Here is a 41,401-nt window from a genome sequence, read left to right on the forward strand (position 1 = left end):
GACTCGGTCCTGGCCGCCATGGGTGGGGACGGGGGCCGGTGGCCCATCGCGCTGCGGTGGATGACCGGCGCCATGACCCTGGCCCTGAACATCGCGGACTCCGCGCTGAAGAAGGACCTGGTCGGCGTCGCGGTCCACTCGGTCGCACCGCTGCTGCTGATCGTCACCGCAGAGACCGGGCTCGCCTACCGGCGGGCCATCACCGCCGCCCAGAGCGCCCGCGAAACCCAGCTCAACGCTGAGCGTGCGGAGCGGGAGCGGGCCGCCGAAGAGCGCCGGGAAGCCGCCGAGCGGCGGCGCCGTGAGGAGCGCGAGCACGCGGCCCAGTTGGCGCGTGAACAGCGTGAACACGAAGCCTCGTTGGCCCGGGAGCAGACCGCCCGGGAAGAGGCCGCGCGGCGCGAGGAGCGCGAGCGGGCCGAGGCGAAGGAGCGGGCCGAGCGTGAAGCCGCTGAGCGCCGTGAGCGCGAGCGTGAACAGCGTGAGCGGGAGCGTGAACGCACCGAGCGCGAGACGGCTCAGCGGCGGGAGCTGGAGGCCCGGGAGCGGGAGGCCCGTGAACGCCGTGAACGCGAGCATGAACAGCAGCGGGCCGAGCGTGAACGCCAGGCTCTGCTGTCCGCCGGTCCCGCCGAGGTGAAGCAGGGCGAGGAGCAGGCGCGGGCCACGGTCCGGGCCGCGTTCGACGCAGGTCTGCCGATCCGGCAGGCCGCCGAGCTGTGCGGCTGGTCGGTCGGGTGGGTGACCGCCCGTTACCAGGAACACCGCGACACCACCACCGCCACCACCACCGACGTCGGCGCTTCCGCTCTGGACCTTGAGGGGGCCACCGCATGATCGCCCTGATCCACACCCGCACCCTGAACACCCTGCGCACCGACCTCGCCACGGCCCAGAGGGAAGCCCAGGCGGCCCGTGTTGAGGCGAACGCGTGCCTGGAGCAGAGCGGCGACATGCTCGACCACCTGACCCGGGCCGACGAGGTGGCGGAGGAACTGCGGGCTGAGCTGTCCCAGTCCCGGCTGGAGGCGGCGCGGCTCGAAGGCGAGCTGGAGGCCCTGCGGGCCCAGGTGCTGCTGGACACCGAGGACCGCCAGGCCCTGCGGACCCTGCTGCGCGCCACCCGCAAGCAGAACCAGCGGGCTGAGCGGGTCTATGTGCTCTTCCGCTTCGGGGAGCTGCACAGCGTCCACGCCACGTCCACCGCCGCCGAGATTGCCGCCGAGGCCGAGGGCGCCGCCCGGGACGGGTGGACCCCGCACACCACCTGCTGCGACGGCACCACCGTCCCGGCCTCCCAGGTCCGGTGGCGTATCCAGCCCGTCCTGCTCGGGAAGACCCGGTGAGCACCCTGCCCACCTACCGGTGGCGCCTGGCCCCCGAGGGGTTGGCCACCCGCCGTCAGCTCCGCGCGATGGGGCTGCGGCCGGGTGGTCAGGAGGTGGTGGCGGAGGTTCACCGCCCCCGCCGCCGACGGCCCCCGCTGGTCGCCTACCTCTACCGCATCGAGCACGCCCGCCCCGTCCGGCCCATGACCCCGGCCCGCGCCGCTGCTCTGGCGGCGGCGATGCGGGCCCGCCGCACCTGCCCCAACTGCCTTCTGGATGTGGGGTATTGCATCCCGCGTTCGCTCGGCATGTGCGCCCCCTGCCACGACACCCCCGCTTCCTCTGAAGGGAACCGCCGTGTCCTTGCGTGAACGCCTCACCCGCACCATCCACGCCGCCGGACTCCGCATCGCCGGAGAGCCGGGGGGCTGGGCCGCGAACGTGCTGACCAGCCTGTTCGGGCTCGGCCGGATCGAGCTGTGCACCAACCCGGCCTGTACCGACTGCGCCCCCGCCCCGACCGCCTGACCCGGAAGGAGGCCCTCATGGGCTTGTTCTCTCGAAAGATCGACCGCGTCAGCACGGAGGAGGAGCGTTACCGCGCCGCGCAGCAGGCTGCGGCGGACCGAGAGGCCGTGTACGCGGAGGCCCGCCGCGCCGCGAGGGCAAGCGCTGAGGCCCGCCGCCAGGCGAACACGGCCAAGCGTGCCCGGATCAGGACGGTCGGCCAGATCAAGAAGGTCGGCCGGGGGCGCTACGTCACCTCCGGGTGGGAGATCGACGCCCCCGACGGCAGCGGACGCGGGCGCGTGATGGAGTCCGAGGTCACCCACACCGGCACCCTGGGCGGTTTCACCGTGTCCGAGCTGTGCCGCATCGCCCACGGCGCGGGCTGCCGCCGCTGCCGCTGAACCATCAGCCCCGGCAACCAGCCGTGAGGGCGCGGGATCGACTCCCGCCCGGGGCACTCCCGCACCAGCCCGCATCCAGGGAAGGAACCCCCGTGGACCACCTGCCCACCCCCCGACCCCCGGCCGTCGTGAACCTCCCGGACGGCACCCCCGCCTACACCGACCACCTCCCCACCACCTACCAGCAGCCGACCCCCACCGTGCCGCAGGTCGTGCACGTCCACCACGCACCGCCGGACCGGACGGTGCAGCGCCTCGCGCTCGGCTCCGGCATCGGCGCCGGAACGGTGGCCGCCGGGGTCTACTTCGGCCCCCTCCTCGTCGGCGTCCTCACCGCCATCGCCGCGAACCTCGCCCTGCTGGCGCTGGTCGCCGCCGTGTGCGCCTGGGGTGTGGTGACCGTCGTGAAGTCCGTCGGCGGGAAGACCACCCCGACCGGTCGCAGGCGCCGCTGACGGCTGCCCGCGTCGCCCCGGGCCACGGTCCGGGGCGGCAAGGGGAGCCGGACAGACCGGCTACCGCCCACCTGGGAGGTTCGCTGTGTACAGCTACACCAAGGCCGAGTCCCGCGAGCGCCGCGTCCTGTTCCTGAAGGGACTGCGGCAGGCCGCCGCCGACAACGTCGACCCGGCCCTCCGCCGCCGGATCGAGCGCATCGACCAGTCCGCCGCCGAACGCGGGCAGCGGGAGCTGACGGCGCTGCACGAGGTGCAGGCCACCGCCCGGCAGGACCTGGCCGCCGCCAAGGCCGCCGAGCGCACCGCCCCCCGCACCGACAAGGCCGCCGCCCGGCAGGCCCGCAAGGACGCCGAGCAGCGCGTGAAGCGCGCGGAGCGGGCCGTCCACAAGGCCGAGCAGAGCTGAGCAGGGGGCGGCCGGACCCGGCCAAGGAAACCGGCCACCCCCTCTTTCCCTCCACCCATCGAGCAGGAGGAAGTACCAGCATGACGGACACCACCGCCCCGGCCGCGCATCTGCGGCCGGTCCCCGACCTGGACGACGACCACGACCCCGTGGTGCCGGTCGCGGTCGACAACCCCACGCTGCCCGACCCGAAGGTCACCGTCGAGAAGCGCAAGCCGGTCCTTGCCGGGTGGCTGACCGACCGACGCGACTTCACCGCCACCGCCCGCCACGCAGGGGCGAACGCCGGATACAGCGCCCTCTTCCACGGCGTCAGGCTCCCGGTCTACGCCGGGCGGCTCGCGCTGATGTCGCCGCGGGGAGCCTGCCGGTTCATCGCCTCCACCAACCGGTGGGTCTGGGACCGCGAAGCCGCCCCCCTCCGCGCCGCCGCCGTACGGGCAGAGGACGTGGAGGAGTACATGCGCCTGGCCCGGCTCCGCGCGGGCAGGGTACGGCTACGGGGCCTGGTGGCCCTGGTCGCCGTCGTGTTCGGCGTCGGCTTCGCCCTCTGGCTCTACGTCATGGCCCCGGCGTTGATGTACGCGTTCGCGGCCGGTGGGGTGCTGCTGCTCGGTATGGCCGGTCAGCAGCCCGACGCCCCCGTGATCGGCCCCGCCGTCCTGAAGACCGAGGTGCAGAAACTCACCGGGTCGATCGTGCTGCGCGGTCTCGACTCCATCGGCAACAGCCGGATCAGCGCCGCCATCAAGAAGGGCGGCGACATGAACGGGCTGCGCTTCACCAGCGAAATCGTCCGCGACGGGCCCGGCTACCGCGCCGACCTCGACCTCCCGTACGGGGTAACGCCCGAGGACATCATGGAGGCCCGCAAGCCGCTGGCGTCCGGGCTGCGCCGCAAGGTCGGCTGCGTCTGGCCCTCACCCGACCCCACCGAGCACGAAGGACGCCTGGTGCTGTGGGTCGGGGACAAGCCGATGAACGAGACCACCAAGCCCGCCTGGCCCCTCCTCAAGACGGGGCAGGTGGATCTGTTCCGGCCGGTGGTGTTCGGCAATGACCAGCGGATGCGCGACGTGTCGGTCACGCTGATGTTCGCCGCCGTCGTCGTCGGCTCGATCCCTCGCATGGGCAAGACGTTCCTGATGCGGCTGTTCCTCCTCATCGCCGCACTCGACCCCCGCGCCGAGCTGCACGCGTTCGACTTCAAGGGCACCGGCGACTTCGGAGCCCTGGAACCCGTCTGCCACCGCTACCGCGCAGGCGAGGAGAACGACGACATCGAATACGTCCTGGACGCCCTGCGGGAGCTGAAGGAGGAGCTGCGCCGGCGGGCGAAGGTCATCAAGTCCCTGCCGCGCTCCCGCTGCCCGGAATCCAAGGTCACCCCCGAACTGGCCAGCGACAAGAGCCTCGGTCTGCACCCGATCGTCGCCGGGTTCGATGAATGCCAGGTGCCCTTCGAGCACGAGGAGCACGGCAAGGAGATCGAGGCCATCTGCACCGACCTCGTCAAGCGCGGCCCGGCCCTGGGCATCGTGACGCTGTTCGGGACGCAGCGCCCCGACGCGAAGTCGCTGCCCACCGGGATCAGCGCGAACGCCGTGCTGCGGTTCTGCCTCAAGGTCATGGGACAGCCCGCCAACGACATGGTGCTGGGCACCTCGATGTACAAGGCCGGATACCGGGCCACCATGTTCTCCCGCTCAGACCGGGGCATCTGCTGGATGGCCGGTGAGGGCGACGACCCGCGCATCGTCGCCAGCGCGTTCGTGGACGCGGTGGCCGCCGAGCAGATCGCCGCACGCGCCCGCCAGGTCCGTGAGGAGTACGGCAACGTCACCGGCCACGCCATCGGCCACGGGCCCGAGAAGACGGGCCAGTCCGACGTCCTGGCCGATGTCCTCGCCGTCATCGCCCCCGACGAGAAGGCCGTGTGGTGCGAGCGGATCGCCACCCGCCTGGCCACCGCGCAGCCGGACGTGTACGGCGGGTGGAAGGGCGAGAACGTCACCGCCGCCCTCAAGCCCCACGGCATCAAGGCCGGGCAGGTCTGGGGCCAGACCGACACCGGCGAGGGCAAGAACCGGCGCGGCATCGACCGCGCCGACATCACCGCCGCCATCACCCGCCGTAACCAGAACAAGGCTGCCGCCTGACCCAAGCACGGTTGCTAGACCTAGCACCCCCGGCTGCTAGGTCTAGCACCCCCGCTAGCACCCCACACCCGCCCCGAGCTGCGACCTAGCGTCTAGCAGCCCACCTGCGGAAACACCCGGAGACCCGCCTGACGAAGGGATGTGAGCCCCTCGTGGCGCTCGCTAGCCTCCTCATCCTCCTCACCGCCGCCGGTTACGCACTGTTGTGTGCGATGCGGCCGTTCGCCCCGTGCCGGAAGTGCTCCGGCATCGGCGTCCGCACCCGCCGCCGCACCGTCACCCTCTGCCGCCGCTGCCACGGCACCCGCGCCCGTCTCCGCATCGGGCGACGGCTCCTCAACAACAGCCGCACCATCCACGCCCAGGGCACCCGGCCCCACGCCCCCGACCGGAAGGCCACCCCATGGCAGTGACCCTCTCCCTCGTCGCCCTCTTCGGACTCGTCCTCGTCTTCCTCCTGCGCTCCCACACCCTCACCCCCGGCGGCGCGTTCACCGCTGCCGGGTTCGGGTTCTTCCTCGCCTCCACCGGCGCCGCCGACCCCATCAACCACATGGCCGCCGCCCTCATCGACGCCCTCCCCAACATCTGAGGAGCATCCCGTGCGACTGCGCATCTCGCGCACGACCTGGCCCCGGCCCGCGCTCGTCCTGACCGACACCCCCCGCCCCCGCTGCCCCGACTGCCAGGGTGCGGGCGGTCACGCCGTCGACTACGGCGACCACAACGGCGAGTACGCCGGCACCGACTGGTGGCCCTGCCCCTGCTGGGACGACACCCGCCGCTGGACCCTGCTCCGCTTCCCCCGCGTGCGTCGCCGCCGCCGGGGCGTGCGCGACCCGTGGAGCAGCGAACCGCCCTTCTGACATGCACGAGGGCGACCCCCGTCTCACGCCAATGATCCGGGGCCGCCCTCGTCTGCCAGCACTTCTCACAGAACTGGAGACACCAGCATGACCCAACCCACCCCCATCAGGCGAGACCACGGCCACCGGCCGCTGTTACTCGACCTGTTCTGCTGCGCCGGTGGCGCGGCCACCGGCTACCACCGCGCCGGATTCGACGTCATCGGCGTCGACATCGTGGAGCGCCCGAACTACCCGTTCACGTTCGTCCGGGCGGATGCGCTCGAATACCTCGCCGCCCTGATCACGTCCGGGGAGATTCACCGGTTCAAGGCGGTGCACACCTCCCCGCCGTGCCAGGCCGGATGCGCGCTGACCATCGAGACCAACCAGGCGCGCGGCTGGGGACGCGAGCACGTCCAGCTCATCCCCGAACTGCGCACCCTGCTGGACGCCACGGGACGGCCGTACGTCATCGAGCAGCCCAACGGGAAAGCCCCCGTCCGGCGGGACGTGTGGCTGTGCGGGGAGATGTTCGGGCTCGGTGTCCTGCGGCACCGGAACTTTGAGCTGGGCGGCTGGACGATGCCGCAGCGGGCGCACCCGAAGCACCGGGGGTACGTGCGCGGGTACCGGCACGGCGTCTACCGGGACGGACCCTACGTCGCCCCCTACGGGGCCGGGGGCGGTAAGGCCACCGTGCCCGAGATGCAGGAGACCATGGGCATCACGTGGACCGACGTGCGCGAGGAGCTGACCGAGGCCATCCCCCCGGCGTTCTCCGAGCACATCGGCTCCGCCCTGCTCACCGTTGTCCGCCCGGTAGGGGTGGCCGCGTGAACAGCCACCTCCTGAACGTCGCTCTGGACGCGGCCAAGCGCGGGTGGCACGTCTTCCCGCTCCGCCCCCGCGACAAGCGCCCCGCCCTCCACGGCGAAACCGCCTGCCGCCGTACCGGGGACTGCGCGGCCGGTCACCGCAAGTGGGAGCAGCGGGCCACCACCGACCCCGACCGCATCCGCAAGGCGTGGTCGACCGGGGCGTTCAACGTCGGGATCGCCACGGGCCCGTCCGGGCTGGTCGTGGTGGACCTGGACCCGGTCAGGGCGAAGGATCTGAAAGGAACGCCTGACGGCGTCACTTCCCTGCAAGCGCTCTGCGAGCGCGCCGGGCAGACCGTTCCCGCCACCTACGGGACCCGGACCGCGAGTGGTGGACAGCACCTGTACTTCACTGCCCCCACGGGGGTCCGGCTCGGCAACAGCGCGGGCAGGCTCGGCAAGCACATCGACACCCGCGCCCACGGCGGCTACGTCGTCGCCGCCGGAAGCACCCTCCCGGGCGGTGCGTACGAGGTGATCGACCCCACCGACCCCGTACCGCTCCCGGAATGGCTCCACGCCCTCCTGACGCCCCGTCAGCCCTCCCGGGGTCTGACGGCTGCACCCGTGCCGGTTCGCGCCTCCAGGTACGCCGCAGCGGCCCTCAAGGCCGAAACGGCGGCTGTCGCGGGGGCCGGGGAGGGTGTGCGGAACTGGACGCTGGTTCGGGCCGCCCGAGCGTTGGGGCGGTTCATCCCGTCCGGCGACCTCGACCGCCATGAGGTAGAGCAGGCTCTTAATTCGGCGGGATTGGCTGCCGGACTCCGGGAGAACGAGTGCCGCGCCGCTGTGGCGAGCGCTCTGAACTGGTCCGTCGCTAACAACTCCGGGCGGCTGGCATGACCACCGCCAGGACCCCCCGATTTAAGAGCCTCCCCGTCGCCCCGAACAGCCCGCAGGCCGCCAACCGGGCCGCAGGACCGGCCGGTGGTGGCATGCCGAAAGGCGTCGGCCGCCAGGCCGTCCCCGTTGCTGTTCGCTCTGACCTGCGCCCGCAGCCGGTGCGGTGGCTGGACATCATCGCGCCCCCTTCGTTCTCGGCCCTGGTGTCGGCCCGGTCCTGGTGCCGGTGCGGATACGAGCGCACCGCACGGGGACGCTCCGGTGTCCTGGCCCTGATCGAAGCCCACACCGCCCACCCCGAGTCCTGCCCGCTGCACCACGCCGAAGGGAGCAAAGCCGCATGAGCGCCGACCTGTGGGAGGGCTTCAACGACTCCCTGGACCCCGAGACCATCACCGGCCCCGTCTGGGACGAACCCGTCCCTCTCAACCCCCGCCGCGATCTCCCCGCCTTCCCCGTCCACGCACTGCCCGACTGGTTGGGCGGCATGGTCGCCGGGGTCGCGGAGGAGACACAGACCCCCGTCGACCTGGCGGGGTGCCTGGCGCTGGCCGTGCTCGCCACGGCCGCCGGCGGACGGGCCACGGTTCATGTGCGGGGGCACTGGCGGGAGCCGGTGAACCTCTATACCGCCGTGGCCCTGCCCCCGGGCAACCGGAAGTCGGCCGTGTTCGCGCTCATGACCGGCCCATTGCTGGCCGCTGAGAAGGCGTTGGTGGAGCTTTCCGGGCCCCGGCAGGCGGAAGCCGAGACCACCGCCCGCCTCGCCCGCTCGGCCGCCGACAAGGCCGCGCAGAAGGCCGCCGCCGCCGAACCTGGGCTGCGGGACCAGCTCACCGCCGAAGCCGTCCACCTCGCCCAGCAGGCGGATGAGATGACCGTCCCGGCGAAGCCGCAGTTGGTCGCGGACGACGTCACCCCGGAAAGCCTCGCAACCCTCGTGGCAGACCAGGACGGGCGGATGAGCGTCATGTCCGCCGAGGGCGAGATCTTCGACATCATCGCCGGACGCTACTCCGGCACCCCCAACATGGGCATCTTCCTCAAGGGCCACGCCGGGGACATGGTGAGGGTGAATAGGCAGGGGCGGGACGCCCAGCACGTCGAAGCCCCCGCCATCACCATGGGCCTGGCGATCCAGCCTGAAGTGCTGGACGCGTTGGGAAGGGTGAAGGGGGCCGACGGGCGGGGGCTGTTGGCCCGGTTCCTGTACGCCAAGCCCCTCTCCCTGGTCGGGTCGCGGAACCTCACCCCGGACCTGCTGCCGGAGGAGACCGCAGCCACGTACGCGAAGCGGTTGGGTGGGCTGGCGCTGGCGCTGGCGGACTGGACCGACCCGGCCGTCCTCACCCTTACCCCCGACGCGGACGCGGTCCTGCTGGCCTACCAGAAGGTGACCGAGTCGCGGATCGGGAAGGGCCGTAGCCTCCACCCGATCATCAAGTGGGCGTCCAAGCGCGACGGGGCCGTCGCCCGTATCGCCGGACTTCTCCACCTGGCCACCTACCCCGACAACGGATGGATGGTCCCCATCGAAGCCGCCACCATGGCCAACGCCGTGGAGATCGGGGACTACTTCACCGCCCACGCCCTGGAAGTCTTCGATGCCATGGGTGCCGACCCCGCGCAGGAAGCCGCCCACCAAGTCCTCACTCACCTCAAGGAACAGCGCCTCTCCGGCTTCACCAAGCGCGAGCTGTTCCGTGGCCTGTCGCGCGGTGACTTCCCCGCCATGACGGACCTGGACCCCGCGCTCGCCCTGCTGGAAGAACACGGATGGGTCCGCCAACAGCCCGCGCCCCCGCGCTCCGGGCGCGGTGGACGGCCGCCGTCGCCCCGCTTCGACACCCACCCCAGCATCACCCCGCCACTCACCACCGGCTGACAGAACCCCCAATCCGCTGACAGAACTGACACAACCCCCGCGTCAGCCCGCTGACCTGCATAAAGAGCCATGATCGCGGCTCTGACAAAACCTCCGAAAACTCTGACAGAACCTCCCCACCCCCGGTTTCCGACACAGCCCACACCGGCCGCGCCGGTGCCGGGGGCACTCCGACAGAACCCCTTGCCCGGAGGTTCTGTCAGAGTTTTTTGAGGTTTTGTCACGACGCTGGAAGCCGGAGTATCCGCAGGTCAGCAGGCTAGCGGCGAGGTTCTGTCAGTTCTGTCACGGAAACCCGGTCCACCGCCGCACACAGGAGTCCCACGTGGCACCGAAGCGCACCCCCGAGACCGACGCCCGCGCCACCCTCCGGGGCGGGCTCCCCGACCGCTACCTCACCCCCGAAGACCTCACCACGCTCCTCTCCGTCCCGCTCGAAACGGTCTACGCCTGGCGCAAGAAGCGCACCGGCCCGCCCGCCTTCCGCATCGGCAAACACCTCCGCTACGACCCCGCCGCCGTGCACGCATGGATCAGCAGCCTGTCCGCGTACGAAGCGGCCTGACCTACATCAAGACCACCCGCAGGGGCACGACCACCACCAGGTCGTGCCCCTGCCGCGTACCCAACAGGAGCACCCCTTGGCTGGCCACATCCAAGACCGCTGGTACAAAACCGAACCCGGACCCGACGGCAAAGACCGCCGGGTCAAGAGTGACCGCTACGGCACCGGACTCCGCTACCGCGCCCGCTACATCGGCCCCGACGGCACCGAGAAGTCCAAGTCCTTCCCAGACCGACAGAAGCGCCTCGCTGAGAACTGGCTGACCAACGTCGCTTCCGACATGTCCCGAGGCCAGTACATCGACCCGCGCGCAGCCCGGGTCACGTTCAAGGGCTACGCCGAGAAGTGGCTGAAGGCGCACAGCGCGGACCTGTCGAGCCAGATCGTCACCGAGCAGCGGCTACGCCTGCACGCCTTCCCCATCCTCGGGTCGCGCCCGCTCGACTCTTTCCGGCCGGAACACCTTCGCGACCTGGTGAGCGCCCTTGAGTCCAACCCGGGCGTGAGCGGGGCGTACGCGCGCAACATCTACGGCGACGTTCGAGCCGTACTGAGTGCGGCCGTCGACGACGGTCTCCTCTCCCGCAACCCATGCTCCGCGAAGTCCGTGCGCCCGCCATCGGTCGAACGGCGGCGGGTCACCCCGTGGCTGCCCTCACAAGTGCAGGCGGTCCGCCAAGCCCTTCCTGAGCGCTACCGGACCATGGTGGACACAGGCGCTGGCTGCGGGCTCCGGCAGGGGGAAATCGTGGGACTCGCTGAGGATGCGGTCGATTTCGAGGCTGGCATCCTGCGGGTCGTCCGGCAGGTGAAGCTCATCCAGGGCAAGGCCGTGTTCGCCCCGCCGAAGTGCAACAAGGAGCGAGACGTCCCGCTCCCGTCCTCGGTGGCCGAAGCCCTGCGAACGCACATGGACACCTGCAAGCCGGTTGCAGTCACCCTGCCGTGGCGGAAGCCTGACGGCCCGAAGGTGACGGCTCGTCTCCTGTTCACGAACACCGCGTCCGGAGTCGTCTGGCGGAGTAACTTCAACATCCAGGAATGGAAGCCCGCCCTCGCGCTGGCTGGCCTCATCCCGAGCGCCCGGGACGGGAAGTACGAGTCCGCCCGCGAACACGGCATGCACGCGCTTCGGCACTTCTACGCATCGGTGTTGCTGGACGCCGGCGAGAGCATCAAGGCGGTCAGCCAGTACCTTGGGCACACCGACCCCGCACTCACGCTGCGGGTGTACGCGCACCTCATGCCGTCGAGTCAGGAGCGCACCCGGAACGCCATTGACGGGCTGTTCTTGCCCTCCCCCGACGTGGCTGACGGCCCAGAGACGGCCCAGTAGCACGCGAACGGCCCCTGTCGAGCACCAAACGTGCTGGTCAGGGGCCAATCAATGCCGGATCGCCGCCAGTTCTCCGGGCTTAGGCATGGTTCATCCAGTGTCGCAGACATACGGGTGAGGGCCCGCCGCCCTGTGGACGAAAGGGCCCTCACTCGGTGAACATGCAGGTGGGACCTGGTGCGCGGCCCGTACGCGCGCTCGGTCAGGAGCCGACGAACAGCACCAGCAGCAGCCAGACCACCGGGGCGGTCGGCAGCAGGGAGTCCAGCCGGTCCATGATGCCGCCGTGACCGGGGAGCAGGGTCCCCATGTCCTTGATCCCCAGGTCCCGCTTGATCATGGATTCGCCCAGGTCGCCCAGGGTCGCGCTGACCGCGACCGCGAGCCCCAGCAGCAGCCCCTGCCACCAGGCGCCGCCCTCGATCAGGAACTCCATGCACAGCGCGCCCGCGACCATGGCGAAGGAGACCGCGCCGAGCAGCCCCTCGCGGGTCTTGCCGGGGCTGATACGAGGGGCCAGCTTGTGGGTGCCGAAGCGCCAGCCGACCGCGTACGCCCCGGTGTCGCTGACCACGGTGAGGACGAGGAAGGTCAGGACCCGCCACGGACCGTCGTCCGCCGTCAGCAGCAGGGCGACGAAGGTGGCCAGGAACGGTACGTAGAACGCGGCGAAGACGCCTGCCGTGACGTCCTTGAGGTATCCGTCCGGTGGCTCGGTCATCCGCCAGACCGGCACCGCGAGGGCGGTCAGGGCCATCGCGACCCAGGCCCCCTCCGCGCCGCGCGCGTAACCGGCGACGACCATCGCGGCGCCACCGACGGCCAGCGGGATCAGGGGCGCGTTGATGCCCTTCTGCTCCCGCAGCCGGGAGGTCAGCTCCCAGAGGCCGACGACGACGGCGAGGGCGATCACGCCGACGAAGACGGCCTTCACGATGAACAGCGAGGCGACGATGACGGCGCCGAGCCCCACGCCGACCCCTATGGCGGCGCGCAGATCACGCCCCGCACGCTTCTTCTGCGGCGGGGACGGCAGCGGGGTGGACATGGGCTCCTGCGGCTTCTCGTCACGGAACAGGGGGCCGCCGACGTGCGCGGCATCCCCGTTCCGGCGGTCGCGGCTGACCGCGTCTGCTTCTACGTCTCTACCTGCGTCGGGAACGTCCGGCACGTTGGGCATGGGCCGAGTCTGCTGGGCTTCATGCACATCGTAGGCGGGACCCGCCGGAGCGACCCCCATCTCGGGGGCGGCCCGGTAACCGGCTCCCTGCGGTGCGCCCCAGGAAGAGTCGTTCATCAGACTTCGAGCAGCTCGGCTTCCTTGTGCTTGAGCAGCTCGTCCACCTGCGCGACGTACTTCGCGGTGGTGTCGTCCAGCTCCTTCTCGGCGCGGCGGACCTCGTCCTCGCCGGACTCCTTGTCCTTGACGAGCTTGTCGAGCGCTTCCTTAGCCTTGCGGCGGATGGAGCGGATCGAGATCTTGGAGTCCTCGGCCTTGCCCTTGGCGACCTTGATGTACTCCTTGCGGCGGTCCTGGGTCAGCTCGGGGAACGTCACCCGGATGATGTTGCCGTCGTTGCTCGGGTTGACGCCGAGGTCGGAGTCGCGGATCGCCTGCTCGATGTTGCGCAGCGCGGTCTTGTCGAACGGCGTCACGACGGCCATCCGCGGCTCGGGCACCGAGAACGAGGCCAGCTGGTTGATCGGGGTCAGCGCGCCGTAGTAGTCCGCGACGATCTTGTTGAACATCGCCGGGTGCGCACGGCCGGTCCGGATCGCGGCGAAGTCCTCTTTCGCGACGACGACGGCCTTCTCCATCTTCTCCTCGGCTTCGAGGAGGATTTCTTCGATCACCACGTGCTCCTGCGTGTCTTGAGCGGACCCGTCATCGACGGGTCCTGCGGGTCCTGCGTCGCGTCCTCACCTGCACGGTGTCCGACCGGCAGGCCGTTGTCCATCCTGGGGGGCCGTCAGGCCCGGGTGCTCTCGTCGCTCACGAGCGTGCCGATCTTCTCACCCTTGACCGCGCGGGCGATATTGCCCTCGGCGGTCAGCTCGAAGACGAGGATCGGGAGCTTGTTGTCACGGCAGAGCGTGATGGCGGTGGCGTCGGCGACCTTCAGGTCGCGCGTGATCACCTCGCCGTACTCCAGCGCGTCGAACTTCACCGCGTCGGGGTTGGCCTTCGGGTCGGAGTCGTAGACCCCGTCCACACCGTTCTTCCCCATGAGCAGCGCCTCCGCGTCGATCTCCAGGGCGCGCTGGGCGGCGGTGGTGTCGGTGGAGAAGTACGGCATGCCCATACCGGCGCCGAAGATGACGACGCGGCCCTTCTCCAGGTGCCGCACGGCACGGAGCGGGATGTACGGCTCCGCGACCTGGCCCATGGTGATGGCGGTCTGGACGCGTGAGTCGATGCCCTCCTTCTCCAGGAAGTCCTGGAGCGCCAGGCAGTTCATGACGGTGCCGAGCATGCCCATGTAGTCGGACCGGGCCCGGTCCATGCCGCGCTGCTGGAGCTCGGCACCGCGGAAGAAGTTGCCTCCCCCGATGACCACCGCGATCTGGGCGCCGTCGCGGACGACGGCGGCGATCTCGCGGGCGATGGTGTGCACGACGTCGGGGTCGACGCCGAGGCCGCCGCCGCCGGCGAATGCCTCACCGGAGAGCTTCAGCATGAAGCGCCCGGAGCCCTTGTCGTCGTCGCGCCTGTCGTCGGCCTGAGTGGCGTCCGCGCCCTTGTCCATGGAAATTCTCCTCGTGCACATACGAAGAAGGCCATTGCCGGTGGGTCTGATGTCCCTACAGCGGCAATGGCCTCCTCGTCAGATCTGCGGTCGTCCGGCGTGAGTGCGGCCGTCGACTGCACCAGACCCTATCGGGTCCGGCGCTGTTCGCCCGGACGGACTCAGATGCCGACCTTGATGCGCGAGAAGCGCTTCAGGGTGACACCGGCCTCGTCCAGGACCTTCTGGACGGACTTCTTAGCGTCCAGCGCGTACGGCTGGCCGAGGAGGGTGGCCTCCTTGAAGAAGCCGTTGACGCGACCCTCGACGATCTTCGGGAGGGCGGCCTCGGGCTTGCCCTCGGCGCGCGTGGTCTCCTCGGCGACGCGGCGCTCGGCCTCGACGACCTCGGCCGGGACGTCCTCGCGGGAGAGGTACTTCGGGGCGAAGGCGGCGATGTGCTGGGCGATGCCCTTGGCCAGCTCGGCGTCGGCCTTGTCCAGCTCGACCAGGACACCGATCTGCGGGGGCAGGTCGGGCATGGTGCGGTGCATGTAGACGGAGACGAAGGCGCCGGTGAACTGCGCGAAGCGGTCCAGGACGATCTTCTCGCCGAGGTTGGCGTTGGCCTCGTCCACGTACGCCTGGACGGTCTTGCCGGGCTCGATCTCGGAGGCGAGGAGCGCGGCGATGTCGGCCGGGGAGGTGGCGGCGACGTGCGCGGCCAGCGCGTTGGCGACGGCCTGGAACTTGTCGCCCTTGGCGACGAAGTCCGTCTCGCACTTCAGCTCGAGGAGGACGCCGGAGGTCTGGTCCTCGGAGATGAGGGAGACGACGGCACCGTTCTCGGCCGAGCGGCCCTCGCGCTTGGCGACGCCCTTCTGGCCCTTGATACGGAGCGCCTCGACGGCCTTGTCGACGTTGCCGTCGGCCTCGTCGAGGGCCTTCTTGCAGTCCATCATGCCGGCGCCGGTGAGCTCGCGGAGCTTCTTGACGTCAGCGGCGGTGTAGTTCGCCATGAGTCTGTATGTCTCTCTCGAAGTCTGGAAGATCTACGGGTGAACGGCGGGGGCGGCGCTCGTGGCACCGGCCCCCGCCGTCAGCAGCCGTGACGGGTGTCAGGCCTGCTCGGCGTCCGCGGCCGGAGCCTCGGCCTCGGCAGCGGCCTCGGCCGGCTTCTCGGCGTCGGCGACCTTCTCGGTCTCGGCGGAGGACTGGACCTCGGCGACGGCCGCGGTCTCGTCCTTCTTGTCGCCCTCGAGCAGGTCGCGCTCCCACTCGGCGAGCGGCTCGCCGGCGGCCTTCTCGCCCGGCTTCGAGTCACCGGTGGCGGCACCGGAGCGGGCGATGAGGCCCTCGGCGACGGCGTCGGCGATCACGCGGGTGAGCAGGGTGACGGAACGGATCGCGTCGTCGTTGCCCGGGATCTTGTAGTCGACCTCGTCGGGGTCGCAGTTGGTGTCGAGGATCGCGACGACCGGGATGTGGAGCTTGCGCGCCTCACCGACGGCGATGTGCTCCTTCTTGGTGTCGACGATCCAGACGGCGCTGGGCACCTTCTGCATCTCGCGGATACCACCGAGGGTCTTCTCCAGCTTGGCCTTCTCGCGCGAGAGGACCAGGAGCTCCTTCTTGGTGAGGCCGGAGGCGGCCACGTCCTCGAAGTCGATGAGCTCCAGCTCCTTCAGGCGCTGGAGGCGCTTGTAGACGGTGGAGAAGTTGGTGAGCATGCCACCGAGCCAACGCTGGTTGACGTACGGCATGCCGACGCGCGTCGCCTGCTCGGCGATGGCCTCCTGGGCCTGCTTCTTCGTACCCACGAACATGATGGAGCCGCCGTGGGCGACGGTCTCCTTGACGAACTCGTAGGCGCGGTCGATGTACGACAGCGACTGGAGCAGGTCGATGATGTAGATGCCGTTGCGCTCGGTGAAGATGAAGCGCTTCATCTTCGGGTTCCAGCGACGGGTCTGGTGACCGAAGTGGACGCCGCTTTCCAGCAGCTCCCGCATCGTGACGACGGCCATGGCCGTACTCCTTGAGGTACTCGGTTATCGCGACCGCAGGTTTGCGTTCGCGCCTGACGCCCCGACGCGCCGTGCCACGAGGGACCGAGGAGCGCGGCCACCGTCCGCTGAGAGGGCGGTGGCGGGGCGTGCGAAGTCGACCCGGTGACCCGGATCGCCGTAAGAAGTGTACGGGACCCGCCGGGTGCCGGATGACGACGATGCCCCTGGGCGGGCGGGCCCGGTGTCCACGGCGGGCGGGCCCGGTGTCCACGGCGGATGCGCTCGGTGACCACGGGCGAGTGGCGGAGATGTCCACAATCGGCGAGTGGTCCACAGGCGCGGCCCGTGATCCCCGGAATCCCTGCCTCCGGGAGAGCGTGGACGCATGAGCTTTCCGCCCCCGCCGCTGCCGGGCCGCCGTGCCCCGGACCGCCGCACTCCGAGCCGCCATGCCCCTGCCCGCCGCTCCTGTCCGCCTCCGGTCCGCGCCGCGCTGCCGGTGGTGGCGGCGACGGTGCTGGCGACGGCGGCGGTGCTGGTGGCCGCTCTGCCGCCGCCCTCGGCCGCCGTACGGCTCCTGCCCGCTGTACGGGCAGGGGAGCCGCCGTCCCCGTCGGTCCGTACGGGCGGGCCGGTCTGGCCGCTGGCCGGGAGGCCCGCGGTGGTACGGGGGTGGGAGCCGCCCGCCGGTCCGTACGGGCCCGGGCACCGCGGCGTCGACCTGGCGGCCCGGGCGGGCGACACGGTGGTGGCCGCCGCCACCGGCCGGGTCTCGTTCGCGGGGCGGGTGGCGGGGCGCGGGGTCCTGGTCGTCGAGCTGGCCGGGAGCGGGGCGCCGCCGCTGCGCACGACGTACGAGCCGGTGCGGGCGCTCGTGGCGAAGGGGGACGAGGTCGTCGCGGGGCGGCCGGTGGGACTGCTGGAGGCGGGGCCGTTCCACTGCCCCGAAGGCTGTCTGCACTGGGGGCTGCGGCGGGGCGAGGCCTACCTGAACCCGCTCTCGCTGCTACGGCGCGGCCCGTCACGGCTGCTGCCGGTGTTCACGGTGCCCGAGCCGTGAGGGGCCGATCGCGTACGTCGGTGGGGCCTCGGTCGTGTACGGCGGTCGGGCCCCGCTCGCCCACGAAGGCGGGACTCGGTCGCGACGTCGGCGGGGTCAGCCCCGTACGCCGCGCAGGATCATGGCTACGGCGGTGTCCGCGATGACGCCGGGCTCCTCCGCCACGCTCAGCTCGATACGGCGCACGGCAGCGTCCACCGAGCCCTGGAGGAGCATCGCGGCGAGCCTGGGCTGCGTGTGGCCGAGGTCCCCGAGCGCTTCGACGATCATGGCGATCAGGCCGCCGTGCGCGGCCCGGATCTTCTCCCGGGCGCCCGCGTCCAGCTCGCTCGCGGAGATCGCGACGACCGCCCGGTGGCGGCGGTCCCCGACGAGGTCGAGCTGTCGGCGCACATACGCCTCGATCTTCGCCTCGGGGGTCTCGGCGCGCTCCATCGCGTTCTCCACCTCGGCCGCCCAAAGGGGGAAGTCGACGGCGCACAGCTCCTCGACGACGGCCGCGCGGGAGCGGAAGTACTCGTACACGGAGGACCGGGCGAGGCCCGTACGCTCGGCGAGTGCGGGGAAGGTCAGCGCCTCCGTACCGCCCTCGGACAGCAGGGAGCGCGCGGCGTCCAGGAGGGCGCCGCGCTGCATGGTCCGGTGCTCGGCCACGGAGGCCGCTCGAATCCTGGGCACGTATCCACTCTACGGCGGCGGCTGCCGGAGGGAAGGGCCCAGTCTCCGCCCGGGTGGCCGGAGGACGGGGCGTCAGCGTCCGGCATCGGCCAGTTTCGCCCGGAGCTGGAGCACGGATTTGGTGTGGATCTGGCTCACCCTGCTCTCCGTGACGCCGAGGACGTTGCCGATCTCCGCGAGGGTCAGGCCCTCGTAGTAGTAGAGGGTCACCACGGTCTTCTCCCGGTCGGGAAGCGTGTTGATGGCGCGGGCGAGCAGCCGTCTCAGCTCCCGGTCCTCGGCCACCTCCACCGGATTGTCGGCAGCGGTGTCCTCCAGGGTGTCCATCAGGGTGAGCCGCTCGCCGCCGTCGCCGCCGACCTGGAGCATCTCCTCCAGGGCGACGACGTTGGCCAGTGACAACTGGCTGAAAACCGCGTGCAGTTCCTCCAGGGTGACACCCATCTCTGCGGCGACCTCGGCCTCGGAGGGGGTGCGCCGCAACTGCGCCTCCAGCGTGGCGTAGGCGCGCTCCACGTTGCGCGCCTTCTGCCGCACCGAGCGGGGGATCCAGTCGAGCGCCCGCAGTTCGTCGATCATCGCGCCACGGATCCTGGTGATGGCGTATGTCTCGAACTTGATGGCCCGCTCGATGTCGAACTTCTCGATGGCGTCGATCAGTCCGAAGACCCCGGAGGAGACGAAGTCGGCCTGCTCAATGCTGGACGGCAGCCCCACGCTCACCCGGCCCGCGACGTACTTGACGAGCGGCGAGTAGTGCAGGATCAGCTGCTCCCGCAGCCGCTCGTCGCCGGTGGCCTTGTACGAGCGCCACAGTTCGTCGAGCGATGAGGGGGCGGGAGGGCGCACAGGGCCACGCGCAACCGGTGGTACTGCCGCGCGGTCAGACCCGGAGGTGTGCTGGGGCATGTGGTGCCTTGAGCCGTTCTGCCGTGAAGTGCTGGGGACTTCTGTCTGGGGCGGAATCCTTGTGAGCGTAGCGTGACTATGGTGTCGCAGTCCGCACAGGAGGGGTGATCCGTGCCGCGTGATCGTGTTCCGCCTGTCATACCGCCCGCACCTGCCGGGAGCCGGGGCCCTCGCCGTGGGCGACGGCCCCCGACAGGTCACCGATCGATCGTGCGAGGTCATCGGCCTTACCTTTTCACCCGAATGCTCCAGGTCAAGAACCGCCTCGCCGTACGGCGCCGTCGCAGGGGGACTGACGCGTCAACCGCCATCCGTCGCCCTCCCGTTCGACGAACCCCAGTGAGTGCAGTTCGTACAGCCGCCCGAGCGTTTCGTCGGCCGAGACGCCCGCTCCACGGGCGAGGTCACGGGGACCGATCAGGCCGTGGTACGGGAAGGCCTCGAGGACCTTCGCCGCCATCGGGTCCAGCCGGTCCCGGGGCAGCACCGGGCCGCGGCGGTCGGGGGCGAGGTCACCGATCTCCCCGATCAGCTCGGCCACTTCGGACGCCTCGGTGACCAGCACCCCTTCACCGCGCAGCAGTTCATGGACACCGGCCGACAGTCCGCTGGTGGCGGGGCCCGGCACGCCCATCACGAACCGGCCGAGCCGCTGCGCCTGCCGGGCGGTGACGAGGGAACCGCTGCGGTACTCGGCCTCCACCACGACCGTCCCCCTGGTCAGCGCGGCGATCACCCGGTTGCGCAGGACGAACCTGGCCCGGGTGGGATGGCCACCCGGCGGCAACTCCGCTACCACCAGCCCCTGTTGGGCCACCCGGCCGATCAACTCGGCGTGGCCCCGCGGATAGGGGACGTCGACCCCGCAGGCCAGCACCGCCGCCGTCGCGCCGCCCACCGCCAGGACACCTCGGTGGGCCGCCCCGTCCACGCCGAAGGCCGCGCCCGACACCACCACCCAGCCGCGCTCCGCGAGCCCGGCGCCGAGCGTAGCCGCCATGTGCGCTCCGTACGGGGTGCAGGCACGCGCTCCGACCACGGCCACCGAGCGCAGGGCCCACAGCCGCAGGTCCGGCCCGCCCCGCACCCAGAGCGCGACGGGCCGGGCGTCCCCCAGGTCGTCCAGCTGGCTCGGCCACTCCCGGTCCCCCGGGCAGACGAGGCGCCCGCCGAGAGCGGCCACCGCCGCCAGGTCCCGCGCGGGGTCGGCCGCCGCCGCACGGAGCCGGTAGCCCTCCAGCCGTACGGCGGTCATCCCGGGCAGCCTCTCCGCGGAGCCGTCCGCGGCGCGGAGCACCCGCAACAGCTCGACGGCCCCCACCCGCCGCAACCACGCCCCGGCCCGCTCGTCCCCCGGCTCCACGACCCGCGTCAACGCGGCCCGCGCAAGCCGCTCGGCCTCCGCACCGGGCTCCGGCACGACCCCGGCGCCCCGCCGCTCCCGGTTCGCGCCGGCCTCCGGCCCCTCACCGCTCCCGCCCGCCTCCGGGCGGCCGGTGGCCGGACCTCGGCCATCCGGTGGCCCCCCTGCCTCCCGGCTCACCCCTCGTCCCGCATCCGGGCGGTCGGCTCCCCCTGCCCCGGGTCTCCCTACCAGCCCCGGCTGTTCCCACAGCTCGGGCTCCCGCCGCTCCGGCTCCACCCCCCTCACAGCGCCCCCGCTCCCATCGGCGCCCCGCGCTGGATGCCCGTCCGCAGCTCCAGGGCCACCGCCATGTCCCGGGCCTCCGGTCGGGGCGCGCCCCGGAGGTCGGCGACCGTCCAGGCGACCCGCAGCACCCGGTCCAGGCCCCGGGCCGTGAGGAGGCCGCGCTCCAGGTCGCGTTCGGCGGCGGCCAGGGCCCCCGGGGCCGTGAGCAGGCGGGTGCGCAGCTCGTGGCCGGGGACCTCGCTGTTGGTCGACCACGGCGTCCCCGCCAGCCGCTCGGCCGCCCGGGCCCTGGCCTCCCGCACCCGCGCCGCCACCACGGCGGTCGGCTCGCCCCGGCCGCCCTGCGTCAGCAGATCCGCGCGGTCGACCGGCTCCACCTCGACCCGCAGGTCCACCCGGTCGAGCAGGGGCCCGGAGAGGCGGGCCTGGTAGCGGCGGACCACCGAGGGCGGGCACTCGCAACCCGCGCCCGTGAGAGTGTGCCGGCCACAGGGGCACGGGTTGGCGGCCAGCACCATCAGGAACCGGGCCGGCAGCCGCACCACCCCCGCCGCCCGTGCCACCACCACATGGCCCGACTCCAGCGGCTGGCGCAGCGCGTCCAGGGATTTTCCGGAGAATTCGGGCGCCTCGTCCAGGAAGAGGACGCCCCGGTGCGCCAGCGAGACCGCTCCGGGCCTCGGCATCCCGTTGCCCCCGCCCACCAGCGACTGCATCGTCGCCGAGTGGTGCGGGGCGCAGTAGGGGGCCCGGGAGACGAGCGGTTCACCCGGGGGAAGGATGCCCGCCACGGAGTGGACCGCCGTCACTTCGAGGGATTCCTGCCGCGTGAGCGGCGGCAGGACCGCCGGGAGCCGCTCCGCCAGCATGGTCTTGCCCGCCCCCGGCGGGCCGGAGAAGAGCAGGTGGTGCCCCCCGGCCGCCGCCACCTCCAGGGCCTTGCGGGGGCGCGGCTGGCCCGCCACGTCCGCCAGGTCCGGGGTGTGCCCCTCGCCCCGCGCCGAGGCCGGAGCGAGACCGGCACCGAGCCCGGTGCCCGGGACCATGAGTCCGGCGAGCATCGCGTCGGGGCGCCCCCGGGGGTCGGCGGGCTCGTCGGGGACCGGCTCGTCGCCGAGGACGGCCATGAGCTGGCGCAGGCTCCGTACGCCGAGGACCGAGACGCCCGGCACCAGGGCGGCCTCCCCAGCCGTCTGCTCGGGGACGACGACCTGCTGGTACCCGGCCTCGGCAGCCGCCAGGACGGCGGGCAGCACCCCCCGTACGGGGCGGACCCGGCCGTCGAGCCCCAGCTCCCCGATCATCACCACGTCCGCGATGGCGGCGGGGTCGAGCCGCTCCGCGGCCCCGAGGACCGCACACGCCACAGCGAGGTCGAAACCCGAACCGCTCTTGGGCACCGAGGCCGGGGAGAGCCCCACCGTGAGCTTCTTCTGCGGCCACTCGGCCCCGGAGTTCGTCACCGCGGCCCGCACCCGGTCCCGGCTCTCGATCAGGCTCTTGTCCGGCAGTCCGACCAGCGTGAAGGCCGCCACCCCGGGCTCCAGGTCCGCCTGGACCTCCACCACCACGCCCTCGACGCCCACCAGCGCCACGGAACACGCCCGTGCGTACCCCATCAGGCCACCCCCCGTGCGTGCTCGGTGACCGGGGCGCCGCGCCGGGGCACGATCACCCCGACCAGGTCGATCCGGACCCCGCCGACCGGTGGTCCGCCGTGCCTCTCCAGCCAGATCCCCGCGAGCCGCCGCAGCCGGTCCGCCTTGACCGGGGTGACCGCGGCCATGGGATGCTCGAACCGGCCCGATCTGCGGGTCTTCACCTCGCAGAGGACCAGTGCGTCGCCGTCCCTGGCGACGATGTCGACCTCTCCGGCGCGACAGCGCCAGTTGCGCTCGATCACGGTCATCCCGGCGTCGGTCAGCAGCCGTGCCGCCAGGTCCTCGCCGTACCGCCCGAGTGCCCCCCGTGCGTTCATCTCTCCACCACCTCCGGGACCGACTCTGGCCCGGCCGCCGGAAAGTTGTGGATCTTGGTGGAAAACTCTTGCCATGGGGAAAACCCGGTCACCCACAGGGGTGACCGGGTCTCCGCGTCGTGTACGCGGCGCCCGTGCGTCGGGCCCCGCGCGGGTCAGCCTCCCGGAAGCTCCAGATCGCTCTTGTTCAGCTCTTCGATGTTGACGTCCTTGAAGGTCAGCACGCGGACCTGTTTCACGAACCTCGCGGGCCGGTACATGTCCCAGACCCAGGCGTCCGCCATGGACACCTCGAAGAAGACCTCGCCCTGGACGGAGTGCACCTGCATCTCGTAATCGTTGGTGAGGTAGAAGCGCCGTTCGGTCTCGATCACATATTTGAACAGACCGACGACATCGCGGTACTCCCGGTAGAGCTTCAGCTCCATCTCGGTCTCGTACTTCTCGAGGTCCTCGGCGCTCATGGCATGTTTCCCCTTCAGCCGTGCGTCCCCCCATTGTGCGTCAGCCTCCGACGTCCCCGGACGATCAGACGATCTCGGCGGCGAGGAGCAACGGAACACGCGGGGGACCCTCGTCGAGGAGCGTTCTCAGCAGCTCGGCGAGTCTGGTCGGGTACACCGTCTCACGCGCCGAGAGAAGTTCGGCGGAAGTCCACCACCTCAGCCCCGCGACGCTGCGCAGTTCCAGCTCGGTGAGGCCCTGCGGGGCGGTGGCGGTCTGTGCCGTACGGGCCAGGAAGTACCACTCGTCCTGGTCCCAGCGGCGTCCGTCGAACGGAAAGGAGCAGGTCCGCTTCCAGAGCACCGGCCCCAGCTCGACGTGGGTGATCCCGGTCTCCTCGGCCAGCTCGCGGCGGGCGGCCTCCTCGTGGGTCTCGTCGCCCTCCAGGCCTCCGCCGGGCGTGAACCACCAGTCGTCGTCGGGGTCGGCCGGCTCATGGCCGTGGAGCAGGAGAATGCGGTCGTCGGGGTCCAGGAGCACCACCCGGGCCACCCTGCGCGCCCCGGCGGTCACCGGGAGGCTCCGGAGGCCCGCCTGCGGGCCGAGCGGGCCGCCACAGGCCCGTACGCCGCTCCGCCGAGGATGAGCACCATGCCCACCACGGCGGCCCCCACCTGGAGCGGGAGCGGGCCGTCGGCGGAGATTCCGCCGGGCAGCGCGGCAAAGGCGGCGGGGCGGCCGATCATGCCGTTCATCGGCCAGGCGACCGCGTCGACCCTGCCCTGGACGGCGCTCAGGGGTACCGAGCCCTGCCCCGGGTCGTCCAGGTGGACCCGGGAGTCCAGGGAGGTGGACCGCTCGTCGCCGAGCAGGAAGATCTGGCCCTCGGGCACCTCGGCGGAGAAGTCCTGCGGCGAGGCGGGCGCCGGTCTGCCGTCGGCGGCGCGGCGCCGGTCCAGATACGGCTCGTCGACGGGCGTCCCGCCGACGGTGAGCCGTCCCTTCTCGTCGCAGCAGGCCACCGTGTCCCCGCCGATACCGACCACGCGCTTCACCATCGGGGTGTCGCCCCAGACGCGGTCGGTGAAGACCACCACGTCACCGCGGCGGACGTCGTCACCCGATATCCGCTCCGCGAGCACCCGGTCCCCGGCGTTCACCGTGGGGGACATGGAGTCGGTGGGGACGGCGTACGGCTTGTAGACCACCGCCGCCCAGAGGAAGCCGCCGAGGAAGAGTACGCAGCCGACGGCCACGGCCAGACCCGACACCATGGCGCCGGTCCGGCCGCGGCCGGCCTCGTCACGTTTCGTACCGCTCATCCCAGCGCTCCCCCATCGGAGATCGACTATCGCTGATCCGAGTCGGCACCCTACCCGGCGGTACGCCGGACGGTCAGCCTCCTGCGCCGCCACAGCACCAGGGGCACGGCTCCGGCCAGGCCCAGTGCGGCCGGGGCCATGGCGGCGGCCGCGTTCAGTGCGGGCTGGTCGAAGGTGTCGGGGACGGGCAGGGTCCCCCAGCGGCCGATGGGCCAGGCGACGACGATCGCGCGGCCGACGACCTCGTCGTTGGAGACGGTGCCCTGGCCGGGAAGCTCCTGGTGGTAGCGGGAGTCCAGGGAGTTCTGCCGGTGGTCGCCCATGACGAAGATCCGGCCCTCCTCGACCTTGATCGGGCCGAAGGGCCTGTCGTTGCAGGGGGTGTTCCCCGGGAAGATGAACGACTTCTCGTCGAGCACCTTGCCGTTGACCGTGACCGGTCCGTTCTCCTTGCACTCCACGGTGTCGCCGCCGACCGCGATGACCCGCTTGATCAGGTCCTTCTCCTCGGAGGAGGGCATCAGACCGATGAAGCTGAGGAACTTCTGCGCCACATTGGGCTCGGGGGTGGCGGTGTCCTCCAGCCAGCCGCCCGGGTCGTGGAAGACCACGACCTCGCCGCGCTCCGGCTCCGCGCCGAACCAGGGGGTCAGCTTGTCGACCAGCACCCGGTCGCCCCTTTGCAGGGTGTTCTGCATCGAGTCCGAGGGGATCGAGAACGCCTGGATCAGGAAGGTCTTGATCAACAGCGCCAGGACCAGGGCGATGACGATGAGCAGCGGCAGCTCCACCCAGAAGGAGCGCTGCTTCTTGGGAGGCCTGCCGTCCCCCCTCGACGCACCGCCGTCGTCGCCCGGCACTCCGCCGTCGTCGCCGGGCGCACCGCCCTCACCGCCCGGTGGGACCGCCGGGCCGCCTGCGGGAGACTCTTCGCGCCCCGGCCGGTCCTCGGGCTCGTCGCGTCCGGATCGTGCGCCGACCGCCAAATCCCCCACATCCACTCCTCAGTACGTGCCACTGCCCGCGCCCCAACCGGCGCAGGCCCACCACTCCCATAACGAGCGGGAGTTCCGCAGGGGTCGGGAGCCGGACCATTCCGTCTCGATCTGAAGGGGCAACTCTATGCGACGGCCCCGGAATGGCTGCCTCCGTTCCGTCCGCCGGCCTCGGCGCCACTGCTCCTGACCCGCTCGCCCGTGCCACCGCGGCGAAGGTCTCACGCTCTTCGAGCGTGGTCCAGTTGGCGAGCGGCCAGGCGATCACGACGGCCCGCCCCACCACCTCGGCCTCGGAGACCGTGCCCCGGTCGGGCTCGTCGAGGTGGAAGCGGGAGTCGGCGGAGTTGGACCGGTGGTCGCCCAGCACGAAGAGGCGCCCGGGCGGGACCTCCACCTCGAACTCCACGGTCGAGGGGCGGTCGTCCGGGTGCAGGTAGGGCTCGGTGAGCGGTACGCCGTTGACGGTGACCCGACCGTCCTCGCCGCAGCACTTCACGGTGTCACCGCCGACCGCCACCACGCGTTTGATCAGGTCCTGCTCGTCGTCGGAGGGCAGCAGCCCGATGAACTTCAGGGCCGCGGTGACCTGCTTGACACCGACCGGCGGGTCTTCCTTCTCCTCGGTGCCCTCCTGCTGGAGCCAGCCGCCGGGGTCCTTGAAGACGACGACGTCCCCGCGCTGCGGCCTCGACCCGAACAGCGGGGTCAGCTTGTCCACCAGAACGCGGTCGCCGATCTTGATGGTCTGCTCCATCGACCCGGACGGGATCACGAACGCCTGGACCAGGAAGGTCTTCAGGACCAGCGCGATCAGCACCGCCATCACGATGAGGACCGGTATCTCCTTCACCGCGGACCTGCGGCGCTTGCGCCGGACCTTCCTGGCGAGCCTGCGGCGCTCGGCCCGGGTCGGCAGCGACCGGGGCCCGGTGGGCCGGCTCCCGGTCGGCAGGGAGGCGTGGGGGTCCGGGGCGCCGCGGGGGCGCCCGCGGTTACCCATGCGCCCCGCCGGGCTCCCGTACGCCGTCGAAGGCGCCGGTGCCGTCGAGGCCGCCGATCCGGGCGGGCGGCCAGCCCAGCCAGTCCACCCGGCCGATCACCCGCTCGACGGGGACCATTCCTCCGCCGGGCGAGCCCAGGCGGTCGCGGGAGTCGCTGGAGCGGCTGCGGTGGTCGCCCAGCATCCAGAGCGTGCCGGGGGGGACGACGATGTCGAACGGCGCCTTCGAGGCGGTGTCCCCGGGGTGGAGGTACGTCGTCTCGTCCACCGGCGCTCCGTTCACCGTGAGTCTTTCCCGCGCGTCGCAGCAGACGACCCGGTCGCCGCCCACGCCCACCACACGCTTCACGAAGTCGGTGTCGGCGGGTTCCGCCAGGCCGAGCGAGGCCGCCGCCCCCCGGGCCAGGGCGGCCACCGGATCGGCGTCCGGGTCCTCCCGTACGAAGGAGCCCGTTCCGTCGAAGACCACGACGTCCCCGCGCTCGGGCTCGGCGCCGAAGCGGTACGCCAGCTTGTTGACGAGCACCCGGTCCCCCACCCGCAGCGTGGGCTCCATCGAGCCGCTGGGGATCAGGAAGGGTTGGACCACGAAGGCGCTGAACAGCAGCAGCCCGGCCACGCCCGCCACCCCCACGAGGAGAACGCGCCGCCGCCAGGGCCGTACGCGGGCGAAAGCCCCCCGAAGACGCGGGAAGCGCGACCGCTCCTCGGACCCGGTGCGGGGTTCCGAGGAGCGATCGCGCTCCGAGTGCTCTGCTTGGCTGTCCATCGCCGCCGAATCCTATCCGGCCGCGCTGTGGACACCAGCGGTGCCTCAGTTGTCGCGCTTCTCCTTGATCTTCGCGGCCTTGCCGCGCAGCTCACGGAGGAAGTACAGCTTGGCGCGACGGACGTCACCGCGGCTGACCAGCTCGATCTTCTCGAAGATCGGGCTGTGCACCGGGAAGGTGCGCTCGACTCCGACGCTGAAGGAGACCTTGCGGACCGTGAAGGTCTCGGAGACGCCCGAGCCCTGGCGGCGGATGACGACGCCCTTGAACTGCTGGATACGGGAGCGGTTGCCCTCGATCACGCGCACGTGGACGTTGACGGTGTCACCCGGGCGGAACGCCGGGACGTCCGAGCGGAGGGTGGCGGCGTTGACGCCATCGAGCAGGGAAGACATGAGTTCTGCTTTCTTCGCCGATGCCACAGGTCATCGACGGGATATCGAGAGGAGTGAAGGAGTGCTGATCGCGTCGGGCGGGCGGCTTTCCCCCTGTGGCAGGGGCGCACGCCGGACGTACAGCAGCGGCCTATTCTTCCACGGCCGGTGGCCTGCGCCAAAATCGGCCACCGGGCTCCGGCGCGAAGCCCAGGATGGAGAGGATCTCGCGGTCCTTCTTGTCGAAGGCGCCCGCCTCGCAGCGCTCGATCAGATCGGGCCGGTTGAGGGCGGTCCGGGCGAAGGCCTGGTCCCGCCGCCAGCGGGCGATCTTCCCGTGGTGACCGCTGAGCAGGACGTCCGGGATGGACCGGCCGCGCCACTCGGGCGGCTTGGTGTAGACGGGGCCCTCCAGGAGGTTGGCCATGGCTCCGGGGGCGAAGGAGTCGTCGCGGTGGGACTCGGCGTTGCCGAGGACGCCGGGCAGCAGCCGGGCCACGGCCTCCGTGATGACCAGGACGGCCGCTTCCCCGCCGGCCAGCACATAGTCACCGATGGAGACCTCGACGACGGGGACGCGGGTGGCGTACTCGTCGATCACCCGGCGGTCGATGCCCTCGTACCGGGCCGGGGTGAAGACCAGCCAGGGCTGCGCGGACAACTCCACGGCCAGCTCCTGGGTGAACGGGCGGCCACTGGGTGTGGGCACCACGAGGACCGGGGAGTGCGCGCCGGACTCGTAGCCGTCGGCCAGCGCCTCGTCCAGCGCCTCCCCCCAGGGCTCGGTCTTCATGACCATGCCGGGGCCGCCGCCGTAGGGGGTGTCGTCGACCGTGTTGTGCCGGTCGTACGTCCACTCCCGCAGATCGTGGACGTGGACGTCCAGCACCCCGCGGGCGCGGGCCTTGCCGACCAGGGAGACGTTCAGCGGGTCCAGGTACTCGGGGAAGATCGTGACGACGTCGAGCCGCATCAGGAGCCGTCGCCCTTCGGCGTCCCGCCGGGCTCCCCGGCCACCGCGTCCGCGTCGCGGTCGGCCGCCTCCGCGTCGCGCGAGGAGGCCACCACGGCCTCGCTCTCGTCGATCAGGCCGGGCGGCGGGGTGATGACCGCGCGCTGCTCCTCCAGGTCGATCTCGGTGACGATCTCCTCCACGAAGGGGATCATCACCTCGCTGCCGTCGGGGCGCTCCACGATGAACAGGTCCTGCGAGGGCAGGTGGGAGATCTCGGTGATCCGGCCGATCTCCGTGCCGTCGGCGAGGACGACGTCCAGGTCGATCAGCTGGTGGTCGTAGAACTCGTCCTCGTCCTCCGGCAGCTCCGCCGGGTCCACGTCGGCGATCAGCAAGGTGTTGCGGAGCGCCTCGGCGCCCGTCCGGTCGTGCACGCCCTCGAAGCGCAGCAGCAGCCTGCCGCTGTGGACCCGGCCGGACGCGACCGTCAGCGGACCCGTCGCCGCCGGTTCGGTGGCCAGGACGGCACCGGGGCCGAGCCTCAGCTCCGGCTCGTCCGTTCGTACCTCGACGGTGACCTCGCCCTTGATGCCGTGGGCGCGGCCGATCCGCGCGACTACCAACTGCACGCTGTTCTCCGAATTGATGGGGTACGGAAACGGTGGCGCCCCGGTGGCCGACGACGGAGGCCGGGGACCGACAAAGGCCGGGGACGGCTCGAAAGCCCTCCCCGGCCCTGGCCGGTGTTCAACTGCGGTCAGCGGACCTGGTCCACATCGACGAGGTCGACGCGGATGCCACGGCCGCCGATGGCGCCCACGACGGTCCGCAGGGCGCGGGCGGTGCGGCCGTTGCGGCCGATCACCTTGCCGAGGTCGTCGGGGTGGACCCGGACCTCCAGCACGCGCCCGCGGCGCAGGGTGCGCGAGGCCACCTGCACGTCGTCGGGGTTGTCGACGATGCCCTTCACGAGGTGCTCGAGAGCCTCCTCGAGCATGCTCAGGCCTCGGTCGACTCGGTGGACGCGGCAGCGTCAGCAGCCTCGTCCGCCTTCTTGTCGGACTTCTTGGCCTTGGGGGTGATGGCCTCGCCCTTGGCCTCGTCGCCGTCCGCGGACAGCGCCTCGAACAGGGCACGCTTGTCAGCCTTGGGCTCCGGCTGCAGCAGCGGCGCGGGGGCCGGGAGGCCCTTGTGGGCCTGCCAGTCACCGGTGAGCTTCAGGATCGCGAGGACCGGCTCGGTCGGCTGGGCGCCGACGGACAGCCAGTACTGCGCGCGCTCCGAGTTGACCTCGATGCGGGAGGGGTTCTGCACCGGGTGGTACAGGCCGATCTCCTCGATGGCCCGGCCGTCACGGCGGGTACGGGAGTCGGCGACGACGATGCGGTAGTGAGGCGAACGGATCTTGCCCAGACGCTTCAGCTTGATCTTGACTGCCACGGAAGTGGTGTCTCCTGGTCTCTGACGTGGTTGGGCACAACAAAGATGCCACGTGGGGTTGCGGTACTCGGAGTGCCCGATGGACGCGTCAGCCGGAGGAGAGAGGGGTCCTGTGCGACTGTCGAGTACAGCTAGCCATTGTGCCACACCACTTCACCTCACCCCACCGCGACCGCCGCTTCGGGGATCCGGAACGGCTTGCCGCAGCCACCGCAGACGATCGGCGCCTGGGCCAGGACCGAGGGGACGACACGGACGTTGCGTCCGCAGTCGCAGACGGCCTTGACCCGGACCCCGCCCCCGGAGGAGCCGTGCCGAGCCGCAGGGCCCCGGAAGGAGCGCTTGGTGTCGGCGGCGGTGGCGACCGTGTGCGCCTTGAGGGCGCGCTGCAGCCGTTCGGTGGTCGGGCGGTACCGGCGCTTGGCTTCGGGATTCAGCGTGACCAGCGAGAATCCGCTGCTGGGGTGGGGCTCCTCGGCATGGTCGAGGCCCAGCTCCTCGGCGATCGCGAGGAAGCGTCTGTTGTGGTAGCGGCCGGCGCGTGAGGTGTCACGGACTCCTCTCGCGGCGGCGATGCCGTGGACTGCCTCGTGGAGCAGTCGCTCGAAGGAGAGCTCGGCGCCACAGGCGGACGAGGACTCTCCGATCAGGGACTCGGGCGCGGCTAGATCGGGCAGCTCGGGGTGGTGCCGCTGAATGTCGGCCCACGCCTGTGCCAGCTCTGCGGCAAGTACAGGTGGTGTCGTGCTCACGTCGTGACAACGAGTCCGAGTGCCGTGGTGTTCCTATTCCGGGGCATCCCAAATAATTTGCACGTACCAGTCAGTTGCTCGTGATGTGCCCTGGATGCGTCCGGAGGCGGGCGGGTGCGCCGAACTGCGGAGAAGCCACACAGCTCGCACCAAGGTGGTGCACAGCGCGCGGTGCGCCCGGCGTACGGGGTGTGCGGTGCGCCGGCGCCCGTCGCCACTTACCGGGCCGCCTGTGAGGGTACCCGGCCGACCGTTCGACGTGCCCGGTGCCCGGTGTCGGGTCAGACTGGTCCGACAGAGGCGCACGACCGGGGTACGCAATCAGTGCCCCACAACCCCTGGACGGAACGGCCGATGCGCAGTTCCCTGACATACGGGGGGTGCGGGACATACGCACACGGGGGCCGTCCACTCGGGCAAGATCGAACCTCTTGGCGGATTGGGGCGCTTTCCATGACACCAACGCTCGTCCGGAACCTCCGGGACGCGGATACCTCCGCGCCGGCGGACGCCGGTACCCGTGCCCGCGACTGGGCCGAGATCCAGGAACGCATGCTGGCACCGCTCTACGAGGCGGTGTACGACCGGCTCGAAGTCGGGGCCGCCACCCGGATGCTGTCGCTCGGCTGTGGCTCCGGGCTCGCCCTGCTGATCGCGGCGGCCCGGGGGGCGCAGGTCACGGGCGTGGACTCCGACCGGGAGCGGCTGGCTCTGGCGCGCGCCCGGCTGCTGCCCGGGGAGGGCGCGGAAGGTGCGCCCGCGCACCGGGCCCGGCTGCACGAGAACGGACTCCCCGCGGGCGCCGGCGCGGAGGGGGCACCGTACGACCTGATCACCGTGTTCGAGCCGATCGGCTGTGCGGCCGGTGACTCGGAGGGGCTGGCGCCCGCGCTGGAGGCGGCGCTGCCGCTGGCGGCCCGGGGCGCGACGGTGGTCCTGACCGGCTGGGGCCCGCCGGAGCGGTGTGCCACGGCCCCGGTGCTGCGGGTGGCGGCCCGGCTGACGGAGTCCGCGCGTCCGCCCCGGCCGGGCGGGTGGCGGCCGACGCTCCGGGACGATCTGGAGGACGTGGCCGCGCGGACGGGGCTGAAGCCGGACGGTTCGGGGCGGGTCTCCTGCCCGTTCGGGTACGCGGACCAGGAGAGCGCGGTGCGCGGGCTGCTGTCGACCGGGCTCTTCGACGCCGCCGTACGGGCCACCGACCGCTCCCAGGTGGAGAAGGAGGTGGCGGAGGCGCTGCATCCGTACCGGCGACCGGACGGCACGGTGTGGATGCCGAACGTCTTCCGTTACCTGGTCTGCACGACGTGACCCGAGGCAAGCCGTACGCGATGACCTGAAGGACGCCGTACGCGCGTCAGGGGCGCCCTCTCCCAAGGGGCGCCCCTCACGCATGCCTGCTGTCGTCGCTCAGCCCATGAACTTCTTGAACTCGTCCGGCAGCTCGAAGTTCTTGTCGCCCTGGGCCGGCAGCCCGAACGCTCCGCCCTGGGCGGCGGCCTGCTCGCGGCGCTCCGCGGCGGCGGCCTCCTCGGCCTTGCGCTTCATCGGGTTACCGCTCTTGCGCTTGCCCTTGGCCTGCTTGACCTGCTTCTTCTGTCGGCCGGGACCGCCACCCATGCCGGGCATGCCGGGCATCCCGGGCATGCCGCCGCCCTGGGCCATCTTCGACATCATCTTGCGGGCCTCGAAGAAGCGCTCCACCAGGCTCTTGACGGCGGAGACCTCGACGCCCGAACCCTTGGCGATGCGGGCCCGGCGCGAGCCGTTGATGATCGTCGGCTCGGCGCGCTCCTTGGGCGTCATCGACTTGATGATCGCGGCGGTGCGGTCGATGTCGCGCTCGTCGATGTTGTTGATCTGGTCCTTGATCTGCCCCATGCCGGGCAGCATCCCGAGCAGCTTGGAGATGGAGCCCATCTTGCGGACCTGCTCCATCTGGGCCAGGAAGTCGTCGAGGGTGAAGTCCTTCCCGCCCTTGCTCGACTGGAGCTTCGAGGCCATTTTGGCGGCCTCTTCCTGGCTGAAGGTCTTCTCCGCCTGCTCGATCAGGGTGAGCAGGTCACCCATGTCGAGGATGCGGGAGGCCATCCGGTCCGGGTGGAACGCGTCGAAGTCCTCCAGCTTCTCGCCGTTCGACGCGAACATGATCTGCTTGCCCGTGACATGGGCGATCGACAGGGCCGCACCACCGCGGGCGTCACCGTCGAGCTTGGAGAGGACCACGCCGTCGAAGCCCACGCCGTCGCGGAAGGCCTCGGCGGTGTTGACCGCGTCCTGACCGATCATCGCGTCGACGACGAAGAGGATCTCGTCGGGGCTGACGGCGTCCCGGATGTCCGCGGCCTGCCGCATCAGCTCCTGGTCGATACCGAGGCGGCCGGCGGTGTCGACGATGACGATGTCGTGGACCTTGGCCCGGGCGAACTCGATGGAGTCCTTGGCGACCTGGACCGGGTCACCGACGCCGTTGCCCGGCTCGGGGGCGTAGACCGCGACCCCGGCGCGCTCGGCGACGACGCTCAGCTGGTTGACGGCGTTGGGGCGCTGGAGGTCGCAGGCGACGAGCAGCGGGGAGTGTCCCTGGCCCTTGAGCCAGAGGCCGAGCTTCCCGGCGAGCGTCGTCTTCCCCGCACCCTGGAGACCGGCCAGCATGATCACGGTGGGCGCGGTCTTGGCGAACCGGAGGCGCCGGGTCTCGCCGCCGAGGATGGCGACGAGCTCCTCGTTGACGATCTTGACGACCTGCTGGGCGGGGTTGAGCGCCTGGGAGACCTCGGCGCCGCGCGCGCGCTCCTTCACGTTGGCGATGAAGGCCCGGACGACGGGGAGGGCGACGTCGGCCTCGAGCAGGGCGATACGGATCTCGCGTGCCGTGGCGTCGATGTCCGCCTCGGACAAGCGGCCCTTGCCCCTGAGGTTCTTGAAAGTCGCGCTAAGGCGGTCGGAGAGAGTATCGAACACGGCGCTCGTCGGTCCTCAGGGTCGGGGGCGGGGCAGGTAAGTCGCCCTCCAGGGTATCCGGCCCCCGGAGAACACCGAGCCCTCGCCCACAACCGGCCGGGCGAGGGGGCGTCGTACGGATCAGCCGAGGGCCTTCTCGACCTCCCGGACGACCTCGGCGGCGCGGAGTGCCGGCAGGGGTTCGCCGTCGGCGCCGGTGACGTAGAAGGCGTCCACGGCGTTGGCGCCGAGGGTGGAGACATGGGCGCTGCGCACCCGTACGGCGCTGGATTCCAGGGCGTTGCCGATCCGGTGCAGCAGCCCCGGGGCGTCCTGGGCGCGGACCTCGATGACGGTGGCCCGGCGGGAGCCCGCCGCGGCGACGGTGACCCGGGGCGGCGGGGCTTTCACCCCACGCCTGCGCGGGTAGGCCGCCTCCCGCTCCGCGAGCCGGGCGCGGATGTCCAGGGAGCCGTCCAGGGCGCGTACGAGGTCGGCGCGGAGCCGGGCGGCCTGCGGGAGGGACCCGTACTCGGCCGCCACGCGCCAGCTGAGCAGCAGCAGGTCCGCGCTCTCCCCCACCTCGTTGGGCAGTTCCACCGCCCGCAGGTCGGCCGCGCGCACGGTGAGCCGGTGCAGGGCGAGGACTCCGGCGGCGGCGGGCAGCACACCGGGCCGGTCGGGCAGGGCGATGAGCAGCTCGACGCCGACGGGTGCCACCTCGCCGTCCCCGGCGGGCTCCTCGGGCCGGGTGTGCAGGGTGAGGACGGGTTCGCCGGTGCGCAGGGCCTCGACGGCGAGGCGTTCGTGCTCGGCGCTGGGCGCTCCCTCCTCCGTCTCCTCGGGGGCCTCCCCCGCGAGGACGGCGGCGACGCGTTTGACCAGGTCGGCCACGAGGGAGGCCCGCCAGGCGGACCAGGCGGCGGGCCCGGTGGCGAGCGCGTCGGCCTCGGTGAGGGCGTGCAGCAGCTCCAGGGTGGAGGCGCTGGAGACGGCGGCGGCCACGGACCGCACGGTGGCGGGGTCGTCCAGGTCGCGCCGGGTCGCTGTCTCGACGAGCAGGAGATGGTGGCGTACGAGGGTGGCGATGACTCCCACGTCGTGCTGGTCGAAGCCGATCCGGGTGGCCATGTCCCGGGCGATGACCTCACCGGCCACCGAGTGGTCGCCGGGCCAGCCCTTGCCGATGTCGTGGAGGAGGGCGGCGACCAGCAGGAGGTCGGGGCGGTGGACGCGGCGGGTGAGGGAGGAGGCCCGGACGGCGGTCTCCACCAGGTGCCGGTCGACGGTCCAGGTGTGGACGGGGTTGCGCTGGGGGCGGCAGTGGACGCGTTCCCAGTCGGGCAGCAGCCGGGTGATGATCCCTTCCGCTTCGAGCGCCTCCCAGACGCCGACGGTGGCCTCCCCCGCGCCGAGCAGGGTGACCAGCTCCTCACGGGCCTCCGGCGGCCAGGGGACCGGCAGCGGCCGGACGGTGGTGGCGAGATGGCGTACGAGGTGGCGGGAGAGCGGCAGACCGGCCTCGGCGGCGGCCGCGGCGGCGCGCAGGGTGAGGACGGGGTCGCGGTCGGGGCGGGCGGCCCGGGCGAGGACCACCTCGCCGTCGGCCTCCACCACACCGTCCGCGAGCGGGGCGCGCTCCGGGGCGGGCTTGGCGGAGACCCGGCCGCCGCTGAGCAGGGCGCGTAGCTTGGGGCGGACCGAGCGGGCGCGCAGCACCCGGTTGACCTCGCGCCAGGTGATGTCGGTGGCGTACGAGACCGTCCGGGCGGCCTCGTACACCTGGCGCAGCAGCGCGTCGGCGTCGAGCAGGCCGAGCGCCCGGGCCACCTGGTCCTGCTCCTGGAGGGCGAGGCGGTCGGTGGCGCGGCCGGTGGTGAGGTGGAGGGCGTCGCGGGCGTCCAGGAGGGTGCGACGGGCCTGGTCGAGCCCTTCACGCGGGGCGTCCGCGACCCAGGAGGCGGCGACGGCGCGCAGGGCGGTGGCGTCGCGGAGGCCGCCGCGGGCCTCCTTGAGGTCGGGTTCCAGGAGGAACTGGAGCTCGCCCGTCCGCTCAGCGCGTTCCTGGCACAGCTCGTGGAGGGCGGGGAGGCGCCTGGGTGCCTGGTTGCGCCAGTCCGCGAGGATCGCGGTGCGCAGGGAGGCGACGAGCCCGAGGTCGCCTGCGACGGGACGGGCGTCCAGCAGCCCGAGCTGCACCTTGAGGTCCTCCCCGGCCGTCTTCCGGGCTTCGCCGGGGGTGCGCACGGAGTGGTCGAGGGCGAGGCCCAGGTCCCAGACCGGGTACCAGACGGCGTCCGCGAGGGCGGCCACGGCGGCCGCGTCGGCGCTGCCGTCGTGGAGCAGGAGCAGGTCGAGGTCGCTGCGGGGGGAGAGTTCGCCGCGTCCGTAGCCGCCGACGGCGACGAGGGCGGCCCCGCGCACCCCGGCGCGGGTCGCGGCGGCCGTGAACAGGCCGGTGAGCCAGTCGTCGGTGAGCCGGGCGAGGGCCGCACGGCGGGGCGGCCCGGACCGCGCCTCCTGCTGGAGGAGGCGCAGCCGGGCCGCCGCGTAGCCGCTGGGTCCCGAGTCTTCGCTGTCGGTGATCGCTTCGGTGCTCGTCACCCAGGTGCCTTCCGTTTGGCGGGGCCTCGGTCAGGGGCGCCCGTCCGGTGTGCGGGGCCGTCGGTCGGGGGGCGTCGGGCCGGGGACCCGGGTCTTGGCCCGGAGGATGTCCCGGCGGCTGCCGGCCCTCGGCCGGAGAGCGTGCGGCCGTGCCTCGGCCCCTGGGGCGCCGTACGCCCCGTCGACCGAGGGCGCCCGTACGGTGCGGGGGCGTCGGGCCGGGCGCCGGAGCCGCGGCCCGCGGCGTCCGGCCCGCTCGCCGAGGCTTCCGGCCCCGGCAAGCGCCTCCGTCAGAGGGCGTCCGGACCGCGTTCGCCGGTGCGGACGCGGACGGCGGTCTCGACCGGGACGCTCCAGACCTTCCCGTCGCCGATCTTGCCGGTCCGGGCGGCCTTGACGACGACCTCGATGAGCTGTTCGGCGTCCTCGTCCTCGACCAGCACCTCGATGCGGATCTTGGGGACCAGGTCGACGGTGTACTCGGCGCCCCGGTAGACCTCGGTGTGGCCGCGCTGGCGGCCGTAACCGCTGGCCTCGGTGACGGTCAGCCCCTGGACGCCGAAGGCCTGGAGGGCCTCCTTGATCTCGTCCAGCCGGTGGGGCTTCACGACCGCGGTGATGAGCTTCATGCGTCCACCTTCTTTGCCTTCGGTGCTGCCGTCGGGTCCGCCGCTGCGGCGGTGGTGCGGGCCGTCGTGCCGCCGCCTGCGCCGCTGAAGTCGTACGCGGTCTCGGCGTGCTCGACCTGGTCGATGCCGGAGATCTCGTCGTCCTCGGAGACCCGCATCCCGATGGTCCGGTGCAGGATCAGGGCGATGAGGCCGGAGACGACGAGAGAGTACGCGAGGACCGCGACGACGCCGACGACCTGCTTGCCGAGCTGTTCGAGGCCGCCGCCGTAGAAGAGGCCCCGGGCGTCGGACTGGACCCCGCCGGTGGCGAAGAAGCCGACCAGGACGGAGCCGATGATGCCGCCGACGAGGTGGACGCCGACGACGTCCAGGGAGTCGTCGTACCCGAACTTGTACTTCAGGCCGACCGCCATGGCGCACAGGACACCGGCGATGGCACCGACCGCGATGGCGCCGAGCGGGGAGACGGAACCCCCCGCCGGGGTGATGGCGACCAGGCCGGAGACCGCGCCGGAGGCGGCGCCGAGGGTGGTGAAGGAGCCGTGGCGCAGCTTCTCGTAGATCAGCCAGCCGAGGACGGCGGCGGCGGTGGCGACCTGGGTGTTGAGGAACATGACCGCGCCGACGCCGTCGTCGTTGCCGAGCCAGGACCCGGCGTTGAAGCCGAACCAGCCGAACCACAGGAGGGCCGCGCCGAGCATGACGAGCGGCAGGCTGTGCGGCCGCATCGGGTCCTTCTTGAAGCCGATGCGCTTGCCGATGACGAAGATCACGCCGAGCGCGGCGGCGCCCGCGTTGATGTGGACCGCCGTACCGCCGGCGAAGTCGATGACGCCCATCTCGAAGAGCCAGCCGCCCGAGCCCCAGACCCAGTGGGCGACGGGGAAGTAGACGACCGTGACCCACAGGACGATGAAGAGCGCCCACGCGGTGAACTTCACGCGGTCGGCGAGCGCACCGCTGATCAGAGCCGGGGTGATCACGGCGAACATCAGCTGGAAGGCGGCGAAGACGTACACCGGGATGGTGGTTTCGTCCCACAGCTCGTTGAGTCCGATGCCGCTCAGACCGACGTAGTCGGAGCTCCAGCCGACGACGGACCCGATGTCGGAGCCGAAGGCGAGGCTGAATCCGTAGAGCACCCACAGGATCGTGACGATCCCGAGGCTGATGAAGCTCATCATCAGCATGTTGAGGGTGCTCTTGACGCGGACCATGCCTCCGTAGAAGAAGGCCAGACCGGGGGTCATGAGCATCACCAGGGCCGAGCAGATGAGCATGAACCCGGTGTTGGCGGCAGACAGCCCGGGGGCGTCTGCGGCAAGCGTCGTGATGCCTGGGGGCATCGGCGTCTCCTCGTCGTCGGAGCGGCCGCGGCGTGCGGGGGAAGGCTGCGGGACCACTGGGAAGGGTGCGGGCCGGTCGGAGGCATCCGGCGGATCATGGCCGGAGACCGCCTGTGGGCCACGAGATTGGCGGAGCGCCGTTTCCGGGGAAGCCGCACGATGTTTCGCGAGCGTGACGAAGAGGTGGTGCGTGTTACGGGGGAATGAATCCCGGGTGGCGAGCCCGGTGCGCTGCCTACCATGCAGCCCATGCCGCGGACGGTGTGGCCGAAACGCCGTTGGATGGACCGAAAGGACCCGTCGTACGCCGCTGTACGCGCCCCGGCCGCCAACCCCCCTCACGCGAACCGGCCGCGGCTCCTCTCCGGGTGACCAGGCGATGGGGGAGCCGAGTCGGGCTGTACGGAGGGGTGCCGCGGCCGGGGCCGTGGTGCCGGGTCAGACCGCTTCGGCGGTCTCCGGCAGCTGTTCGCTGAGCAGATCGGTGAGCCGGGCGACATCCGCGACGTCCCCGAAGTCCCTGGCAGCGGTGTCGACGGTCTTGCGCAGCCGGGTGTTGACCCGCTCGGAGCGGACCTTCTTGGCGATCTTCAGGGCCTGCCCGGCGAGCACGGTGGACTGCTCGGGCTCGCGCTGGAGGAGATGGACGGTGGCCATGCCGATGAGGTTGAGCGCGTAGGAGCGCTGGTGCTCGTCGTCCTCCCCGAACAGCTCGACGGCCTTCGCCATGACCGGCTCGGCGAGCGAGGCGTAGGTGGGGCTGCGGCCGGCGACATAGGCCAGGTCACGGTAGGAGTGGGCGTTCTCCCCGTTGAGTTCGGCCTCGGAGAAGAAGCGGATCCAGTCGGGCTCGGGCTCGCCGTCCAGTCCGGCGTCCAGGAAGGTGTCCTCGGCCATCCGGACGGCCCGCTTGCACTTGCTGGGCTGGCCCATGTTGGCGTACGCGCGGGCCTCCATCGCATACAGCATGGCCTGCGTACGGGAGGTGGCGCAGTCGCGGCTGCCGTACTGGGCCAGATGGATCAGCTCCAGGGCGTCGTCGGGGCGGCCCAGGTGGATCATCTGGCGGCTCATGCTGGAGAGGATGTAGCTGCCGAGCGGCTTGTCCCCGGCCTCCTTGGCGGCGTGCAGGGCGAGCACGAAGTACTTCTGGGCGGTGGGCTGGAGGCCGACGTCGTAACTCATCCAGCCCGCCAGCTCGGCCAGTTCGGCGGCGCAGCGGAAGAGGCGCTTGGAGGCGGGGCCGGGCTGGGGCTCCTGGAGCAGGTCGGTGACCTCGTGCAGCTGGCCGACGACGGCCTTGCGGCGCAGCCCGCCGCCGCACTGGGCGTCCCACTGCCGGAACATCGTGGTGGTCGACTCCAGCAGGTCCAGCTCGGGGCCGGAGAGGCGGGAGGGCCTGCGGGCGGCGGCCTCCGACGCCGATTCGCCCGGGGCCTTGGCCGGGACCGGCACCAGCCACCGCTGCATCGGCTCGATCAGGGAGGGGCCGGCGGCCAGCGCGAGCGAGCTGCCGAGGAAGCCCCGCCGGGCGAGCATCAGATCGCTGCGGGAGAACTCGCTGAGCAGGGCGACGGTCTGCGGGCCCGCCCACGGCAGGTCGACCCCGGCCACCGAGGGTGACTGGCGGGCGGTGCGCAGCCCCAGGTCCTCGACGGCGACGACCGCGCCGAACCGCTCGGAGAACAGCTCGGAGAGGATGCGCGGAATCGGCTCGCGCGGCTGTTCGCCGTCGAGCCAGCGCCGCACCCGGGAGGTGTCGGTGCTGATGTGGTGGGCGCCCATCTGCCGCGCCCGCCGGTTGACCTGGCGGGCCAGCTCGCCCTTGGACCAGCCGCTGCGCACGAACCACGACCCCAACTGCGCGTTGGGGCGCTTGCCGCTCCCGGCCTCCGCTTCGCCTGCGCCGCCGCCGCTCACTGGAACGCCCCCATCACGCTGAATCCTCCCCGCCGAACCTCATCGCGCGAACCGACTGTCAAAATTCTGTGCACCCATCAGAATGCCGTGCATCGCCGCCGCTCGTACGGGAGTTGCACGTCGTCGAACAGGAAACCGGGTTGCCTGGGGCATACCCGTGGCTGCACATTCTCCCAGGCTTCGTGTACCGACGGTAATCCTACGATCACCCCTCCCGCGAGGGGGATTGCGGAAACGCCACCATTCGCCACCCCTTCGAATGAACCCGACTGCCGCTCGGCACGCTTGACTTGAGCCATCACGACCGATGGCGAGCGTACGGAAGCACCCGGGGGCGCACGCACCGCGCCGCACCACCTGGCGCACCACGGCGCACACCACTCGATCGAGTTGCGGCGTCGGAGCGAACCCGAGCGCTCCGGGTCGTCACCGCCGAGTCGTAACCACCGATGAGTCGGACCCGTTGGAGGGGGCATGGGCTTCACGATCGGCGGCATCCGTGAGAAACGTTCCGGCGTACGGCGGCGCGGCCGCGGCGCCGAGGCCACCGCGGTGGCCGAGTACACCGGGCTCTGGGGCTGGACCGTGGTGCCGGGCACCCGCGCCCGGGACGGCGCCTGCTCCTGCGGGCAGCGGGCCTGCCCCTCCCCCGGCGCCCACCCGCTGGGCTTCGCCCGGGAGGTCCCGGCGGGCACCGGCGTCGAGGCGGCGGCGGACGCCTGGGGCGAGACCCCGGGCGCCTCGATGCTGCTGCCGGTGGGCCGCGCCTTCGACGTGCTGGACGTGGCGGAGCAGGCCGGGCGGCGGGCGCTGGTGCGGCTGGAGCGCATGGGACTGCCACTGGGCCCGGTGGCGGTGACGCCGACCGGCCGGGCGCAGTTCCTCGTCGCGCCCGGAGCCGCCGCCGAACTGCCCGGCCTGCTCTACCGCATGGGCTGGGACGACGCGGACCTGGACCTGCGGGCGCTGGGGCCGGGCACGCACATCACCGCCCCGCCGTCCGACCTCGGCGGCCTCGGCCCGGTCCGCTGGCTGCGGCCCCCGGTACTGGACACCGCCGCCGCTCCCCCGCAGGCGCGGCTGCTGCTGGGGACGCTGGCGTACAGCTGCCACCGCTCCTAGCGGCCGGCGGCCCGCGGGAACGACGGACGGGCGGCTGGCGGCGCACGGAAACGGGGGGGGGGGGGGGGGGGGGGGGGGGGGGGGGGGGGGGGGGGGGAGGGGGGGGGGGGGGGGGGGGGGGGGGGGGGGGGGGGGTGTGTGGGGGGAGGGG

General features: G+C 71.9%; 47 protein-coding genes. 20 read left to right on the plus strand and 27 right to left on the minus strand.

The genetic code is table 11. The annotated features are described in order from the left end of the window. The 17 genes from AC0682_RS28970 to AC0682_RS29050 form a co-directional block, all read left to right on the plus strand. A partial coding sequence (locus AC0682_RS28970; RefSeq protein WP_478536126.1) for a DUF2637 domain-containing protein occupies positions 1 to 837 on the plus strand: 837 nt, incomplete at its 5' end. Then, complete coding sequence (locus AC0682_RS28975) at positions 834 to 1,346, plus strand: hypothetical protein (protein WP_478536127.1); 513 nt, start codon at positions 834 to 836, stop codon at positions 1,344 to 1,346. The genes AC0682_RS28970 and AC0682_RS28975, both read left to right, overlap by 4 nt. Then, complete coding sequence (locus AC0682_RS28980; RefSeq protein WP_478536128.1) at positions 1,343 to 1,699, plus strand: RRQRL motif-containing zinc-binding protein; 357 nt, start codon at positions 1,343 to 1,345, stop codon at positions 1,697 to 1,699. The genes AC0682_RS28975 and AC0682_RS28980 overlap by 4 nt, the downstream gene beginning before the upstream one ends. Further along, complete coding sequence (locus tag AC0682_RS28985) at positions 1,686 to 1,856, plus strand: hypothetical protein (RefSeq protein WP_478536129.1); 171 nt, start codon at positions 1,686 to 1,688, stop codon at positions 1,854 to 1,856. The genes AC0682_RS28980 and AC0682_RS28985 overlap by 14 nt, the downstream gene beginning before the upstream one ends. Positions 1,857 to 1,873: 17 nt before the next feature. After that, positions 1,874 to 2,239 (plus strand): hypothetical protein, encoded by a 366-nt coding sequence (locus AC0682_RS28990; protein WP_478536131.1) that lies wholly within the window; start codon positions 1,874 to 1,876, stop codon positions 2,237 to 2,239. Positions 2,240 to 2,331: 92 nt separating this feature from the next. After that, on the plus strand, positions 2,332 to 2,694 hold the full coding sequence (locus AC0682_RS28995) for a DUF6251 family protein (protein ID WP_478536132.1): 363 nt from the start codon (positions 2,332 to 2,334) through the stop codon (positions 2,692 to 2,694). 85 nt (positions 2,695 to 2,779) lie between these two features. After that, complete coding sequence (locus tag AC0682_RS29000; protein WP_478536133.1) at positions 2,780 to 3,103, plus strand: hypothetical protein; 324 nt, start codon at positions 2,780 to 2,782, stop codon at positions 3,101 to 3,103. Between the two features lie 80 nt (positions 3,104 to 3,183). Continuing rightward, positions 3,184 to 5,262, plus strand: coding sequence for a cell division protein FtsK (locus AC0682_RS29005; protein ID WP_478536134.1), 2,079 nt, complete (start codon positions 3,184 to 3,186; stop codon positions 5,260 to 5,262). Positions 5,263 to 5,414: 152 nt separating this feature from the next. Then, complete coding sequence (locus AC0682_RS29010; protein WP_478536135.1) at positions 5,415 to 5,675, plus strand: hypothetical protein; 261 nt, start codon at positions 5,415 to 5,417, stop codon at positions 5,673 to 5,675. Beyond that, on the plus strand, positions 5,666 to 5,854 hold the full coding sequence (locus AC0682_RS29015) for a hypothetical protein (RefSeq protein WP_478536136.1): 189 nt from the start codon (positions 5,666 to 5,668) through the stop codon (positions 5,852 to 5,854). The genes AC0682_RS29010 and AC0682_RS29015 overlap by 10 nt, the downstream gene beginning before the upstream one ends. 10 nt (positions 5,855 to 5,864) lie before the next feature. Continuing rightward, on the plus strand, positions 5,865 to 6,128 hold the full coding sequence (locus AC0682_RS29020) for a hypothetical protein (RefSeq protein WP_478536137.1): 264 nt from the start codon (positions 5,865 to 5,867) through the stop codon (positions 6,126 to 6,128). Between the two features lie 87 nt (positions 6,129 to 6,215). Continuing rightward, positions 6,216 to 6,947, plus strand: coding sequence for a DNA methylase (locus tag AC0682_RS29025; protein ID WP_478536138.1), 732 nt, complete (start codon positions 6,216 to 6,218; stop codon positions 6,945 to 6,947). After that, a complete protein-coding gene (locus AC0682_RS29030) occupies positions 6,944 to 7,831 on the plus strand; it encodes a bifunctional DNA primase/polymerase (protein WP_478536139.1) in 888 nt (295 codons plus the stop codon). The genes AC0682_RS29025 and AC0682_RS29030 overlap by 4 nt, the downstream gene beginning before the upstream one ends. Beyond that, positions 7,828 to 8,175, plus strand: a complete 348-nt coding sequence (locus tag AC0682_RS29035; RefSeq protein ID WP_478536140.1) for a hypothetical protein — start codon at positions 7,828 to 7,830, stop codon at positions 8,173 to 8,175. Before AC0682_RS29030 ends, AC0682_RS29035 begins: the two co-directional genes overlap by 4 nt. Beyond that, entirely contained in the window at positions 8,172 to 9,716 is a 1,545-nt protein-coding gene (locus AC0682_RS29040) for a YfjI family protein (protein WP_478536141.1), read from the plus strand. The genes AC0682_RS29035 and AC0682_RS29040 overlap by 4 nt, the downstream gene beginning before the upstream one ends. A gap of 325 nt (positions 9,717 to 10,041) precedes the next feature. After that, a complete protein-coding gene (locus AC0682_RS29045) occupies positions 10,042 to 10,281 on the plus strand; it encodes a helix-turn-helix transcriptional regulator (protein ID WP_478536142.1) in 240 nt (79 codons plus the stop codon). Between the two features lie 76 nt (positions 10,282 to 10,357). Then, positions 10,358 to 11,617, plus strand: a complete 1,260-nt coding sequence (locus AC0682_RS29050; protein ID WP_478536144.1) for a tyrosine-type recombinase/integrase — start codon at positions 10,358 to 10,360, stop codon at positions 11,615 to 11,617. A 202-nt stretch (positions 11,618 to 11,819) separates the two neighbouring features. On the opposite strand, the gene AC0682_RS29055 is transcribed toward AC0682_RS29050, so the two are convergent. The 5 genes from AC0682_RS29055 to rpsB form a co-directional block, all read right to left on the minus strand. Further along, positions 11,820 to 12,914 carry a phosphatidate cytidylyltransferase gene (locus AC0682_RS29055; RefSeq protein ID WP_478536145.1) on the minus strand — a complete coding sequence of 365 codons (1,095 nt, stop codon included), beginning with the start codon at positions 12,912 to 12,914 and terminating at the stop codon, positions 11,820 to 11,822. Beyond that, the gene (gene frr, locus AC0682_RS29060) at positions 12,914 to 13,471 is read right to left on the minus strand and encodes a ribosome recycling factor (protein ID WP_018488728.1); all 558 of its coding nucleotides are present in this window, start codon (positions 13,469 to 13,471) and stop codon (positions 12,914 to 12,916) included. Before frr ends, AC0682_RS29055 begins: the two co-directional genes overlap by 1 nt. Before the next feature lie 116 nt (positions 13,472 to 13,587). Next, complete coding sequence (pyrH, locus tag AC0682_RS29065) at positions 13,588 to 14,364, minus strand: UMP kinase (protein ID WP_019766410.1); 777 nt, start codon at positions 14,362 to 14,364, stop codon at positions 13,588 to 13,590. 161 nt (positions 14,365 to 14,525) lie between these two features. Then, positions 14,526 to 15,362 carry a translation elongation factor Ts gene (gene tsf, locus AC0682_RS29070; RefSeq protein WP_254811581.1) on the minus strand — a complete coding sequence of 279 codons (837 nt, stop codon included), beginning with the start codon at positions 15,360 to 15,362 and terminating at the stop codon, positions 14,526 to 14,528. Between the two features lie 99 nt (positions 15,363 to 15,461). After that, positions 15,462 to 16,370, minus strand: a complete 909-nt coding sequence (gene rpsB / locus AC0682_RS29075; protein ID WP_478536148.1) for a 30S ribosomal protein S2 — start codon at positions 16,368 to 16,370, stop codon at positions 15,462 to 15,464. Positions 16,371 to 16,737: 367 nt separating this feature from the next. On the opposite strand from rpsB, the gene AC0682_RS29080 reads away from it, so the two are divergent. Continuing rightward, positions 16,738 to 17,412 (plus strand): murein hydrolase activator EnvC family protein, encoded by a 675-nt coding sequence (locus AC0682_RS29080; protein WP_478536149.1) that lies wholly within the window; start codon positions 16,738 to 16,740, stop codon positions 17,410 to 17,412. 96 nt (positions 17,413 to 17,508) lie between these two features. On the opposite strand, the gene AC0682_RS29085 is transcribed toward AC0682_RS29080, so the two are convergent. The 17 genes from AC0682_RS29085 to AC0682_RS29165 form a co-directional block, all read right to left on the minus strand. After that, entirely contained in the window at positions 17,509 to 18,066 is a 558-nt protein-coding gene (locus AC0682_RS29085) for a TetR/AcrR family transcriptional regulator (RefSeq protein ID WP_254813182.1), read from the minus strand. A 96-nt stretch (positions 18,067 to 18,162) separates the two neighbouring features. Beyond that, a complete protein-coding gene (gene whiG / locus AC0682_RS29090; RefSeq protein ID WP_254811583.1) occupies positions 18,163 to 18,999 on the minus strand; it encodes an RNA polymerase sigma factor WhiG in 837 nt (278 codons plus the stop codon). Positions 19,000 to 19,252: 253 nt separating this feature from the next. Beyond that, complete coding sequence (dprA, locus tag AC0682_RS29095) at positions 19,253 to 20,419, minus strand: DNA-processing protein DprA (protein ID WP_478536151.1); 1,167 nt, start codon at positions 20,417 to 20,419, stop codon at positions 19,253 to 19,255. A 227-nt stretch (positions 20,420 to 20,646) separates the two neighbouring features. Continuing rightward, positions 20,647 to 22,269 (minus strand): YifB family Mg chelatase-like AAA ATPase, encoded by a 1,623-nt coding sequence (locus AC0682_RS29100; protein WP_478536152.1) that lies wholly within the window; start codon positions 22,267 to 22,269, stop codon positions 20,647 to 20,649. Continuing rightward, positions 22,269 to 22,628 carry a YraN family protein gene (locus tag AC0682_RS29105; RefSeq protein WP_478536153.1) on the minus strand — a complete coding sequence of 120 codons (360 nt, stop codon included), beginning with the start codon at positions 22,626 to 22,628 and terminating at the stop codon, positions 22,269 to 22,271. The genes AC0682_RS29100 and AC0682_RS29105 overlap by 1 nt, the downstream gene beginning before the upstream one ends. A gap of 155 nt (positions 22,629 to 22,783) precedes the next feature. After that, positions 22,784 to 23,092, minus strand: coding sequence for a DUF2469 domain-containing protein (locus tag AC0682_RS29110; RefSeq protein ID WP_003965949.1), 309 nt, complete (start codon positions 23,090 to 23,092; stop codon positions 22,784 to 22,786). Between the two features lie 64 nt (positions 23,093 to 23,156). Beyond that, positions 23,157 to 23,645, minus strand: coding sequence for an NUDIX hydrolase (locus AC0682_RS29115; protein WP_478536155.1), 489 nt, complete (start codon positions 23,643 to 23,645; stop codon positions 23,157 to 23,159). Beyond that, complete coding sequence (gene lepB, locus AC0682_RS29120; protein ID WP_478536156.1) at positions 23,642 to 24,394, minus strand: signal peptidase I; 753 nt, start codon at positions 24,392 to 24,394, stop codon at positions 23,642 to 23,644. The genes AC0682_RS29115 and lepB (AC0682_RS29120) overlap by 4 nt, the downstream gene beginning before the upstream one ends. 50 nt (positions 24,395 to 24,444) lie before the next feature. Further along, the gene (gene lepB / locus AC0682_RS29125; protein WP_478536164.1) at positions 24,445 to 25,380 is read right to left on the minus strand and encodes a signal peptidase I; all 936 of its coding nucleotides are present in this window, start codon (positions 25,378 to 25,380) and stop codon (positions 24,445 to 24,447) included. Continuing rightward, positions 25,283 to 26,392 carry a signal peptidase I gene (gene lepB / locus AC0682_RS29130; RefSeq protein WP_478536158.1) on the minus strand — a complete coding sequence of 370 codons (1,110 nt, stop codon included), beginning with the start codon at positions 26,390 to 26,392 and terminating at the stop codon, positions 25,283 to 25,285. Before lepB (AC0682_RS29130) ends, lepB (AC0682_RS29125) begins: the two co-directional genes overlap by 98 nt. Then, positions 26,385 to 27,161 carry a signal peptidase I gene (gene lepB / locus AC0682_RS29135; protein WP_478536159.1) on the minus strand — a complete coding sequence of 259 codons (777 nt, stop codon included), beginning with the start codon at positions 27,159 to 27,161 and terminating at the stop codon, positions 26,385 to 26,387. Before lepB (AC0682_RS29135) ends, lepB (AC0682_RS29130) begins: the two co-directional genes overlap by 8 nt. Before the next feature lie 45 nt (positions 27,162 to 27,206). Further along, positions 27,207 to 27,557 (minus strand): 50S ribosomal protein L19, encoded by a 351-nt coding sequence (rplS, locus tag AC0682_RS29140; protein WP_018509630.1) that lies wholly within the window; start codon positions 27,555 to 27,557, stop codon positions 27,207 to 27,209. Between the two features lie 130 nt (positions 27,558 to 27,687). Beyond that, a complete protein-coding gene (gene trmD, locus AC0682_RS29145) occupies positions 27,688 to 28,509 on the minus strand; it encodes a tRNA (guanosine(37)-N1)-methyltransferase TrmD (protein WP_254811586.1) in 822 nt (273 codons plus the stop codon). After that, positions 28,509 to 29,120, minus strand: coding sequence for a ribosome maturation factor RimM (gene rimM / locus AC0682_RS29150; RefSeq protein WP_254811587.1), 612 nt, complete (start codon positions 29,118 to 29,120; stop codon positions 28,509 to 28,511). The genes trmD and rimM overlap by 1 nt, the downstream gene beginning before the upstream one ends. A gap of 128 nt (positions 29,121 to 29,248) precedes the next feature. Then, entirely contained in the window at positions 29,249 to 29,488 is a 240-nt protein-coding gene (locus AC0682_RS29155) for an RNA-binding protein (protein WP_003980229.1), read from the minus strand. 2 nt (positions 29,489 to 29,490) lie between these two features. Further along, complete coding sequence (gene rpsP, locus AC0682_RS29160; RefSeq protein ID WP_018488710.1) at positions 29,491 to 29,931, minus strand: 30S ribosomal protein S16; 441 nt, start codon at positions 29,929 to 29,931, stop codon at positions 29,491 to 29,493. A 158-nt stretch (positions 29,932 to 30,089) separates the two neighbouring features. Then, positions 30,090 to 30,683, minus strand: a complete 594-nt coding sequence (locus AC0682_RS29165; protein WP_096626346.1) for a hypothetical protein — start codon at positions 30,681 to 30,683, stop codon at positions 30,090 to 30,092. A 453-nt stretch (positions 30,684 to 31,136) separates the two neighbouring features. Between AC0682_RS29165 and AC0682_RS29170 the strand changes: the two genes are divergently transcribed. Then, entirely contained in the window at positions 31,137 to 31,994 is an 858-nt protein-coding gene (locus tag AC0682_RS29170; RefSeq protein ID WP_254811588.1) for a methyltransferase domain-containing protein, read from the plus strand. A gap of 99 nt (positions 31,995 to 32,093) precedes the next feature. On the opposite strand, the gene ffh is transcribed toward AC0682_RS29170, so the two are convergent. From ffh to nsdA, 5 genes are all read right to left on the minus strand, one after another. Next, positions 32,094 to 33,647: a signal recognition particle protein gene (gene ffh / locus AC0682_RS29175; protein ID WP_028419469.1), complete on the minus strand. Its 1,554-nt coding sequence runs from the start codon at positions 33,645 to 33,647 to the stop codon at positions 32,094 to 32,096. A gap of 120 nt (positions 33,648 to 33,767) precedes the next feature. Continuing rightward, positions 33,768 to 36,230, minus strand: coding sequence for a [protein-PII] uridylyltransferase (locus AC0682_RS29180; RefSeq protein WP_478536161.1), 2,463 nt, complete (start codon positions 36,228 to 36,230; stop codon positions 33,768 to 33,770). 290 nt (positions 36,231 to 36,520) lie between these two features. Next, positions 36,521 to 36,859 (minus strand): P-II family nitrogen regulator, encoded by a 339-nt coding sequence (locus tag AC0682_RS29185; RefSeq protein ID WP_003965965.1) that lies wholly within the window; start codon positions 36,857 to 36,859, stop codon positions 36,521 to 36,523. Then, the gene (locus AC0682_RS29190) at positions 36,856 to 38,208 is read right to left on the minus strand and encodes an ammonium transporter (RefSeq protein WP_254811590.1); all 1,353 of its coding nucleotides are present in this window, start codon (positions 38,206 to 38,208) and stop codon (positions 36,856 to 36,858) included. Before AC0682_RS29190 ends, AC0682_RS29185 begins: the two co-directional genes overlap by 4 nt. A gap of 438 nt (positions 38,209 to 38,646) precedes the next feature. Beyond that, positions 38,647 to 40,128: a transcriptional repressor NsdA gene (nsdA, locus tag AC0682_RS29195; RefSeq protein WP_254811591.1), complete on the minus strand. Its 1,482-nt coding sequence runs from the start codon at positions 40,126 to 40,128 to the stop codon at positions 38,647 to 38,649. Between the two features lie 474 nt (positions 40,129 to 40,602). Here nsdA and AC0682_RS29200 point away from each other — a divergent pair, with 474 nt between their 5' ends. After that, positions 40,603 to 41,250 carry a bifunctional DNA primase/polymerase gene (locus AC0682_RS29200; protein WP_478536163.1) on the plus strand — a complete coding sequence of 216 codons (648 nt, stop codon included), beginning with the start codon at positions 40,603 to 40,605 and terminating at the stop codon, positions 41,248 to 41,250. Positions 41,251 to 41,401: the final 151 nt, after the last annotated feature.

Source organism: Streptomyces sp. NPDC043746 (genome assembly GCF_056436485.1).

What these genes read in the sequence shown, in the direction of transcription:
- AC0682_RS28975 (WP_478536127.1), top strand. Translation starts at nt 834, where the DNA reads ATGATCGCCCTGATCCACACCCGCACCCTGAACACCCTGCGCACCGAC.
- AC0682_RS28990 (WP_478536131.1), top strand. Translation starts at nt 1,874, where the DNA reads ATGGGCTTGTTCTCTCGAAAGATCGACCGCGTCAGCACGGAGGAGGAG.
- AC0682_RS29005 (WP_478536134.1), top strand. Translation starts at nt 3,184, where the DNA reads ATGACGGACACCACCGCCCCGGCCGCGCATCTGCGGCCGGTCCCCGAC.
- AC0682_RS29015 (WP_478536136.1), top strand. Translation starts at nt 5,666, where the DNA reads ATGGCAGTGACCCTCTCCCTCGTCGCCCTCTTCGGACTCGTCCTCGTC.
- AC0682_RS29025 (WP_478536138.1), top strand. Translation starts at nt 6,216, where the DNA reads ATGACCCAACCCACCCCCATCAGGCGAGACCACGGCCACCGGCCGCTG.
- AC0682_RS29035 (WP_478536140.1), top strand. Translation starts at nt 7,828, where the DNA reads ATGACCACCGCCAGGACCCCCCGATTTAAGAGCCTCCCCGTCGCCCCG.
- AC0682_RS29040 (WP_478536141.1), top strand. Translation starts at nt 8,172, where the DNA reads ATGAGCGCCGACCTGTGGGAGGGCTTCAACGACTCCCTGGACCCCGAG.
- AC0682_RS29055 (WP_478536145.1), bottom strand. Translation starts at nt 12,914, where the DNA reads ATGAACGACTCTTCCTGGGGCGCACCGCAGGGAGCCGGTTACCGGGCC.
- pyrH (WP_019766410.1), bottom strand. Translation starts at nt 14,364, where the DNA reads ATGGACAAGGGCGCGGACGCCACTCAGGCCGACGACAGGCGCGACGAC.
- tsf (WP_254811581.1), bottom strand. Translation starts at nt 15,362, where the DNA reads ATGGCGAACTACACCGCCGCTGACGTCAAGAAGCTCCGCGAGCTCACC.
- rpsB (WP_478536148.1), bottom strand. Translation starts at nt 16,370, where the DNA reads ATGGCCGTCGTCACGATGCGGGAGCTGCTGGAAAGCGGCGTCCACTTC.
- AC0682_RS29080 (WP_478536149.1), top strand. Translation starts at nt 16,738, where the DNA reads ATGAGCTTTCCGCCCCCGCCGCTGCCGGGCCGCCGTGCCCCGGACCGC.
- whiG (WP_254811583.1), bottom strand. Translation starts at nt 18,999, where the DNA reads ATGCCCCAGCACACCTCCGGGTCTGACCGCGCGGCAGTACCACCGGTT.
- AC0682_RS29100 (WP_478536152.1), bottom strand. Translation starts at nt 22,269, where the DNA reads ATGGGGTACGCACGGGCGTGTTCCGTGGCGCTGGTGGGCGTCGAGGGC.
- AC0682_RS29105 (WP_478536153.1), bottom strand. Translation starts at nt 22,628, where the DNA reads ATGAACGCACGGGGGGCACTCGGGCGGTACGGCGAGGACCTGGCGGCA.
- AC0682_RS29110 (WP_003965949.1), bottom strand. Translation starts at nt 23,092, where the DNA reads ATGAGCGCCGAGGACCTCGAGAAGTACGAGACCGAGATGGAGCTGAAG.
- lepB (WP_478536156.1), bottom strand. Translation starts at nt 24,394, where the DNA reads ATGAGCGGTACGAAACGTGACGAGGCCGGCCGCGGCCGGACCGGCGCC.
- lepB (WP_478536158.1), bottom strand. Translation starts at nt 26,392, where the DNA reads ATGGGTAACCGCGGGCGCCCCCGCGGCGCCCCGGACCCCCACGCCTCC.
- lepB (WP_478536159.1), bottom strand. Translation starts at nt 27,161, where the DNA reads ATGGACAGCCAAGCAGAGCACTCGGAGCGCGATCGCTCCTCGGAACCC.
- rplS (WP_018509630.1), bottom strand. Translation starts at nt 27,557, where the DNA reads ATGTCTTCCCTGCTCGATGGCGTCAACGCCGCCACCCTCCGCTCGGAC.
- trmD (WP_254811586.1), bottom strand. Translation starts at nt 28,509, where the DNA reads ATGCGGCTCGACGTCGTCACGATCTTCCCCGAGTACCTGGACCCGCTG.
- AC0682_RS29155 (WP_003980229.1), bottom strand. Translation starts at nt 29,488, where the DNA reads ATGCTCGAGGAGGCTCTCGAGCACCTCGTGAAGGGCATCGTCGACAAC.
- AC0682_RS29170 (WP_254811588.1), top strand. Translation starts at nt 31,137, where the DNA reads ATGACACCAACGCTCGTCCGGAACCTCCGGGACGCGGATACCTCCGCG.
- AC0682_RS29185 (WP_003965965.1), bottom strand. Translation starts at nt 36,859, where the DNA reads ATGAAGCTCATCACCGCGGTCGTGAAGCCCCACCGGCTGGACGAGATC.
- AC0682_RS29190 (WP_254811590.1), bottom strand. Translation starts at nt 38,208, where the DNA reads ATGCCCCCAGGCATCACGACGCTTGCCGCAGACGCCCCCGGGCTGTCT.
- AC0682_RS29200 (WP_478536163.1), top strand. Translation starts at nt 40,603, where the DNA reads ATGGGCTTCACGATCGGCGGCATCCGTGAGAAACGTTCCGGCGTACGG.